This window comes from Sphingobium sp. TomTYG72 (assembly GCF_055394715.1).
In genome coordinates this window covers 1340301-1397544 of the sequence record NZ_AP027336.1, presented here as the reverse complement: position 1 = coordinate 1397544, position 57244 = coordinate 1340301, and the positions used below count along the sequence as shown (strand labels likewise).

Here is a 57244-nt window from a genome sequence, read left to right as displayed (position 1 = left end):
CGCCGGAGCCACGGGACAAGCTGATGGCGGCGCGCGCGGTGGCCCGCGCCTGGAGGCAGGGCCGATTGGCGCACCAGTTCGACGCCGCGATGCCGGACACGCCTGCTCGGCCCGACGCTCCCGCCCTGCTGCCAGCCAATCAGATGCCCAAACGCGGCAAGATCGGTTCCGACCGGTCGCGGATCGCCATGCTGCATGCCCTGGCGCATATCGAGTTTGTCGCGATCGACCTTGCCTTCGACCTGATTGGCCGGTTCGGGAGGGAGTTTCCGCAAGCCTTCGTCGATGACTGGATGCAGGTGGGCGCGGAAGAGGCGATGCATTTCGCATTGCTGGACCGGCGTCTGCGGCAACTGGGCAGCTTTTACGGCCAATTGCCTGCCCATGACGGGCTGTGGCAGGCCGCTACCGAAACCGCAGGGGATGCCATGGCGCGGCTCGCCATCGTTCCGATGGTGCTGGAAGCCCGCGCGCTGGATATCACGCCCGCCACGATCGCGCGTTTCGAAGGCGTGGGGGACGAGCCATCCGCGCGCATGTTGCGCCGCATTATGACGGATGAGATTAGTCATGTTGCCGCCGGGACAAGATGGTTTGGTCATGCGGCGAACCGAGAGGGGCTGACCCCCGCAAATCATTACCAAATCCTTGTAAAACGCCATTTTCGCGGGTCGTTGAAACCGCCGTTCAACGACTCGGCGCGTCGACAAGCCGGTTTAACGCTGGATTTTTACGGCGCGCTTGCACAATGAAGCGGGAAATGTCCTTTTGATGACGCGGGTGGCGATTTAGGTCGCATTTGGTCAACACGGGGAGCGCCGAGAGGCTCAAAAAGCCTCCGGAGGATAAGTCGGGGTCGGCATGTTGTTTCTTCGTTCGAATAATGCGCGTAGCGCGCGATGGTTCCTGTCTGCGCGTAAATCCATTGGGGCTATGGGCGTGGTGAGCGCATTGTGCGCCGCAATGCCTGCACAGGCCAAGTCTATTGCCGACGATCCTTATGGCGATGCTTCGGAAATCAACACCAGCGCGCTCGGCCCGGCAGATATTGGCTTTTCCAATATTTTCTCCAGCCTTCAGCGGCTGGACGGCGGCGTAAAGGCAGCCAGCAACAATATCCCCACCGGACGGCCTGTCGAAAGGCTGTCGCTTACATCCAACTTTGGCGTTCGTTCCGACCCGTTCAACGGCGGCGCCCGGATGCACAAGGGCATTGATATTCCCGGACCCGTCGGCACGCCGATCTACGCGACCGCAGACGGCATTGTGAACCGCGCCGGATGGGCGAGCGGCTATGGCAATCTCGTCCAGATTTCCCATGGCGGCGGTCTTGAGACCCGTTATGGCCATATGTCGAAGCTGATCGCGGCCCCCAACAGCTTTGTGCGTCGTGGCCAGTTGATCGGCCTTATGGGTTCTACCGGCCGCTCCACGGGCAGCCACCTTCATTATGAAGTTCGCGTTGAAGGCCGGGCGATCAACCCGATGCCGTTCGTTGTTGGTCCCGATGTTCTCGTAGCGATGAACACGAAACCGCCTATCGCCATGGGTGGCCCCACGAAAGCGCAGGAGCATGACGCGGAATAATCCGCGCTACGCCGCTTATCCTTTGCAAAGGCTCGGCACCGATGGGTTGCCGGGCCTTTTGCTTGATCTTATCTAGGCGCCATGACTGATATCGACCTGACCCCTTCCGCCGCTGCCCGCGTGGCTGCGATTGCCGCCAAGCAGGGCAAGCCCGCTATCCTGCGGCTGGCGGTCGAGGGTGGCGGATGTTCGGGCTTTCAATATCGTTTTGGGCTTGCCGATGGGGTGGAAGCGGACGATGTGGCGGTCGAACGGGATGGCGTGACGCTGGTCGTCGATGATGTCAGCCTGGATCTGGTGCGGGGCGCCGCCGTCGATTTTGTGTCCGACCTCGGCGGATCGGCGTTCAAGGTGACGAATCCCAATGCCACCGCTGGTTGCGGCTGCGGGTCGAGCTTTTCGATTTAATCACGGGCTGTGCTTTTGTTCGCCTTTGACGCTTTCACCCGTTCGGGCTGAGCTTGTCGAAGCCCGCTTCTTCTTGAAGAGAAGTAGAGTCCTTCGACAGGCTCAGGGCGAACGGTGCTGAAGAATTGCACCACCAAGCGCTAATCACCGGCTGTCTGTCCCTTGTCTAAGGGGGGCTATTCTCTTTAGGGATGCGCGGGAGGAGAATAGCCCCATGCGCATCGCGACCTTCAACATCAACGGCATCAAGGCGCGATTGCCGCGCCTGCTGGAATGGCTGAGCGAGACGCAGCCCGATGTCGCCTGCCTTCAGGAAATCAAGACCTCGGACGAGACATTCCCGCTGAAGGACATTGAAGATGTCGGCTATGGGGCGATTTGGCACGGGCAGAAGGGCTTTAACGGCGTTGCCATCCTGGCGCGGGGGGAGACGCCGGTCGAGATACGCCGGGGGCTAGAAGGCGAGCCGGAGGACGAACATAGCCGCTATATCGAAGCCGATGTGAAGGGCGTGCGGGTGGCCAGCATCTACCTGCCCAATGGCAATCCGCAGCCGGGGCCGAAATTCGATTACAAGCTGCGCTGGATGAAGCGTCTGCGCGACCGGGCGGCGGAGATCTGGGCGGAGGAAGTGCCTGCTATTCTTGCTGGCGACTATAATGTCATCCCGTGCGACCGGGACGTTTATTCAGTCAAGGCCATGGCCGACGACGCGTTGATGCAGCCGGAAAGCCGGGCCGCTTACCGCCGTTTGCTGGGCGACGGGTGGACAGACGCGCTTGCGAGCCGACACCCGGCTGGTGGGGTGTGGACCTATTGGGATTATCAGATGAACGCCTGGCCGCGCGATGCCGGTTTCCGGATCGACCATCTGCTGCTGAGCCCGGCGGCGGCCGATCGCCTGATCGATGCGCAAGTGGACAAGGATTTTCGCGGGCGCGAAAAGGCGAGCGACCATGCGCCGACCTGGGTTGAACTGAGCGAGTAATCAGGCGCGGGCGGCTTGCGCCACGCGGATGCCGGGGCGGGCGGACGGATCGGCCAGTTCATGCGCCTGCCATCCGGCCGCGTCCCGGCTATATTCGACATGATTGCCGCGCTGGAAGCTCGCGCCGTCCCAGACGATGACTTGCAACTCGATCCGGTCGTTGCGGTGGACGTGTAGCCAGTTGAAGCTTTGCGGTTCGGCGTTGCGCAGGCGGGTCGATGTCGCGGTGCCAGCCTGGATCACCAGCGCGCCGCCTGCGTCTGCGACCATCTTCTGCGCCGCTTCGGCATAGGTGCGGTGGAAATGGCCTGCGAGGGCGATGTGGATACCCGCTTCTGTCACCGCCTCGACGGCGTCCTCATGGCGGCCGACGGCTTCGCTGAGTTCGCCTCCTTTGCCGATGGGCATGGCAAAGAGGGGGTGGTGGGTGACGAGGATGCGCGTCTTTTCCGGCGCGACCGGGGCGAAGCGCTCTTCGATCATCTTCATCTGCTCATGGTTGATGCGTCCGTCTTTGATCGTCAGCGAACGGGCCGTGTTGATACCCAGGATCGCGACCTTCTCATCCTCATACCAGGGGCAAAGTTCATTGCTGATATAGCGTTTGTAGCGATCCAGGGGGGCGGCGAAACGGCGGATCACGTCATAAAGCGGCACGTCATGGTTGCCCGGAATGACGAGCAGGCGCATGCCCGCCCCGCGTAGCCGATTGAGCCAGGCGGAGGCGGCGCGAAATTGATCGACGCGGGCGCGCTGCGTGAAATCGCCGCTGATGATGACGAGGTCGGGCTGGCTGCGTTCCAGCCAGGCTTCGGTGGCGGATACTATTTTGGGATCGTTGGCGCCGAAATGGATGTCGGACAGGTGAGCGATGCGAGCCATGGCTTTCCAACGACTGTTCACGCGGATTTGTTGCGGTGAGGAGCCGATAGGGCTCTGGCGAGTTGTTGGGGCATGGAAACGAACTCCCTGCCGCGCGAGGCGGCGCTGATCGTCAATGTTCACAGCCGGAAGGGGGAGGCGCTTTTCGAACAGGCGCGGGAGAAGCTGGAGGCGGCAGGGGTGCGCCTGATTGCCGCGCATGCCGTGCGCGATCCGGCGCGGTTGCAGGAGACGGTGCGCGAGGCGGTGAACAGCGGGGCGCCGATGGTCATCGTTGGTGGCGGCGATGGCTCTTTGTCCGGGACGGTGGATGAGCTGGTGGGGAAGGATTGCGTCTTTGGCGTGTTGCCACTTGGCACGGCCAACAGCTTTGCGCGGACGCTTGGCATTCCGCTGGATTTGGACGGTGCCGTGCAGGTCATCGCGCAGGGCAGGCGGCGACGTATCGACCTGGGGATGATCGACCACGATTATTTCGTCAACGCGGCCTCGCTCGGGCTGTCGCCGATGATCGGGAGGACGGTGCCGCACAAGTTGAAGCGCTATCTGGGGCGGATCGGTTATCTGATCTGGGCGGTGAAATGTTCGGTCGGGTTCCGCGCGTTCCGGTTGACGATCGATGACGGCCAGGCCGAGCGGCGGATGTGGTCGACGGAAGTGCGGATATTGAATGGCTCCTATCATGGCGGGGTCGAACTGTCCGATCGCGCCGACGTGGATAGCGGCGAGATCGTGGTTCAGGCGGTTGTGGGTCGCAGCCATGCAAGGCTGGCGTGGGACTGGTACGCCAAATTCTTCAAGCTGCGTGACAGGGATGCGCAGACGGAAGAATTTCGGGGCCAGTCTTTTAGGATCGAGACGCAGCCTAGGCAGCGCATTTCGGTCGATGGTGAGGTGGTCGCGAAGACGCCCGCGACGGTGAAGGTGGCCGCGGGCGCGATCGATGTGGCGGTGCCGGGTTAGGCCTTCAGGCGAGGTTCTTTTCGTAGATCTGGTAGATCTTGTTCACCTTGCCATCGATGGCATCTGCGATGGCGTTCATCCCCTGATTGTCGTCGAGCACCCAGCCGAGCTCACCCCGCGTTGCGCCATAGCGGCTGACGGCGTTGCGGCGGATATATTCGATCATCATGAAGGCAAGCTGGCTGGCGAGGCGGGATGATTGGAGCCGCTGGACCACGCCCATCAGCGGTACGCGCATGGTGCGGACTTGCGGCTTGCGCAGCCACCAGAGCAGCTTTGCCCAGCCGAAGGGGAAGAGGGAGCCGTTCAATGGCGCGGTGGCTTCGTTGAGGTCGGGCAGGGTCATCATGAAGGCGACCGGTTCGCCGTCGAGTTCGGCGATCATGATCAGGTCTTCGAACACGATGGGCTTCAGTTTCTTGCCGGTGTGGGCGACTTCGGCGTCGGTGATGGGCACGAAACCCCAATTCTTGCCCCAGGCGTCGTTGAGGATGCCGAGCAGGATGGCCGCTTCGGCATCGAATTTTGACTTGTCGACCTGGCGGATGCGGATGCGGTCGCTCTTTTCGCCGGAGGAGACGATCCGCTGGATGAGGGGCGGGAAGGGGTTGGTGATGTCGAGTTCGTACGTCTTGAGCTGCTTGACGGGCTGATAGCCCGCGCCCTCGATCATCGCCTGATAAGCGGGGCTGTTGTGGCCCATCATCACCGTGGGCGGATGGTCATGGCCTTCAATCAAAAGGCCGGGTTCTTCCCAGATGGAGAGGGAAATGGGGCCTAGTACGCGGGTCATGCCCTTGGCGCGGAGCCAGCTTTCCGCCGCTTCGATCAGCGCCTTGCCTGTTTCGGCGTCCGCCGCTTCGAAAAAGCCGAAATTGCCGGTGCCCGGACCCATGCCCTGTTCAACCGGCTGGGCGAGCGCCAGATGATCGATATGGGCGGAGATGCGGCCGACGACCTGACCATCGCGGCGGGCCAGGAAATATTGCGCCTCGGCATGGCCGAAATAGGGGTTCTTGCTGGGCTCTATCACCCCGTAAACTTCGCTCTTGAGCGGCGGGACCCAGTTGGGGTCATTGGCGTACAAGCGCCATGGCAAGTCCACGAACGCCTTGCGATCGGCCTTGGAAGTGACGGGGGTTATTAGCAGATTCGAGTGAGCCACGGCAGAGCTTTCGCTAAAGGACCGGAGCAGTTCGGCGCTTGTTACGGGATTGTCAATCCGGAGCACGCCTGATGACATAGCAAGGCGATACTGTCATGCCGCTGCCACGATTTCAGCGCATTTACCATTTAGGAGCGCCTGCATGACTGTGCATGATCCCATCATAGCGGGCGCGGCCGTCAAGCGCGCCTCGATTCCGGATGACGCCGCGATGCTGCGCGCCGCAGCGGAACTGTCGCGCGAATTTGCGGTGGCGAACCCGAGGATTTACTGGCCGGACCTGCTGGCGTCGGCGCTGATCGGCTATGCGGCGCTTGCCGGGGCGATTCTCGCCGACAATGTGGCGTTGGCCCTGTTGTGCGGACTGGTGGCGATGCTGGCGCTTTATCGCGCGGCGAGCTTCATCCATGAACTGACGCATATCCGCAAGGACGCGCTTCCCGGTTTCCGGCTGGGGTGGAACCTGCTGGTCGGCATTCCGCTGATGATCCCGTCCTTCATGTATGAGGAAGTGCATACGCAGCATCATGCGCGCACCCGCTATGGCACGGCGAACGATCCGGAATATCTGCCGCTGGCGCTGATGAAGCCGTGGTCGCTGCCTTTGTTCATCCTGATCGCGACGCTGGCGCCGCTGGGTCTGATCCTGCGCTATGGCGTGTTGGCGCCGCTCAGCATCTTCATTCCCGCGCTGCGGCGTAAGGTCGTCGCGGAGTTTTCGGCGCTTTCCATCAACCCGGCCTATCGCCGTCGCGCGCCGGAAGGGGAGTTCCGCCGCCGCTGGCTGTGGCAGGAGGCGGGCGCTTCGCTGTTCGCACTCGCCCTCATCGGCAGCGTGTTTGCCTTTGGGTGGAAGCCTTTGCTCGTCTATATGGCCGTGCATTCGGGCATGACGGTCATCAACCAGCTGCGCACGCTGGTCGCGCACCTTTGGGAGAATGAGGGGGATGCGATGACGGTGACGGCGCAATATCTGGATTCGGTGAATGTGCCGCCGCCTTCGCCGCTGGCCGCGATTTGGGCTCCGGTGGGGCTGCGCTATCACGCGCTGCACCACCTATTGCCGAGCGTGCCTTATCATGCGCTGGGCAAGGCGCATGCGCGGTTGATTGCGGCCTTGGGCGAGGATTCGCCTTATCATCGCGGCAATTATGCGGGCATGTGGCCGCTGGTGGGGAAGATTGCGCGGAGTACTATGGTTCGGCGCTGAGGTTGGCGGATGTGTCACCCGTATCCCGCTTTAAGGTCTGTGAGATGGGCTGGAGCGCGCCGCTAATATCCCTATTTCTTCATCGGATTAGCTTTTGCTTCATGCAACGCCGTCATAAGCTAGTTTAACCGGCGTCCGAGGACGTTCCCTAATGGTTGCAACCATCGATTTATGAGTTTTTGACCTTTGATACCACAATAGGCCCGACACTATTGAGACGGCTAATGTAGCCACGCCAATCATCAAGGTTATCAGACCCCAACCATCTACCTTTGTGGCATCGGCTTTAAATTGTGACAGCACTTGAAGAGCCGGCACTAAAGCGCCAAGGAAGGCACCTACTGTGCACAGGAAAATCTCCATCACAGGTTCTTTACGCATCTCACCCAGTTTCTCTAATTCGTCATCCGTAATGTAATGGCAGAGGGCCTGTGGTGAAAGTGTGACCTCAGTCAATTGAGCGCCAAATGGCATCTGCATAGCGCCATTTTGTTCAATTGCCATTGACCCCTCCGACCGTTGGAGCGGGATTTGATGTCTCTTCCTGTTTGATAAGATGATTGACAATCAATTCGCTGAAAAGCCTAACAAAGCCACAGTCGAAGCAAACAGTCGCGAATAGCGGCATTTGCACACCGGAAAAAGGCACGCCTTCTGCGGGTTGGGCTTCAATTTTATAAGCTGTGTGGGCTACGGTGTTTTGGGACTGCCGCATACGGGGCATGCATCATTAGGCGATACAGCTTTGCGATTTATGAAATCGACAACTTTGTTGCTGTGTTCCTGGCCTAAATCCTTAGGCTCGTAAGATTTATTTTCTGTTTGTTGCTCGTCACTCATAGAATCCCCCGCGAAGCGGATAGCGGACAACGAGAATCAGGGTCAACACCTATGCGCACAATGACCTACAAGCGCCTATTCTTCCGTTCTGAAGAGCACTGTTTCGCCCACGAGCAGGAACAGGAAGAAGGGTGCCCATGCTGCAAGGATGGGCGGGTAGGCGCCGAGATTGCCCATGGCGAGCGAGAAATTGTCCGCGACGAAATAGGCAAAGCCAAGGGCCATCCCCATCACTGCGCGCACGAACAACTGGCCTGAGCGCGCCAGGCCGAAGGCGGCGACGGACCCCAGGATCGGCATCAGCAGGGCCGAAAGCGGGCCGGACAGCTTGTGCCACAGGCTGCCTTCCAGTTCGGCGGTCGGGCGCCCGGCGTCGCGCAGATCAGCGATCGCGGCGCGCAGTTCGGAAAAGGTCATGGCGTCAGGATCGACCCTGGCCAGCGTGAACTGGTCGGGCCGGATCGCATTGCCGAAACGGACGGTGCCAACCTGGCGCTCCGTGCCGCGCGCAACGTCGAACTGGCGTGCATCCTCCAGCACCCAGCTCTTGCTGGCGGCGTCATAATGGCCGCGAGGCGCCTGGACGATGGTCGTCAGGCTGTTGTTCACGCGGTTGAAAATCTCGACCTTGCGCAACTGCACGGCATTGCCCCGGCCAGCGACGATCGCCGCGGTGACGAGGTTGTTGCCGTCGCGGACCCAGGGATTGGATTTGACGCCGCTATCGGTGGGCACAGGACCGTAATCCACCGCTTGCCACGCGCTGAGCGCTGCGGTTGCGCGGGCTACCACGCGTTCGTTGAAAGCATAGCTTATGATGGCGACGCCGAGTGCGGAGGCGATTAGCGGCGCCAATATCTGATGTGCGGACAGGCCCGCTGCCTTCATCGATACGATCTCGCTATTCTGGTTCATGCTCGCGAGCATGATGAGCGTGCCCAGAAGCACCGAGAAGGGCAGGAAACGTGCGACGATCTGCGGTATGCGAAGGCCGACATAATGCCATAATTGGGCGTCGCCATTGCCCGCATAAGCCAGGATGTCGCCGGATTCGCCGAGCAGGTCGAGCGTTTGCAGCACGACCACCAGCAAGGTCAGCACCGCGAAGGTCCGCGTCAGGAACAGCCGCGCCATGTACCAGCTGAGTTGGCTGGACGGAAAGAAATCGAACTGCATGGGTCAGGCTGCTCCCTGCGCGGTGGCCACCCGCTTTCGCCCGAAACGAAGCAGTTTCGCGATCTGCTTGCCGAGCTTTGCAAAGGCATATTCGAGGGCGCCGATCGGCTGGCCGCCGGGGCGGTGCGCCACGACATGATACATCCACATGATCAGTCCGGCCGTCAGCAGGAATGGCGTCCAGAGTGCTATGATCGGATCAACTTTGCCCAATGCGCCGACGCCTTGGCCATATTCGTTGATCTTGTGATAGGTCACGATGAAGATGATCGAGAGGAAGACGCCGAGTGCGGATGTCGATCGCTTGGGCGGGATGGCGAAGGCGAGGGCCGCGAGCGGCAGAAGCATCATCATCGCCACCTCCACCAGGCGGAAGTGGAAGTTGGCGCGAATTTCATAGCGCAGCTTTTCGGGTGTCGTGGGGTCATGACCCATCACCGCAAGTTCAGGGATGGTCTTTTCCCGGTCCACGCTGCGGCCACGGAAACGCTCTATCTGCGGCAGGTCGATCGGCAGATCGTGGCTGGAGAAGGAAAGGATGCGCGGGGACTTATATTTGGGCGCGTCGTTGACCAGCACCCCATCGCGCAAGCGGAAGATGATGGTATCGGGATCGTCCGTCGCCAGGAAGCTGCCTTGCGCGGCGGTCACCGCGACGGTCTGGCCATCCTTGCCAGCGGCGCGCACGAAGATGCCCTGAAGATTGCGGCCTTCATCCAGGCTGCGTTCGATGCGCAGGGTCATGCGCTTGCCCAGGCTGGTGAACTCGCCGACCTTGATCGATGCGCCTAGAGCGCCCGAGCGCAGTTCGAAACGCAGCGCCTCATAGGCGTGCCGGGAGAGCGGCTGAACGAAGCCGACGATGCCGAAATTGAGGAGGGCGAGCGCGATCGCGTACATATAGGGGACACGCAGCAGGCGGCCGTAGGACAGGCCGACGCCGCGCATGACGTCCAGTTCCGATGACAGGGCAAGTTTGCGGAACGCCAGCAATATGCCCAGCATCAGGCCGATCGGAATGCCGAGTGACAGATATTCCGGCATCATGTTGGCGAGCATGCGCCATACGACGCTGACGGGGCCGCCCTCCGCCGCCACGAAGTCGAACAGGCTGAGCATCTTGTCGAGCACTAGCAGCATCGCGGAAATGACCAGCGTGCCGAGCATCGGCAGCGCAATCAGACGGGCGAGATATCGGTCGGTGGCGGTCAGCATTCTCTATGTGGTCGTCCCATCACCATGATTTGGCCGCAAACCCCGCCCATAGCAGAGTCAAGGAAATGAAGTTCGCGGGGGCGAACAGGGGCTCGCCGTCCGGTTTCATCGGGCGGCTATAGCTTCACGGAGTTGGATGGTCATGTTCAAAGTTGCGATGGGCCTTTTGTCGGCTGGGGCAGTGTTTGCCTCTATCCCGGCCTTGGCTCACGGGCAGGAAATCGGAAACGAGCTGGATCGTTGTGGTCCGTCCGCGAAGGGTCCGGCGCTGCTGATCGACGTTCGGGGTTTTGCCGCCGCGACGGGCAAGGTCCGCGTGCAATCCTATCCCGCGACCAAAAGTGCCTGGCTGGCGAAGGGTGCGTGGTTGAACCGGATCGACACGGCGGTTCGCTCCGGCAGCGACGGGATGCGATTCTGCATGCCGGTGCCCGAACCGGGTAGATACGCGATTGCGGTCCGGCACGACCGGGACGGCAATGGCAAGACGAGCATTTCGCGCGACGGCGGTGGTTTTTCCAACAATCCGTCGATCAGCATCTTCAACCTGGGCAAGCCGTCGGTCGAAAAGGCTGCGGTGAAGGTTGGTCCGGGTGTGACGCGGATCACCATTAAACTTCAATATATGTGAGTTCTGATGGTCCGGGTCGCGCTTCTGTCCAATCCCAAGTCGACGGGCAACCGGCAGACGCTGCCGCGCGTGCGCAGTTACTGCGCGAGCAATCCCGACATCTTCCATTATGAGGTGGAGCATGTCGATCAGATCGGCCGCGCGTTGCAAACCATCGCGCGCGTCGATCCGGTGGTCATCGTCATCAATGGTGGCGACGGGACGGTGCAGGCGGCGCTGACGGAACTGTATCAGGGTGAGCATTTCAAGGGCCGCGTGCCGCCGATCGCGGTGCTGCCCAACGGCAAGACCAATCTGATCGCGCTCGACCTTGGCATCCATGGCGATCCGATCAAGGCGCTGGAACGGATCGTTCAGATCGCCAAGGCGGGCGTGGACGATCATGTCGTGGCGCGTGAGCTGATCGCGCTGTCCGACGGAGGTGCAGAATCGAGGCCGGTGCTGGGCATGTTCCTGGGCGGCGCGGGGCTTGCCGATTACATGCTTTACTGCCGCAACCAGATTTATCCGCTTGGCCTGTCCAATGGGCTTAGCCATTTCCTGACGGTGATAGCGGTGCTGGTGTCGTTGGTTTTCGGCATTCGAGCGCGGTTCCTGCCGCAATCCAGCCACCCGGTGCGCATCTCGCTGATCCGGGAAGGGCAGTTGGCGGGGCGCTTTGCCGTGCTTATCGTGACGACGCTCGACCGGCTGCTGCTGGGCGTGCAGGCAGGGGACAGCCGTCGCGGGAACATGAAGCTGATGGCGGTGGACCAGAGTCTGGCCGCGCTTTTGCGGCTGGCCTGGGCGAGCATCACCCGGCGGGTCGGCAAGTCGCAGGTGCAGGGCGTGCATCTGGAGCAGGGCGATATCATCCGGATCGAGGGCGACCGAAGCAGCGTCATTCTTGACGGTGAGCTGTTTGAGGCTTCGGAAGGCAAGCCAATCGTGCTGCGATCAACGGAGCCGGTGCCTTTCCTGCGGTTGGCGGCTTGAGGGGCGAGATCCTGGGTTGGCTGGGTGTTAGATCCTTGTCCCCCGTTCGCCCTGAGCTTGTCGAAGGGCTTCACTTCTCTTCAAGGAAGTAGAGGGCTTCGACAGGCTCAGCCCGAACGGAATTGAGGGGCCTAAAAGAGGTTGGCGAGAGGTTATCCCTTCCGCTTGAGCGCCTCCGCGAGCGAAACGGTTGCGCTGCCTCGCCGGGCTGGCTTGGCGTGGCTGGGGTCTGGTTTCCAGCCGCTGAGATACAGGATCGCCATTTCTTCGGCAGTGCGGCCGTCGGGATCGGCGGCGGCGGCGAAGTGCTGGCTTGCTTCCATCAGGGCGTCGCGGCGCAGGGCTGGGGGATGGGACGCAAGCACATTGCCCGCGCCCATGCCGCGCAGGTCATGCATCAGGCGCAATATGTCGCCATAGCGCACGGTCAGCGTCTCGCTGTCCGCCACTGGCATGGCGAAACCGGCTCGGCTCAGCAGGTCGCCTGCCGCGCGCACGTCGACTTGCGGATGGATGTGCTGGGCGGGGCGGTCGCCTTCTCCGGCCATCAGCGCTGCACGCAGGCGGGGCAGGGCGCCCGCGCCAGTAAAGGCCGCGAGTAGCAGGCCGTCGGGCCGCAGGATGCGCCGCATGAGGATGAGCGCGCCGGGGAGGTCGTTCACGCTGTCCAGTGTGCCGCAAGCGATGATCAGGTCGAAACTGTCATCGGCGAAGGGGAGTGCATCCTCTTCCGCCTGCACGCCGCCTTGCGCGCTCGCGGCTGCGAAGCCGGGGTCGGTGCATATTACAGTCTTCCCCATCGCCTCGAGCGCGGCGCGGGCGCTGCCGTCGGGGCAGCCGATGACGAGAACTTCGGGCAAGTCACGCTGAACATCCGCCAGCCGGTCGAGCAATTCGTCCAGCATCGCGCGATACAGAAAGTCATGCTCAGCAAAGCGCGGCATCATCCGGTCCCGCCGCCTGGCGCGCAATGTGCGGTCGAAGATGTCGGGCTGGGTCATGGCGGGCCTTGTGCATCGGTGCCGGAGCGGGAACAAGGGCGATCATGCATCTTGCCTCTCTTCTCAAGGGCGCCGTTCGCCCGGCGCTCGACTATGCGCTGCCGCCGCGTTGCCCCGGATGCGGCGTCATCGTTGATGCCGACGATGCCTTTTGCCTGACATGCTGGAGCGGGATGCGCTTTCTGGGCGAACCATGCTGTGCGCGGTGCGGCGTGCCGTTCGAACATGACAGAGGCGGGGACGCGGCGTGCGGTGCCTGCCTTGCCGATCCGCCGCCGTTCGACAGCGCGCGGGCGGTTCTGGCCTATGGCGATGTCGCGCGGACGGTGGCGTTACGGCTGAAATATGGACGGCGCATTGGTCTGGCGCGGCTGATCGCGCGGCATATGGCGCGGCGGTTGCCTGCGTTTGATGCGCCGCCGTTGATCGTGCCGGTGCCGCTGCATCGCTGGCGGCTGTGGTGGCGTGGGTTTAATCAGGCGGCGCTGATCGCGGATCATCTTGGCAGGGCTTCGGGGCTGGCGGTGGACAAGCATGCGCTGCTTCGCGTCCGTGCGACGCAGCCGCTACGGGGCATGCATGCGCGGCAGCGGACCAAGGCTGTCTCGGGCGCCTTCGCGTTGGCGAAAGATCATGACGTCAAGGGCAGGGCGGTGCTGCTGATCGACGACGTTCATACCAGCGGTGCGACCGCGGCGGCCTGCGCGCGGGTGCTGAAACGGGGCGGGGCGTCCAGCGTTCATCTGATGTGCTGGGCGCGGGCTTTGCCGGAAGGCGCGGAAGGCACTGATTGACAAAGCCCCGTTCAGCCACAATTTCAGCGCGCAAGGAGTATCGAATGGCGAAGGTCGAAATCTACACGAAGGCATGGTGCGGATATTGCGCGCGGGCAAAGGCGCTGCTGGAAGGCAAGGGCGTGGCCTTTGATGAATATGACATCACGATGGGCGGCCCGAAGCGCGGCGAAATGTTGGATCGCGCCAATGGCGGGACCACGGTGCCGCAGATATTCATCGACGGCAGGCATATCGGCGGCAGCGACGACATGGCGGCGCTGGATCGTCAGGGCAAGCTGAACCCGCTGCTAGGGCTGTAAGCGCCATGAAGGCCGCGATCTTCCAGATGACGAGCGGGATTGATCCCGCCGCTAACGCAGCCGCCATCGTCGAGATGGTGGGGCGCGCGGCCGAACAGGGCGCGGACATGCTGTTTACGCCGGAAATGGCGGGCTATCTGGATCGCAGCCGCACGCGCGCTGCGGATACCTTGCGCAGTGAGGCCGACGATCCGGTGCTGGACGCGGTTCGCGAGGCGGCTGCTCGGCATGGCCTGTGGGTGCATCTTGGTTCCTTGCCACTCAAGGAAGAAGGTGGCGATGGCCGTTGGGTCAACCGCAGCTTCATGATCGATGACAAGGGCGGCGTTCGGGCGCGCTACGACAAAATCCATCTGTTCGATGTCGATCTCGCGACCGGGGAAAGCTGGCGGGAATCGTCGGTCTATCGGCCGGGGGAAAAGGTGGTGGCGGTCGATACGCCTTGGGCAAGGATCGGATTGTCGGTGTGTTACGACATGCGCTTTCCCGACCTTTATCGCGCCCTTACCAATGCGGGCGCCACGATGTTGCTGATACCTGCCGCCTTTACTGTGCCTACCGGGCAGGCGCACTGGCATGTCCTGCTGCGCGCCCGTGCGATCGAAGCTGGGTGCTTCGTGGTAGCGGCTGCGCAGACCGGCCGCCATGAGGACGGGCGGGAAACCTATGGTCATAGTCTGGCCATCGATCCTTGGGGCGAGGTCTTGCTCGACATGGGAGAAGAGGCGGGACTAGCCCTTGCCGAGATCGACCTGTCGCGCGTAGAGGAGGTGCGCGGGCGGGTGCCTGCCATTGCCAACCGGCGCAACCTTCCAGCGGACGTGACCATTTCGTGATTGTTTTCGACCTCAAATGCGGCGCCCATGGCCATGTGTTCGAAGCCTGGTTCGGATCGAGCGCGGACTATGAGGATCAATTGGCTCGCGGCCTGCTGGCCTGCCCCATGTGCGGCGATGCGGAGGTATCCAAGGCATTGATGGCGCCCGCCGTCGCCGCCAAAGGGAACAGCCGCAGGGCGGAAGCGCCGGTTGCCACCTCGACCGCGCCAGTGGCCATGGCAGGCGACGAAGTTCGAATGCGTGAGATGATGCAGGCGCTGGCGCAGGCCCAGTCAAAGGTTCTGGAAGATTCGACCTGGGTCGGCAGGGGCTTTGCCGAACATGCCCGCGCCATGCATTATGGTGAGAAGGACCGGGCCAGCATCCACGGCGAAGTGGCGCCCGACGAAGCACGCGCCCTGATATCGGAAGGTGTGGAGGTGGCTCCGTTGCTGTTTCCGGTCGTGCCGCCCGAAGCGAAGAATTGACCGCGCCTGCGACGCAGCATAGAGCCGTCACCGGGCACCCGTAGCTCAGCAGGATAGAGCATCAGATTCCTAATCTGAGGGCCATGGGTTCGAATCCCGTCGGGTGCACCACTCCTTTCCAAGTATCCCCAGTGTCCGGGAGACCGGTCGGCGGTCCGAATTACTCGCGCGTTTTCCGTGGGTTGTGAGGGTGTGTTTGGCTCTCACGCAATTGGAGACCAAATTGCCCTGATGACGCCGGCCGCCAATGCCCGATATCTCCAGGCGCCGATGTTGGTGCCCCAAGAATTTTGGACGTTTGAGGGAAGGGTTGTTGTCAGGCGAACCCGAACAACCGCTCTTGGGCTGCCCAGCTCAGTGGGATGCGATCGGTGCGCACCAGTTGCCTGCGAGTGAGGCTGTCCGGTTGCGTGCCATGGATGATGGCGCTGATGATCGCTGGAGAGAGATAGCTGGTGCGGATCAGGTCCGCCACATATTCCCGACCATAGCCAAGGCGAGCTGCTACCTGTTCGATGCTGCCACCACATTCCAACTCGCGACGGGCAGCAAATGCCTGCGCGACAAGCTTGAGGAGGGAGGGGCTCCGGTTGGCGGCGGGAGAGGTGCCGGTCGGAGGAATGATCAGCTTCACTTGCCTGCCGGATCGCACGAAACCGATAGGATGCTCGTGAACAAGTCGGCCGCCAAGGCTGACGTCGATAGGATGCAAATCCGCTTCGATCCGCAGCCTCTCTCCGAGAACATCGATTCGTTGAATAAGCTGTAGAAGGGGGGCGCGCTGTCCAACCAAGCTCCCAAGCCGGGTCAACATGCCTGCAACCCTCTCATTTAACTGGCCAATGGCGTCACCATCTAACGATCCGGACGCGATGGTCTGTTCCTGAGCATTGACGAGCATGGCGCGAAGCCGATCAATCACCAGCCCTTCGATATCGGGTGCGCTCACTCGCCATGCGGCATCCGTCACGGACACGTCATCCGTCTGGGATGTATAATAGCGGTATCGCCGATTCCGCCGGCTGCAATGTGTCGGTGTCAGGCGACGACCATGGCCATCCCAGATGAGACCAGCAAGAAGGCTTGGTTCCTTGGCGTTGGTTCCGAGCCGCCGGTCGACCCGTGCTTGTGCGAGCATCTGCTGGGCCGCATCGAATGTAGCGCGATCGATAATGGCACCGTGCTGACCGGGATAGATCTGTCCCTTATATGCGACCTCTCCAACATAGAGGCAGTTCTGGAGCAGCCGGTAAAGCGCTCCTCGGCTGATCTTGGCGTTGCCATAATCACGACCGAACCGATTGACGCGCGGTTTGCTTCTGATCCCCGCCCGATCCAGTTCCTCGACCAGCTGTGTCGCTGATTGAAGTTCCAGGTAGCGACGGAATATATGCTGCACGGTCTCGGCCTCCTGCTCATCGATCAGAAGCTTACGTTCGCCGAGTCGGTAACCGAGAGGAATTGGCCCGCCCATCCACATGCCTTTGGCTTTGGAAGCGGCCACTTTGTCGCGAATACGTTCGCTTGTCACTTCGCGTTCGAACTGGGCAAAAGAGAGGAGAACGTTGAGTGTCAATCGCCCCATGCTGCTCGTCGTGTTGAACGATTGGGTCACTGACACGAAGCTGGCACTGGACCTGTCCAGGATTTCCACGATCTTGGCGAAGTCGGCAAGATTGCGGGTGAGGCGATCGACCTTATAGACGACGATGATATCCACCCGGCCTGCGGCAAGCTCGGCCATCAGCAGCTTGAGCGCTGGCCGATCCATGTTGCCACCGGAATATCCACCATCGTCATAATGATCGGGCACCAGGGTCCAGCCTTCATGCCGCTGGCTCAATATGTAGGCGGCGCAGGCTTCGCGTTGGGCATCCAGGCTGTTGAAATCCTGCTCCAGCCCTTCCTCGGTCGATTTGCGGGTGTAGATGGCACAGCGCAGTGCCCGGCGCGGTCCTCCATCAGGCATCGGGCTTCTTCTTTCGATCCACCAGTCCGAAGAAGCGCGGCCCCGACCATTTGGTGCCGGTGATATCGAACGCGATTTGGGTCAGCGAGCCGTAGCGGCGATCCTGATAGAGAAAGCCGTCTTCCAGCACGACGACATGATGGCTGTTGCCGCCCCAGTCGCGCACCAGGCGGGTGCCGGGTTTGATCCGCACAGCGGGCAATAGCATTGCTTCCCCGGTGCGCTCATATTGCTTGCATAGCTGCTCAATGTCGCGGAGCAGTCCGCCGGACATTGCGCCGCGGGCGCGCTCCTGCAGACGATAGGCGATGCCGCGGCGAAGCAGGTCGGCGGTCATGGCGGGTGGCGCGACCTTATATAGCCGCAGCCACTCGGCCCGTAACCGGGTTGGCGTCATGCTCGCCAACCCGGCAATCCGTTCATCGAGGCTGCTCATGCTCAGGCGGCCTTGCTGTGGTAGCAGGTGATATCACCACGCTTGGACCGGTCGATGGCATGACCTTTTTTGCGGAGGCCCGTCAGTGCCGCGCGCGTTGTATGCGGGAGCCAGTTGGTGGCGGCAATCAGTTCGTCCAGAGTCGCGCCTTCTTCTCGTTCCAGCAGGGCGAGCACGACCGCAGCCTTTGTCTGGCGGGGTGGTTTTGCGTTTGAAGGGGAGGAGGTTTCGATATCATTGATCTGGGCGTAATCGCCAGTCGGCTCGCCCGCGTCGATGCCGATGGCAGCCCGACCCGCTGCGGTCAGAACGGCGCCTGTCGCCTCGGTTTCTTCGGCGAAGCCGCGCTTGATCAATGTCGCAATGGACTTGGTGACGGCTCCTGGTTTTCCACCAAGGCTTTCCGGTGCGGGAAGTAGGCCGCCGTCATTACGCTGGGCGGCGTGGCTGAGCAGGATGAGCTGCATATCGGTGAGCTTGGGCATGGGTCTGTTCCTTGAGATCAGGGCAGCATGATTGCTGTTCCCACCACCCAAGGCCCCACCGATCGGGCCGGTCGGGGCGATCGCCGCGTCTGCGGTATTCAACTCACGCCAACAGCAATGCTCTGCCTTGCACGGAAGTCGAGCGAATAATGCAGTAAATCACGGACAGATTATCAGAAGCGGATGTGCCAGGCGGGGTACATGGCTCGTGCCCGGCCAAACACTTCATTGAGCCGCATTTCCTGATGCTCGCCAGTCAGCGTGTTGACGAACAGAAAGCGATAGCGGTCGCCCACGCTCTGGGCGGTGAGCAGTTCGGCGGCAGTGATGTTGAAGAAATAGCCCTTGAGATCGCTGGCAATCATGCGTCGGTTGGTCGATTTGACCTCGCAGATGGTGATGCGGTCGATCGCCGCGGCGACGGCTTCCTCATCGGCCAGGTCGAGTTCGCCTTCGACCCGCACCACATCGAAGGCGGCACCGTAAAGCACCTTCCGATGTTTGGCGAAGGCGATCAGCATCGTGTCGCGTTCACGGCGGGTGGGGCAACGATATTGGGGATCCGTGGCAAGCAGCATCTCGACGGCTCTCTGGGCGGTGCGATGGCCCATGCCCTTCGATGAGGCTTCGGCGATCAGCTCCGTCTGCATCAGGGCAGTCCACGCTCGCGGCGGTAGCGATCGACCGCAATAAGCAGTCCTGCGGCTTCGGCCGGCGCCATATCGTCGGTCCAATCCTCTCCGCTCTGCGCCTTCAAGCGGAAGCGCCAGGGGCTAACCGGGCGTTCCTCAGCGCGGGCCGCCAGCTCGCGCAGCAGCGCCTCGGGCACCTCGAAGGCAATATGCTCCTCGTGCACGCAGACATTATAGGGACAATCGACGGTCTCATTGCTGATCGTCAGTGGCCTGCTGGCAATAGCGCCGGCCAGCTGGAAGTTCGCGCCCGTGAACCGGCGTGGCTCGCCGGTGTAGAGGAGCTGGGCATAAAGCTGGAAAATCGTCCGGCCCGACTTCTTGTCGATCAGCGCCCGCAGGAAATTATCGGCGCGCACCCGATCGGAGAAACCGCCTGCTGATTTGAACACGCGATCGGTGGTGAGGGTGGCGACGGATTCGAGATCATCGTCGGCAGTCGCGACCAGCTTGGCGACATCTCCCGGGGTCAGCCTGGCGAATTGTTCGAGCCGCTTGGCCTGTTGTTTGTCGCTCCAGCCGGTCATTACCTGTGCGGTGGCTGTGGGCACAACATGAAAACTGAGAGCGAGAAACGCTGGCACGAGGCCCGCTTTCCTCAGCCATCTTGTCCGACTTCGCTTCATTCGTCGCTCCTATGTCCTCTCGGGGCGACGGCCAGAAGCCGGATGTTGGAAACCTGCTACTCACAGGCGCATGCGCCTTTACCGTTGCCGGCTGGACATGCGCGCATGCCACCCGGCCCCGGAAAATCCGTGACCGAGCTGAGTAGAAGGGGTTTCCACGCCCCGCTTCCCGGCTTTCTCGGGAAGCGGGTCCACATTGCTCGACTGTGCCGAACAGGCAAGCGGAATATGAGAGATCAGAGTGTTGGTCGGGAACCGAACCATGGCTGCAGCCAGAGCTGAGCAGTGTCGCCTGCCGTTTGCCTTCCCCTTTGAGAAGGTGCTTCCCTAGGAAGCCGGTGCCGGGAGTTAGGTGGCCTCCTCTTGCCATTCGGCAGGGCCGGGGAATTGTGCTCTGTCCGGTCTGGAGCACCCGTAGGTGAGAAGCCGTCGTTCTTGACCCGGTCCCATGTCCGCTTTGGAGAACGAGGCTGGGACAATAGAGACCGGCGGCTTCTGGACGGCGACTGAGATAATCTGCCGATTCGGTTTGATGATTTCAGCGGGTCCGTTCCCGCCCCATTTGCGGAGGTTCAAGGGGGCACCGGTGGCTCCAGCGATCTTGATAAGCTTGTGGGCTCGCTTGTTCACGCCAGCCATGCGGGTGGTGGCGACGACCAGTGCTCGATATCGCTGACGATCGTCGCTTCAAGTTCGCTCGACGCTACGTCTCCGATCTCCGCCTTGGCAAGGATCTCGTCAATAGCGGGCCGCGCGTGGACCCGGTCGATCATGGTGACCTCGTCCTCCGGGAGCGGGAGGCGAAGAAGCAAGCTTGCACTCACGCGCGCGCCAGACAGGCGGGTTTGGGAGTACGGCAAACGAAATCTGCTTTCATCCGAGCAGCTTGAAACTGGTTTCGCGCACCGTCGTCAGATAACTTGCAGCGCCCCAGCGCTCAAAGTCCTCGTACAACTGTGAAGTTGCGGAATACGAGCGGTTCGAATTAATCAGGCCATTGAGCGCGTTGAGAAGGACGGCTGCATCACCGGAAGCATCGCTGGCCTTGAGGTACGAGGCAAGAGCCTGAAGGCCCTCTATTGCGATGGGAACACCGTCTGGATTGAACCGCTCCGTAGCTTCTTTCAAGTCGTCGAGGGTCTGAAACCACTCTCGTACGACCAGAGACCGCAAGGGCAGGTCGCCGCCTGCACCAAGCAAGGAGTTGGCCAGCACATAAAGCCGTTCAGGATACTGATCGAGCCAGCGATCTATTACCGGCATGGCAACTTGCGTCGGCGATTTGCCGCTGGATCGCGCTTCGGCTGTGATCGTTGTAATCCGACCGCACGTCATTCGACTGCCGCGTACGACCGATAATTGTAAAGCCCGCAGTTCCGCCACGTTGATTGGCCACCAACGGGCGAACTCTTGCGCCCGATAGTAGCCGACGATGTCGATCGCAGCGTTCGCAACGGTTTCACGCTTCCGAAACTGCACGAGGCAGAACGAGGCGAACGCCTCGTCATCACCCTCGGGCTCGAAATCCTTTGCTGGGTCGATCAGTGTCGCAACTGCACGACTACTTCCTTTCTTAGCCAGCATCTTACGGACCCGATCGATTTGGTCGATCCTGCCAGCAAATCGGCGCAGCCGGTTTCCATGGATGAAGGGAATGCGCTGATCGAGATGAGAGCGATCCAACTGCCACCAGCTAACAAGCTCATCAAGCCAAGTTTGTCGCTCCGCCTCCGTCATCGCCTCCGGAAGAGGATATGTGGCCGGCAGCAAGATTGCTCGATCCGCGTCAAGATCAAGGTGTGTTATCAGCGTCCCGCGCTTCGCCTCTCCAAGCGCAAGCTCGCACGCGCGATGGTATACGGTCTCAAAGTCAGTTCCTTGTATCACCACCGGGCCGTCTGGTCGGTGATCTAGCGACCATAAACGGAATTCTTGAGGCTTGCCGATCTTCAACTCGGAGCCGCCGCGCGGCACTGAAACAGGCGCAGTCGCCAACCTTGGCGCGAAAGGCATGTCGTGAATAGTAATCAGGCGCGCCGCGTCGCTATCCCGTTTATCGTCAAATGTTGCCCCCGAGAGTACCAACGTTCTGTGCGGCTCACCCCCTTCGTCGCTATAAACATGATCGAAGCTGGCAGCATGCTCGTGCTTATGACCATGCAGCACCACATCGATCGCTCGTTCGCGCAGCGTTTGTCTCAGCAGAGCGAGATTGGTGAAATCAGCGAAGGCCTTGACCTCTTCGCGAAGACTCGGAGCCCGGAGATGATGGTGCAACGCTGCTATGCGGATCTGGTGGCCTCCGGCGCTGGATGGCGTGACGCCAACGATACGACGAAGCTCTTCGAGCTGGGCCTCGGATACCCGTGCCATGTCGAACTGCGCGAGGTCATCTAACTGCTTACGCAGCGCAGCCGCCCTTTCGACATCGTGCTTCGCCAGAAGAGTATGGATCTCATCCCAAATATCCTTGAGCGGCGACGGGAGAATAGAATTCACATGGGACCAGTTGGCGCTATTAATCGGATAGATCGCCCAGCGAGCGTCAGGACCAACGAGACGGTGTTTCTCTGGCGTCACGGTTCTGGGTTCGTCGATGCCGTCCAGCCAGGGCGTGACACACCCTGCGTCTCGCCAGACATTGACGAATGCTTTGTAGCGATCTTCCGATCCCGGTTCAGTTCCTTTTGGGACATCGTGATTGCCGGGGGTCGCGACAATATTCTGCGGTGCGATGCCGACGGACGCGAAATGCTTGAGTAGGAGCTCAAGGAGAGCCTTATGACCGCCTTCATCGCCTTTTAGCGTGGCGTCGCCGGTAAAGATTATGGCATCGAGGACATCACCATCGCCGCGAAGACGCTCACTCAACCGTTCAAATATGAGTTCAAGCGCGGCCTCGCGGGTCGCCTCCTCGATGCCAGGTATTTTTTCTTTAAAATCATCACGTTTCAGTGGAACGCCGGCCCCGGTGATATGGGTGTCGGTGATGTGAAGAAAACGAACGAAATTTGTCATTTCGAGACTATAGCCAGCAGAATAGAGAAACGACATCCCAACGTTACTCGCCGCCAACCTGTCAACAACGTTATGATGCACGATCGGAGTAAAGCGCTTTGATGATTGCCCACGGCATCGACCTAGTCGATGTCTCCTCGACGGCTCGTATGCTCGCCGATCCCACTGATCAACTCCTCACACGGTGCTTCACGGACCAGGAGCAAATGAGCGCTGGCAACGGCGTTCATCGCGCCGCGCGGCTCTCGGGCCGCTTCGCCGTCAAGGAAGCTGTAATGAAGGCTTTAGGCACAGGCTTCGGAGGAGGTATCGGGTTTCTTGATATTGAAACCGTCACGTTGGCGTCGGGCGCACCGAGCATTGTTCTGCATGGCGAGGCCCAACGCCGCGCCGAAATGCTCGGCATCAGTTCGTGGCTCGTCAGCACCAGCCATGAAGGCGACATGGCAATCGCCAGCGTAATCGGCCTCGCAGATCAGGGAACCCCGACGTAGCTAATTGCCCTTGCATCGAGATCGACTAGGATCTCACCTCCATTATTGGCGAGAACCTGGCGCCAAACCGCAAAACCTTCCAAGATGGCGCGTTCCCAATCGGCCGCAGTGGCATCGCCAACTTCGAGGTGCGAGGTCATGCTCTCGATCGTCCGCAACAAGCCATAGTCGACCTCGCTGATGCCTTCGAGGAAGCTGTGCTTGCGCGCGTAGTCGAACGCCAAGGCGGACACGCCCTCTTCGATGATCCTGGCGCGGCCGCCGTCTTCCACTTCGTCGAGGAGCGGTCTGCTCTTGCGCTTACGCTTCAGGAAAGCCCGCAGGTTGGGCGACCAGCCAAGGATCGCCGCATATGCCAGGTGGAACACGTCATGATAACGGTATCCGTCCGGATCATAGGCATTGTCGCCAAGAAGTGCCCCGATGCCTTCTCCATTGATCGTCATTCGAACCTTCGGCCGCGAGTCCGACCCGGGCTCCTCGACCAACCGGACGGTCATCTGCCGCGGGAGCCTTTCCACATCAGGAAACTCGGAATCGCGCTTCGGCGCCTGCGCACTGGTCGGCGCGAAGCGCGCGCGCACCTTATCGAGATTCTTCTCGGCGATCTGGTCGAGGTCGAGGCCGAACTTGCTTGCGACATTGGCGATGTACCACAAGAGGTCGCCGAGCTCTTCGCTGACCTGCTCTTTGAACAAACGGTGAGCCGCACCGTCGCGCAGATGCTTCTTATATTCACTAAGAAGCTGTCCGGTTTCGCCAGCCAGCCCAAGCATCGGCACAATCAAGGCTGCGGCGGTTTCATCGTCGCTCGTCCCTGGTACCTGATCGGTTAAAAGCGCCTGCGCCTGATATGTCTTGAGATCCATCGATATGCTCCCGGTTTAGGCGCTATCATCTTGTGCATTCACAGCGCCAGGCCGGTATGCCTCGAAGGCTTCGTTCGGCACCGCACCGGCGGCAATACGATCATTGATACCCCATTTGGGCGGATACCAGTATTCGATGTGGTGCGCCTGCGCTGCAAACTTCTGCTTGATGCGCGTGCGGCCCGTCAGACCTGCCGCTTCAGGATGAGCAACCCGAGCATATTTATCGACTTCGCAGAACAGGTTTTGGCAGTCGATTAGCTGCAACGGCCGCCCCCATAGCGAGGGGAATTCTAGACCCAGCCTCGAGCACTCCTGCTCCTGCCGGTCAGCCATCAGACGGATGAGTTCTGCATCGCTCAGCCCGCCGGTATCGGCGAAGCATTTGCGCAGCCCGTCGCGGGCACCAGGCCCCGGAATCACAAAGTCCATTTCCGAAAAGTCTGTCACGTCACTATAGTTGACGTCGGTGACGAACTGATAGGCGAGGAAATCGCCGATGGTCGGATATTCGCGCAGCAATTCGAAACCCTTTTGCATGCTGCGGGCTGACGCGAGCTTCTCAGGCAGCGCCTGCGCCATCATCATCTCAAGCAGTTTGAGATGATTTTGGTGCTTGGCCTTGCACCCGAAAGCCGAGCTGCCCGGTGGCATGATATAGGCCGCTGAATATACTCTGTGTCCTTCGGCCATCGCCTTGGTCAGAACCTTGTCGTATCGGTCGAACCGGTAGTCAGCAAAGCTGATCGGGCCGAGCGCCCGTTCGAGCCGTTCCCAGGTTTCGATCTTGTTGAACAGCTTGAATAGCAAGATGCGGAAAACAACCTCATCGACCGAATTCGGCAGGTCGTCACGGTAGATCACCTTGCGGATCAAATACTGGCTTACGCGGTCAGATGCGCGATAGGCGTTGGTGAATTTGTAGACCGCAATCACCGGGTTTTCGGTCCACGGCCAGGGGGTGCCAAGAACGCGCCGGTAGAACACACGCTGCCGTTCGGCGGCAAAGCGCCAGTAGCTGTCATATACGGCCGTCGTCTTCGCCGGAGCGAGATGGCTGGAGATGATCTCCGGCGCGGTTGGCACGGCGGAGGCAGGATAGTCGAACTCAAGGGTCCGCAGCGTCGCTGAGGGAATCTTGGCAGGGCGGCCGCGCTTGCGACCGCTAGGAGTACCAGTCTTGGTCACGGCGCGTCAGGCCAGCTGGGCGGCTAGCTGGAGGGATGGGGACGGCCGTTGCGCAGTTGGAGCCGGCGGCGCCACACAGGCGCGGGCGGCTTCGATCAGCGGCTTCATGGCGCTGTCTGTCTTGCTGATTCGTTCGAGCTTGGCCACGCCGATCGTCACGTTGAGACGCGCGAGCGGAATGCCCATTTCATGCGCCATGAAGGCGGCAAGCTGGGCGAGGCCGAGATAATTACCATAGGCCTTATCGAACAGCTGCTGCGTGGCGTAGAAGGCATTTGCAACTAGGCCGGCCTTGGTCGGCACGAAGCTAACATGCTGAAGGCAGGGGAAACCCAACTGGGCCGTCGCGCTATGGTCGCGAGCGGGATCGAACGTGGTTGCCTGCCACATCGACCGGCGCACACCCGGGCGGCTATCATACTGACTCAAAATCCACTCCAACTGATTACCTTCGCATGGGCCGCGGCCGTACATCATCAGCCGCTCGAAGTAGAGGCCCTTGCCATTAGCCTTATGATTCCAAGCGCGATACGCAGGAAATGCCATTTTATAGAATTCGAACAGCTTGGCGCGATCGCCCTGCGCCATCGTCCAGAGCCGCTGCGGGAAGATGGTGTAGGCCACGTCCTCGACGTCACGCTTCCTTTTCTTGCCCAGCAAGGTGTCGAGGGCGGCGCGAACCTGCGCGTCCTCCGGGATATCATACCCCTCGTCGAAACCGTCGATCGTGAGGACAAGCGGGGCGATCTCGTTCCCGGGATGCGCCAAGATGTGGAGCAGGGTCCGGGAATAGGCCTCCGATACGCTCTTGGCTGAGATCATCAGCGGCTCGGGATTGTCCGGTCGGGATGCTTTAGTCATCGGCGTCATCCTCCAAATGGCGGAACTCGGCGCGCCCGACATAAGCGGTGCGCGCGATACGGCCGAACGCGGCCCAGTCGGTTCCCGGTCGGTCAATGCGGACTAGGCCCGGGCGCTTCGCCTCGAACAGGCGGCCACCGTCCAGATCAGCCACTGGAGCGATGGCATCGCCATGCGCGGCAGTGCCGGACGGGAGCAGCAGCAGATGCCCGACCTCGGCGTCAATCGAATGGCCGCCCCAGGCCTCATCGGCGACGATGAGCGGATTGGGCGTCAGCGATCCCAGAATATGAGCGCGCAGCGTGCGCGGCGTGAACTTGCGCAATGCATCGGCGCGCGCCCGACTAATCATCGCCTCGCCCCACAGAAGGTGCGTGATCAACGTCGAGTAGCCGACGCCGAACAGGCAGGCGATCCGATAGATCTCAATCGGCGCCGCGGTCTCCGGCTTGAGGCCGCGGACGGCAAAAGCATTGCGCAGGCCCAGCGTCGGCACCAGCGCATAAGCGGCGAACGTGTCTGCGCTATATTCTTCGGGCACATCCCACGGACGCACTTGCTGATTCTCGCGCAACTCGTCGATTGAAGAGCCGTGGCCCAGCAGATGATGGCCAAGCTCATGTGCGCAGTTATAGGCGCGGCGGGGCAGCGGACGTTTACTGGAAAGGTGGATGCGCGGCGGCGAGCCTCGCTGGTACATTCCCTCCATATTGATGTCGTTGAACGTCACGCGAACCCCGTGCGCCTCTGCAACTGAATAGATGCAGACCGGGCTGACTAGGTCCTTGCCGGCTTTCAGCCGAGCGTTGATCGCTGCCTTCATGGCCTTGTCTGCCAAGGCGCGGCGGTTGTGCATCATCGTCTTGGCAAGCGCTTTCATGGGTTAGGCTCCCTTCTCGTCATCGTCGGACTTCATGGCGGCGATGAGCTTCAGGAGGCGATCGAGGTCATCGGGCTTGAGTTTGCTAAGTTCGCGGGCAGCGAGCTGCAGCTTGGGATCATCAGTCGCGGCACGTTCGGGCGCATCGCCCAGCAGCCAGGACAATTTGGTATCATACAGGTCTGCAAGCTTTGCGAGTTCGTCAGCGGTGATCCGGCGATTGCCGGCTTCCATTTCTGAAATGGTCGGGCGGTGCATGTTCATCAGTTTCGCTACCTGGCCTTGCGAGAGGCCCGCCGCTTCCCGTGCGGCGCGCAGGCGCGCCGGGATCGTGGCCGCCTTGTCGGAAGAAGTGTTGTTCATTCTGCACCGACCTCTTCGGCTTCCTTGGTGTCCTGCTCTTCAAGGATCTTGAGTACGAGCGCGACGGTCTGGTTGATCGCGAGCGGCACCTTCGTGTCGTCATCGACAAAGATATTGGCTTCGCACGGGATGGACTTGCCGAGCGCGATACCTAGCATGCCGGCGGCAACCGGCCACACCTTGCTCGTGAACTTCGGCAACGCTTCGGCAGGCTTCGTGCCACCGTCGATCTCAGGACAGTCTTCGCCGCTCAGCGACTGCACGGCCTGCAGCACCTCGATCAACTTGGCTTTGACAATTTTAGCGTCCATTGCGACTCTCCATCTCTTACGGGTGGTAAGATATGCTTACCACTCTGGATGTCAAGGCCTCACGGAGCTCAACGAGCTGCTTCTCGCTCTCGATGTATAATCGCACATTCCCTCAGGAGCGTCTGGCTTTCTGGACATCGGATGATCCAGCGGCCCGCGGGAAAAATGTGTCCGCCTAGCTAACCAGCCATCATACAGACAGCGTCTTCTGCTCACCGCCTACAAGGCGCATGAGCATTGTGCGGGAGCCGAGGACTGGCTCACCATAGGAATAGGAGAGCGGCAATCCGTCTCGAAAATAATGCTCGGTGACGCCTGGCAGGCTGTGCCGTGGTAGCGGATTACGGGCAGCAGGGTTGTGGAAGAGTTGCAGCTCCTCACCCCAGCGTTCATCGTGACCCGCCTCAATCTCGTCCATGAACGGGTCGCCCTCCACTGCATTGGGATCGGGATTCAGGCGCAGTCCGAACCGAAAGTAGCGATGGTCAGTAGCCCCGAAGCCGGCGCCGACACCCATGCGATCGAATTTCGACAATGTGCCAGCGTTGGAGAACAGCACAGCAGAGATGTTCTCGGCGCCAGGCAGGTCGAAAAAGCCGGTCGGCACGACCTTCTCACCATAGACATGATCCGCGCCCTTGCTCGCCTTTGCAACGAGTTGTCCGTCGATGAGTTCATAATCAACGCGGTGTCCATAGAGGTAAGGCCATAGCGCCGACTGCGTATAGGTCATCGACCCGACATTTCCGTCGCCACCGGGAATGTGAAAGTCCGCGATGGCGATGACAAACGGGCTGCTCGCCGCTTCACCGCGCTCCCAATAACTTCTGCCGTCCTTGTCTTTCTTGTTGAGTTTGCTGGTCAGGCTAGATCCGAACTTCATCGGCATATAGTCGGCGAGAAACGCCTTCATCTCCTCGGTGGTCTTGGGCTGTGGATGATTGGCGAGCGGCCCCTGTTGGGATGCGGTAACGGTGGTTGCTTCGACCGTAAATTTGAACCCAGGCCGAGAGCACAAAAAATCTGGTGCCTCAGGCTGGCGGACATCGAAGCCCATGTCTCGAAAAGCGGCCCAGAGGTAGAGTTCCCACATGCGCTGGTCGAACTGCGAAAACTGGAATTCGCGCACGAAATGCGGATCAGTCGGCGCCAGCCACGGTCCAATCTCTCGGAGCGCGGCGCGGGCGGGCGCGCGGCCCGGCGTATCCATCAGGATGCGGAAATGCGGATGGAGATCTTTCGCATTTGTGCCTGCCGGGACTGTCAGCAGATCGGTCGGGTAATTGGTCTCGTCGCCCTGATCGCCGAGCGCCGGAATTTCATCGGCTTCGATCGCGTCGGCGATGCGTTCGCGAACCCCTTGCGCAGCGTGACCGGGGGTGCGCAAATCGACTGTAAGATCGACACAACGAAACCGGCCAATCCGATCGCGGGCAAGCAGGATCCAGCCGAAATCATCGTCAGTTCGGTCACGGAAGACAAGGCCAAGTAGCTGCTCTTCTTGGTCGCTCCAATAGGATATCTCTTCCGAATACAGCGTGCTCGGAGACATGCGTGTGCCGATTGCCAACAGATTGAATCGCTGTCGCGGCATTTCTTGCGTCAAGCCCTGTTGACGGCGCCACTTTGCAGCCTTTGCTTTGCCTTCCCCCATGCCGCCGAACCGTCTCCTTCCTTGGCGCTATCTTCATAGTTTCCAGAATAAGCCGATGATAGACAGACCCACTAACCAGCAATGACAGGCTTTGGCGATTGCCGCCAATCCGATCCAGCATAAAAACGGCGTGTGTTGGTCGAGAGCCGCCAGAAATCGGACTTTCGGCAGTCGGGAACTAAAAATCCGCATCTGAACATCGTATAAGGGTCGGGATCGGCGGAATCTGCGGACGTAGGCGCTATTCGTTGGCGCGGCGAAGTAGGTCTATTCGTTCAAATGGGGAGTTCGAATTTCCACGAGGCAACGCTCGCGCTTCTATTAATGGATGCGATGGATTGACCGTTTTTATCTGCCGCAAAGCATGTTAGCTGATCTTCCGGGGGGACAGATGAGCGAGTTTACGCTTAAGCAGATAGGCACGCCGCCGGTCGGTCAGACCGCCGCGCAGGCGAAGTCGGGCATGGCATTCGAACCGGCAATGCTGGTGGGCCTCTACTCGCCAGATCAATGGGAGCGCTTCACAGAAGAGTGGCTCCAGGCGTTCAAGAACGACTTTGCTATGATACGTCGCCTCTCGGGCCCGGGAGATCGCGGCCTCGATGTGCTCGCTTTCACCGATCCGGCTGCCTTCAATGCGCCATGGCGCAGCTTTCAATGCAAGCGCTACGGCGGTCCTTTAAGTCCTTCCGACCTGTGGATTGAGCTCGGCAAGATCATCTATTTTTCTTTCATCAAGGCCTCGCCGTTCGATGGAACGCATTGCCTGCCGGACAGACACATCTTCGTCGCTCCCAAGGATGTCGGACTGACGGCGCAGAAACTGCTCCTTAACCCGGCATCCCTGAAAAAGGGGCTGATCGAGAACTGGGCGAAGCATTGCGAGACCGGTCTGGGCAAGGATATCAGCGCACCGCTGACTGGCCCCCTTGCCGACTATGTCGCCGCGTTCGACTTTGCGATTTTCGGCTACAAGTCGGTCGTTGAGGTGATCGCCGAGCACAAGACCACCCAATATCACGTCACCCGCTTCGGCAGCGCGTTCCCGCCTAAGCCGGCGGCGACGCCTGCACCCGCCCAGCCGACCAGCAATGAGGCTGTCTATGTTCGAAAGTTGCTTGACGCCTATGGAGACAATCAGCGGACGACGTTCAATACGTTGGCGGATCTCGCGCCTAAGGAAGCGCTGACCCGCCATCTGCGCCGGCAGCGAGAACTATTCTACGACGCTGAATGCCTGCGCGGCTTTGCCCGCGACACCGTCCCTGAGGGTGTGTTTGAAGGGCTGTCCGACGACATCTTTCATGCCGTCATCGACATCATGGAAAGCGATCATCCGTGCGGTTTCGAGCGGGTGAAGGCCGTCGTCACGCAAGCGGCGACCGTCAACGTGTCGGGAAATGCGCTCAGTTCGGTATCGACCGTGCGCGAGCGCCAGGGCATCTGCCACCAGCTTGCCAACGACGATCGCCTGACATGGGTGAAATAATCATGCGCCGTCCAACACCGTTCAACAGCGCGCTGGAGGTCGGCCTGAGGGCGCTGATCATCCTCGTGGAAGCCTATCCCGCAGCGCTCGACCTTCAGCGCCTCGTCCAGTTCGATTATATCGCGTTACACAGTGAGGATGCCGGCGGGCCGCGCAGCCTACATCCGCCGCTTCCGCTGCGCAGCGGTGAACTCACCGTGCGCCGCCGTCTCGTGGAAGGCGGCTTGCTGCTGATGATCAGCCGCGGCTTGGTCGGGCGTGTCCCGTCGGAAACCGATGGCATCGTCTATCAAGCAACGGATGAAGCCGGCCCATTCGTGTCGAACCTGCACGCGCGCTACACACGCGATCTGCGCGCCGCGGTGCACTGGACGATCGACTCGTTCGGAAATGTTTCGGGCGAGGATCTGCGAGCGTTGACGTCGAGTTTCTACCGGCAATGGTCGAGCGAATTCGAGACGACGTCGGCTACCCTGCCGCTTGGCGAGGCCTAACACATGCGTTTGCACAAGCTCGCCTTCACAGGTCCTGCCCGCGAGGAGGCCGAGCTCGCCTTCACGCTCGGCCTGAATGTCATCTGTGGCGCGTCGGAGACCGGCAAATCGTTCGTCGCGGAGGCGATCGACTTCATGCTCGGCAGCATGACGGAGCTGCGCGATATCGGCGAGCGTGTCGGCTATGATCGTGTCCACGCGAACTGGTCATTCCCGGAAGATGATGAGGTCCATGAACTCGTCCGGCCAGCGGCCGGCGGCGACTATTCGCTGATGCCTTTGGACGATTTCGAGGAGACCACAACGCTCAAGGCCAAGGCCTATCTTTCGAACACCAATACCCTGTCCGCCTATTTCCTTTCCCGCCTTGGCCTGTTCCCCAAGAAGATCCGCAAGAACGGAAAGAACCAGACCAACACTTTCTCAATCCGCGACCTGTCGCGCCTGATCCTCGTGCAGGACAGTGACATCGACAAGCGCAAGTCACCGTTCCTGTCGGGCCAAAAGGTGACAGAGACCCCCGATTATGCCGCGCTGCGACTGCTGCTAACAGGCGTCGATGATAGTTCGCTGGTCGTCGAGACGGAGGCTAACCGCATTGCGAACCAGCGTCTCGAAGGTAAGCTCGAGCTGCTCGACGAGATGATCGATCAACTCCAAGGCGAGATCGACGCGATGGAGGTCGGGACGGAAAGCGACGCGCGCGATCGGCTCGAGCGGATCGAGGCGACGATGGAGCGCCGCCGCGAGGTCCTGACATCGAGCCGCGCAGAAATGTCGGTGGTCGAGAAGTCTCGCCGCATAGCCTATACCGAGGCGACGAAGCGCCGGCGCCGGGCTGGAGAGATCGATGAGCTTTCGGCGCGATTCGCGCTGCTCGACGAGCATTATGAGAACGACTTGGCGCGTTTGGAAGCCATCCTGGAGACCGGGACCTATTTCTCGTTCTTGGAGAAACAGACCTGCCCGCTCTGCGGCGCAGCACCCGGTGATCACACAACCAGTAAAGAATGCGATGGCGATACGGACCTTTTGGTCGCGGCCGCTCAAATCGAGCTCGACAAGATCGTCGCGCTCAGAGCTGATCTCGAAACCACGGCCAGAGACCTTGCCGAGGAACGGGCTGCGTTGGTCGTGGCGTTCGAAGGCTTCAAGGCGGAATACACAAGCTGCGACGCGATACTATCGGGAGAACTGAACCGAAACTCGACGCTGCTCCAGACACTGTATCAGGAAGCGATCGACGCTCGCGCGAACGCGCGGGCAACAGTGAGACGCTTCGAACGCCTGGCTGAGCTCACGGAGCAGCGAAAAGCGCTCACGGTCGAGGAGGCCGAAACGGAGAAACAGGAGCGTGCGTCCAACAAGATTTCCAAGACCGTCCTCGACGACTTCTCCCAGATCGTCTTGGCGATCCTGAAAGCATGGGATTTCCCCGACGCTGACCGGGTACATTTCGACGAAAAGGATCGTGACTTCGTGATCGACGGAAAGCCAAGGGGCGCCCGCGGGCGCGGGTTGCGCGCGATTACCCATGCCGCTGCGACGATCGGGCTCATGGAATATTGCCAGAAGATGGACTTGCCGCATCCAGGCTTCGTCGTGATGGACTCACCGCTGCTCGCCTATTTCGAGCCCGACGGCGATGAGGACGACCTGCGCGGCACCGATCTGAAGCTGCGCTTCTATCGCTACCTGATCGAGCGACACGCTGAATCCCAGATCATCGTCATCGAGAACACGCCGCCACCCGATGAGCTTATAGATTTGATGGCATTGACAAACTTCACCAAGAATCCGCACCACGGCCGATACGGACTCTTTCCCCATCTCGCGCAAGGGTAACGGGCGAGGATCTTTCTTCGTCGCGAGCGTTAGGTTTTAAGTTCGGCGCTGCAACGGGTTGTGGAACATGTTCTCTGCGGCCTGTGCTCATGCGCTACCGTCCGGCGCAGTGACCGAGCGGAGGTGACACGCGCCAACGGCGGCTATCAGCACATGCTAGGGTCAGGACCTATTAAATTACTTGCGGTGCTGAGGATTGGTTGATTCAATGGCGGCGTGAGGAGGCGTCGCCGTGAGTGATCTGATTTGGCTTTCGAAGGCGCAGATGCGCCGGATCGAGCCGTATTTCCCGCTGTCGCACGGCGTGCCCCGGGTGGATGACCGTCGGATCATCAGCGGCATCATCTTCATTATCAGGAACGGCCTGCGGTGGCGCGATGCACCTGCCGACTATGGCCCTCCCAAGACGATCTACAACCGCTTCATCCGGTGGAGCCGACTTGGCGTGTTCAACAAGATTTTCGCAGCGCTCTCGGCGAAGGCCGGGCAGCCTGACCAACTGATGATCGATGCGACGCATCTGAAGGCGCACCGGACCGCAGCCAGTCTGCTCAAAAAGGGGCTGTTCCCCGACGTATCGGACGCACCAAAGGCGGCCTGAATTCCAAGCTCCACGCCGTCTGCGACGGAAAGGGCAGACCGCTGGTCATGCTGCTCAGCGAGGGGCAGATGAGCGACTACAAAGGCGCTGCCCTGATGCTCGACGCCTTGCCCCGCGCCAAAGCCCTGCTCGGCGATCGAGGCTACGACGCCGACTGGTTCCGCAACGCGCTCGCGGAACGCAGCATCACCGCCTGCATCCCGTCAAAGAAGAACCGAAAGGTCCCGATCCCGCACGATGCCGTGCTCTATCGCCAGCGTCACAAGATCGAGAACATGTTCGGCAGGCTCAAGGACTGGCGTCGCATCCACACCCGTTACGACCGCTGTGCGCACACATTCATGTCAGCCATCTGCATCGCTGCAACCGTCATCTTCTGGCTCAATCAATGAGTCCTGACCCTAGCCCGAACCGGACATTCGCCTATCGGCCATCTTGGGCATCCCAGAATGGGAAAGCAGACGGACCGCACCTGGGAACGGAAATCGGCTGCTGAACGGCGGCAAAGGGTCGAAATCGATGTGACGGCAGTAAAGGAGGGAGCGAAGAGAATATGTTTCTGGAATGGCTGGGCCTTTTCGGGCATGTTTACAGCGATAGCGGAGGCGGGCTTCATGCGGCTGAATTATCTTGCTTTCATATTAGTTGTTTTGGTCCCTCAAACGGTTTTCGCTCAGACACCACAGTCGGCCACGACGCCCAGCGCCCAGGGCGATGTATCCGTCACCATCTACAATAACGACCTTGCGCTGGTGCAGGACGTGCGCCGGATCACCCCGTCGCCCGGTCGATCGCGGCAGGAATTTCCCGACGTCTCCGCGCGCATTCGGCCGGAGACGGTGACGCTGTCAGGCCAGGGCATCGGCATTGTCGAGCAGAATTTCGACTATGATCTGCTTTCGCCCGCGGCCCTCATGGAGAAGGCCGTGGGACAGACCATCACCCTGCTGCGCACTAATCCTGCCACGGGAGCGGAAACGCGGGAGCAGGCGACGGTCCTGGCAGCCAATGGCGGCGTGGTGCTGAAAATCGGCGATCGGATAGAAGTGCTGCGTGATGATGGCCTGCCGGTGCGGGTCATCTTTTCTTCCATCCCACCCAATCTGCGGGCGCGCCCGACGCTGAGCGTCACGCTGGAAGCGCAGCAGGCCGGTGCCCGGCCAGTGGCGCTCAGCTATCTGACACCGGGCATGGGCTGGAAGTCCGATTATGTCGCGCTATTCGACGAAAAGGCAGGCAAGCTCGACATACAAGGCTGGATCACGCTCAACAACAGCACCGGCACGACCTTCACCAATGCCCGCGCGCTGCTGGTGGCGGGAGAAGTAGGGCAGGTGCAGCAGGGCTATTACGGCTATAATGGTGGCCGTCCGCAGCCGCGCGGCAACCGGCCGGGCACGGAGAACGGTGGAGGCGAGCAACTGGGTGACTTTCATGTCTATCCGATCGAGGGGCGCACCACTATCGCCAATGCCCAGACCAAACAGGTGAGCTTCCTCGACGCATCGGGCGTGCCGGCCGAGCGTGCCTACGAATATCGTAACGACTGGATGGAAAACAAAAGCGAGGCCGAGAGCGCGGCATCGGTGCTGAAATTCTCCAATGCGAAGGCTTCCGGGATTGGCGCCGCGCTGCCTGCGGGCACGGTGCGCGTCTATATGCGTGATACGCGCGGGCAGGCGCAGTTCATCGGGGAAAGCGCCATTCCGCATACGCCGGGCGGCTCCACTCTGGCGCTGCGCACCGGCGATGCCTTCGACGTCAAGGTGCAGCCGGTCATGGAAAAGCGCGACCTCATCACCACCGACGAATGGACCCAGACCTCGCGTTGGCGTGTCACCTATCCCGATGGCACCACGAAGCAAGGCTATAGCGAGCAGCCGAAGCAATATTACCGCACCCAGATGCGCTACATCGTCACCAATGCAAAGCCGGTGCCCGTGAATGTCGATGTGGTCCAGTCCGGACTGGCCCGTTGGTGGTGGTGGCGCGACCTGCGCGTGCCGGAAGAGAGCATCAAGGGCGAGCAGGATACGGCAGACATAAGGCGATGGGTTGTGCCGGTCCCTGCCAATGGCAAGGCCGAACTGACCGCCACATTTCTCACTCCCTGGTAAGCGCGCCGCTATGCGCTGCATCGAGGGCCTGAGATTGCTGCTCGTCCTGCTGCTTTGCGCGCCTATTGCTGCGAGGGCGCAATTTCCGGTGGTGATCTCTGCAGCGCCGGACAAGGTGGCGGTCACACTCTATCGTGACCCGAACCGGGGAGAGGACGCGCTCGACCGCGACGATCCGGGTGCCTTCGCTTTGGTGGCCGAAACGCGCATCCTGATACTGCCGCCCGGCCCTGTAGTGATCCGGTTCGAAGGGGTGGCGAGCGGTATAGTGCCGCAATCGGCGATCCTCTTCGGCACGCCCCCGCGCGAGCGCAATCGCGACGCGGCCTTGCTGTCTCAAAAGGGGCTCGTAGACGCCTTTACCGGCCAGAGGGTAATCCTGCGCCGCACAGATTCCGCGACTGGTAAGACTGTCGAGGAAAAGGCGACGGTTCGTTCCGCGGCCGACAGGCTGGTTGTGACGACGCCGCGCGGGGTAGAGGCGCTGTATTGCTCCGGCCTGCGTCAGACCCTCCTCTATCCCGAGGCGCCGCCGACGCTCTCCGCCAAGCCGGTGCTGACGATGACGGCCAAGGATCAGCCCGGTGGCCGGGTGACGATTACGCTCGCCTATATCGCGACCGGTTTCGATTGGGATGCCAGCTATGTGGCCACGCTGGCGCCTGGTGGGCAGTCGTTGAATCTGCTGGGCTGGCTGACACTCGCGAGCGCGGACGATACCAGCTTTGTAGATGCGACGGCGTCGGCTGTGGCCGGACGGGTCAGCCGGTCGGACGATAGCCGTGACGAAACAGGTGAAAATGCACGGCAAGAGGCGCGTTATCTTAACAGGTTCAACAATTGCTGGCCCACCGGTACGACGAGCGATGTAGGCAGGAGCTATCCGTCACCGCTGCCTTCGCCCGCACCGGTAGAAATGATGATGGACGCCGGTGAAATCGTCGTGACCGCCCAGCGGCGCCAGGAATCGGTACAGTCCGCCCCAATCGCTGTCTCGGTGGTCGCCAAGGCGGAAAATCTCGGCGACCTGAAGCTCTACCGGATCCCTGTTCCCGTCACCATCGCCGCGCGCTCGCAAAAGCAGGTGGCTTTCCTTCTCAAGGACAAAGTGAAGGGCGCTATCATCTACCGCTCGCGGATGAACTGGGACGAACCTGACGATCCTCAGATGCTGTTTCGTTTCCGTAACCGAAAAGAGGACGGTATGGGCGATCCGCTCCCGGCGGGGCGGGCCGTCCTCTATCAAGACAGCCCATGGGGGCACATGTACATCGGGGAAAGTACGACCGGGGACAAGGCCGTGGACGAGGAGGTCGAATGGCCCTTTGCCGAGGCAAGCAATCTGACCATTGATCACGACGAGGAGGCGGACGGCGTCGGGCGCTTGCGTCACACGGTGATTGTGCGCAATGCCAATCCCTTCTCCATTCGCTTCGAGATGGACTTCCCAGTGAACGGTTATTGGGTTTTCAGCGACTTTGGCGGTAGGCTTACGGCAAAACCAGGAAAGAAGGTCTGGGCCATGACGGTGCCGGCAAACGGCGAAGTTCGTCTACGCTTCCGATCCGTCGAGCGGAAGGAATAAGCGCCGTGTCGGAATGACGACTTAAGGCATGGCTTTGAACCGGGCCGGATTATTATCGCAGTGTTTGGACTTGGCTGAATGCAGGCTTGTGGCGACCCAGATTTACGCTCCGACGGTAGCATGGGTCGCCTCAGGCGGAGATGTCAACGGCGAGGTTCAGCGGTCTTCAACAGGAATATCACATAGCCTCGGAACTGCGGATGTTGCGCAAGCTGGGGTGGCTCCCGCCAGGTCCCGCCTTCAACCAGCGCCACACGGAAAGGGATGGGGAAGTCCTTCATTCTCCGAAAATAATCTTCATAACCGGGGATGGTAGCGCGGCCCTGATAGGTCTGCACCACGACCTCGTCGATTGTTCTGGCAAGGCTGGTCAGCGCTCGCGGATCCCCATGAGCGCTCCAGTCCATCAGACCGGTTATAGACAGTCGCCACTTCGGTGGAAGCCGATGGCGCAGCTTTTGTAGAAAGTCGGCATAGCCTTCGATCCCCTTGGTGGCGGCATCGAAATCGACCTGAAGCCCGGCAACTTCATTGCCTGCTTCCTGCCATCGCCCCAGATCGTGGAGGATCGCGGCAAGGACCGCCTCGTTCCAGTCTAATTGCTCAGCTCGGACCACCAGCCAGATTGTCTTGCCGGGCAGGCGTGGAACCCCCATGCGCAGGCGTTCCAACCGGGCGGGCTCACGCTTGCGCACTTCTCCGTCGAGCAGATAGACCGCTCGGACCTCGATGCCCCTGCCCGGGCGCACTCCGGGCCAGAGATAGAAGGCGTCATAGGCGGCCGGGTCCACGACCCCTGCTTCAGCCACGGGCGCACGGTGACATCCTGTCAGCAGGACCGATGCCAGCAGCGCCAGTCCCCATCCGGGCAGACGTCTCCTCACCAATAATATCGCAGGGCCTTCGCCCACCGGCTGTCGGGGTAACGCTGCTTCAGTTCGGTGAACCAGGCCTTACGTTCGGCCTGTGGCGCCTGGGCTGCCTCCATTTCCTCATAGTTCCGATAGGGGCCGCCACAACCATTATAGCCGGAAGGCGCGTAGCACATGACGGCCCGATACAGGGCGTAGGCGCGATCTTCCGCCGCTGCGTTTCTGTCGGCGATGATGTGGGCGTAGATGTCGGCGCGAGACTGCGGGCGACCGGCGAAGCCATCCGGCCCGTTCCCGAGTGCCAGCCTGTCGTCCCCGGCCTTGAACAGGCTGAACCCGTCAAAGCCGTTCAACCGGTAGAAGTCCCCCAAGCACAGACGCGCCTTGGCGCTCGTCGGTGCACGCGCGAGCGTCGCGGCGGTTTGCGCGATCGTTGGGCAGGCAAAACCATCGGACCATTTGCCCTTCCGGAATAGGCCCACCGGGATCACATCCTGCTGCGTGAAATCCCAAAGCCCGCTGTCGCTCGGGGCATCGGCGGGAACCAGCGCAAGGTCAGCCGCGACATCACCAAAGGCACCTCTGCTCAAATCCTTGTAGAGCAGGGTGAAACGCGCCACGTCGCGCTCGCGCAAGGGGCGGGCGGCATCCCTTGCGGCAGCGCGCAGGATGGCAGGCGTCGCCACTGTTTGCAGCAGGATGGAGCGGGTGGAGGAATCGGTGATCGGCGATCCAGGCGCAAATATCTGGTCCAGCCGGCCGTCGCGCTGCCAGCGGACGGCAAGCCCCATCTCCACCAGAGGTCGCTGGTAAAGCGGGCTCGCACCGGCCAGCAGATCTCGCCAGAAGCCGACCTCATTAGGGTCCCGCAATTTCGAAAGTGCCATCCCGCGCAACGTCTGTCGGCTGAACGCCAGTGGCGTGAAGCGGCCCTGCCGGGCGGCGTCGGGCAGCAGCGCTAATATGGTTCTGGGCTCCTCCCCGGCATAATAGGCCCGGCTCGCCTGGAGTAGACCGTAAAGATCGCCATGTGCCCGGAAATGGCCTTGCTGCGCCGCCAGTTCGCTTGCCGACAGGGACGCAGAATCGCCACTGTGCAGCCGCATCCGCTTCAGGTCGACCACGGCCGTTAGCAGCGGCAAATCGACCTGTTTACCCACGATCGTGGAGGCGTCCGATCGTTCGAGCAGCTTGATGTCGATCTCTTCGGCGAGATCGGCGGCGGACTCATCGCCGCCGGGTGTCGTCGCGAGCAATGTCTCATAGCTGCGGGTCAGCGCCGCCCAGTCGCCGCTGAGCCAGGCGACACGGCGCTTCAGCCCCTCCGCCGACATCCTGTAGCGGCCTTTGGGATAAGATTTCAGATAAGCGGCGATGGCAGATTCCGCTTGAGTAACCGCGGTGCGATCAACTTTATCGGGTCCGGCGAAATCACCATACTCATCCACCGCCTGCGCCACTGCGGCGCGCAGCCCAATACGTATCGGCATATATTTCGCGGTTTCCGCCACCCACTGACTACGAGCGCGGGTCAGGCCGGCAAAGCCAGCGCTGGCCGCTACCCAGTCGCCTTTGTAAAAGGCGTCCGTGGCCTTCAGGTAGCTAAGATATTCGCGGCCGGACTTGCTGGAAACGGCCCTGTCATCCCAGTTCGCCTGTCCGCAGCCCGTCTGCAGGCGTAACTGGCGTAGCACAGCGTGTTCCGGCTCCAGCAAGGCAGTATCGGCGTCCAGCGCCGCATTGAAGGCGGGGATGCCGCTGCTTGACGCTTCGCAGCGGGGAACCTCCGCGTTCGTCTGGCTCGCATTGTCCGGGGCATGCGGGGTTCGCTCCGGCCAGAGTGCTGCGCGCAGCCCGGGCCATGTCATGAAACTTCGGCCGAACTGCGGATTATTCGCATCCATGACGGCGCCCGCTTGCGCCCTGTCATCTGGCTTCAGGCTGCGCATCAACCACAGCAGGTTGATCCGGGTATCGTTGCCGGGACTGATGATTGCGCGGCCGCCGCAATCATAGTCTGCTGATGCCAGCTGCCAGGACGGCGCGCAGGATGAATCTGCGCATGCCCACAGGGCGCCACCCAGACCGACCATCGAGAGCGCCAGCGCGCCAAGCGGGGTGGCGACCGGATATTTGCGTCGCAGGGAAACGCCACGGCAGATGATGTGGGTCAGACGGCTATTGTATTTCATCTTTCCATTCTCGCCTGATCGGAAGATCGCTTTTGGGGCCTTTAGGCTTATTCCGGAGGGGAGGCATCGTGCCGATGCCGCCGTGCCAACCAGCGTCTGACCCCTAGCCAGCCCAGGAAAAGACCAGCAGCGCTCACCATCCAGGGGATGAGTGAGATCGCCAGCATCAGCAGAAAGGCAATGCCGGCGACCACATTGGACCAACCATCCTTGATGGCGCCGAGCAGCGGTCCATCATTGAGACCGGGATCGACCTGGCCGGAAGCATAGTCGAAGGTCATGGGGGTGTTGGCTAGTTTGAGTTGTGCTTCTTCTCGCACCGCGATCGTCTGCTGGCGCCGGTCCGACAGCTCGGCAAGACGAGCCTGCAACTGCGTGCGTTCGGCGGCGGGCAGGTCAGACCGGGCAAGTTGCTGTTCAATCCTGCCACGCTCTTCCGTGATCGCCTGCTCGTCGCGCTGCGCGGCGTCGATGACGGACCCTGACTCCTCGCTGTCGATACTCGCATCCGTGAGCATGCCGCCACGCTCGGTCACGGTTGCCACGCCCTTTTTCCCAAAATCGCGGGCAATGTCAGGCGCGAGCTTCATGACCAGCGACCCGGTGATCGTGCGATCGCGATGAACCTGATAGCTCATTCCAGTGATGCGGCAGCGCGTCGAGGTCAAGGCTTCGCACTGAGCGGCATGTGTTTCCTGCACTGACGCCACTTTTTCGGGCGGCAGCCGGAAGCCGTAGCGATAGGTCAGCGACACCCTGGGGGTGCGCGTGATCGCAACATCGGGCGCGGCAGGCTCCTGCATCACCTCGGCTTGTTTTTCCGAAGGCTTTTCTCCGCAGGCAACCAGAAAAAGCGCCATGACAATGACCGAATTGCGCATCACATCCCCCTGTTCGTGCACCGCTATGTTGTTCCACGGGACGGGCGCAACCGCAAGTAAACCTTACGCTTTTACATTGGACACGGCCGGTGCGAGAAGCGGCGACTATGCGCGCGCTCTCCTCCTCTCTGTTATGGTGGGTCAGGCAACATGTTCAGCCGCTGAGGGTTCGGGTGGAGGACAGTCGATAGCTTTGGATCGGACTTTGGTTTCTGAGCGGCCCATATGGGTGGTTCTACACCGCCGTGAGCCATCCACGATAATGAACCAAGCGGCCAATGATCGGTAACGCGATTGGCACATCGAAATGAAAGCGCCCATCCTCGGCCCATTCGCCGGCAATCGACCGGGGCGCCAGCCATAGCGGTAAGGGCAGCGGCCCGAGCCACCAGCGGCGCATGATCATCCTGAGCCCGTGTTCGTCGCTTGGCAGATCAAAGGCGAATCGGACAGGGCCGAAGCGTTCGACGAGCCAAGAACCACGCTGGCTCAGATGACTGCGAAACTGCCTTCCGCCAAAATCGCGGATCCAGATTTCCTCCCCATCCTCCTCGCTGAAATGCACGTGCAGACTATGGCGTCCGGGCGGAGGAAATCCGACGATCCGCGCCACCAGCTTGCCGATGGGATTTGCAGCGCCCGTCACATCGGCCTCGCCCTTGGCCCCACCGTCGCGGAAGACATCGTGTATCTGGCGCACTTCCGTCGGCAACTGCGCAAAGCGGTTTCCCATCACACGTGCGTAGAGCGGCGGCGGTGCAGCCTTCTCCTTCACACCATGCCGGACGGCGAGTCCAGAAAACGCGTCGCTATAATCATCTAAGGTCAGCGCCAGACCCGCATCCCTCGCGCCGGCCGCCTCTTTTCCCGAGAGAATCCGCTCGATGATCGGCGTCACGGAAAGGCTTGGTATTTCGGGGCCGTCGCCTTTGTCGGCGATCAGGGTCCATCGGCGTTCTAGCAGCCGTTCGCCTCGGTCACCGAAGAGGCTGACGGTCATGGCAGACCTGTCGCTGCCCCAGTTGCGGGTCAGGCCCTGAAGCGACCGGAGCCCGCGGGCGAGCGGCGCGAGGGAGGCGACCAGGCCGGTCCGCACCAACCAACTTGCAAGCCAAAGCGCCCGGTTTTGAAAGGCGAGTTCTGTGCCCGCCCGAAAGGCGACCGCTGGCTCGCCAGAGAGACGGCCGGGCAGGAGGGCGAGATCGGGGACATTCACCAGCGCCGCGACGCGTCCGGAAATCTCCTTCGTGCCCGGACAGGTGAAGCGGAGGCGGTGCATCTCCTGCCATCCGAACGCGCGGACCCAGCGGCGCCCGCGCCAGATTTGCATGGGCTGGCCGACCTGACCCAATATCGCGGCTGCCACGGCGGGGCCTGCGGTCGCTTTGTTGGAGGCGCTGATCGCCATCTCGACCGCTCGGACTTTGTCCATGCCCTGGGCGAGGTGACGGACAACCGCGCCCGAGAGTGCGGGGACGCTCGATGCCCCGGAGAGGATGACGACGCCTGCGGCCTTCGCGGCCTCATCCAATATGCCGATGCCGCAAACGAAATCGCGGCCGTCCGCAATGTCGATATAATGGATTCCCGCTGCGATGCAGGCCATCGGTACATCATAATTGAGCGCCTGGAAGGGGCCGGAGGCATCCACGACGATATCGGGGCGGTGTTCGGCGAGTGCCTCGGCAATATTCCCTCGGTTGATGCCCAGCGGAACCAGTCCCGGCCGGTTCGCGCAGAAAGCGAAAGCCTTGCTGGGTGAGCGGCCCGCAACCAGGACCTCATGACCGGCAGCGGCTAGGCGAGGGGCAATGCGGCCCCCGAATCCGCCATAGCCACCCAGAAGCAGGATGCGCGTCATAGGATGCGCCGCGCCTGTTCCGGCGTCGGCAGCCAGCAGCTGTCCCGCTTGCCGAACAGCCGGTAGCGATGCCGGGCGATCCAGCGGTAGACAGGATCGCGCAGGGCGCGCGGCACCAACCGGAAGGCTGCGAGGCAGTTCCATGGCCAGTCCAGTCCTGCCCATATGGCGAGGACAGCGTCACTGTCGCGTAGCGCGCGGTCGCCTTCGACGAAGATCAGCGTCTCCGGACTGGCCGGATCGATCCCGAAGCGGCGATAGAGGGCGGCGCCGACCTCTCCCTGCATCGACGCGAGCCGGAACCGCCCCGCGCTGTCATGGCGCAGCACGAAGGCGGCATTGGCGGAGCACAGCACACACATGGCATCGAAAACGATGATTGGGCCGTCGATCTTCATACCGCATCCAGCCGGTGCCGGAGGCCGAGAGGGCCAAGCGGATCGGCCACCAATCCGCTCACCATGGCGGCCTGAATGCGGGTTGCGGGCCAGAGCTTCGACAGCGGTCCGACCAGACGGTCACGGATGAGCGGCAGCAGGCGGCTGTCGGATTGATAGACCGGCGTGAAGAGCGCGGTAAGCCATTGGTACATCCGGACATGACGCCGACGCAGGGCAATGGCGCGCCTTATCCCCTCATCCACGCTGCCTGCATCCTCCAGTCCGCGCGCGAGTGCCCAGGCGTCGAGCAGGGCCATGTTCGCTCCCTGTCCAAGCTGGGGGCTCGCGCTATGCCAGGCGTCGCCGATATGAACGAGCGCCGGCTCGACCGGGGTGGCCAGTGTGCGATGGGCATAGGCGGCGAAGGTCAGTTGCTCCGGATCGCGGATCTGGTCGAGGAGCGGAGTGCAGGCGGGCCAGAGGGTGGCGACCTGTTCTTTCCAGCGGGCGAGGCCGGCCTCGCGCCATGCGGCCAGCCTATCCCCGCGGATCGACCAGAAAAAGGCCACCTGGGGTAGCTGCGTGCCCGGCGGCGTGCCAATGGGCAGGACTCCCGCCATGATGCTGGCACGTTCATAGCGCTGTTCGAGCCTATGAGTATCGAGTCCTGCATCCATCGGCCAGTCCAGGCTGGCCCAGAGCGCGCCATATGCAAGGCTCCGCCCCGTAGGCGGTGCCAGCGGTGTCCGCGTGCCAAGTGCATCGACGATTAGGTCAAACGGCTCGCTCTCCCCGTAGATGAAAGAAAGCGACCGCCGCGCGCCATTCATGACGCTGCCCGTCACCTCATGATCGGTTCGCATCGTGATACCCGAGCGCAGCACCGCATCATGCAGGATTGCGAAGAGGCTGGCACGGTGGATGCCTAGTCCGAACGCGGTTTTTCGCTTCAGCGCGGTATAGCGCACATCGAGGACGACGCGCTCACCGGCCTTGCCGAACAGACGGTCGATACGTGCGCCATGTCGTATGGCCTGGTCCAGCAATCCGAGTTCGGCAAGGACCGCCATGCCGGTGGGCTGGAGCATAAGGCCCGAACCGACAGCCCGCGGCGCGTCGAAACGTTCGAACAGCGTCACCCTATGACCAGCGCGATGCAGAAGGAGCGCAGCCGCCATGCCGCATGGTCCGCAACCCGCTATTGCAATGTCGAGCCCCCTCATGCGCGCTACCTAGACGATGAGGCCTGCCTTTCCAATGGACTATGCTCTCGAGCGGCGGGGAGGTGTGGGCCTGACCCCGTCCCGCGCCCGACAGCATTGCGACCACACGAATGCCAATGTTCAGCAGGTCTGCACATAGTTCGTCCACCAAAAGCGGAGTGCTACAAATCACGAATTCAAAAATCCCTGTCCGCTGAACCGCGAAATGACAATGTAATGGCGGGAGAATGCTCGCTGCTGAGAAGGAAAATGTGCGCCCGGGAGGCTATGGTGGCTCCGGCCCCGATCCTGGGCATTCTATCCCTGGGGAGAAACTCGCCCTAGCAGATCAGGAATCCATATCTTTTCACCGCAAAACCCCCTTCGACCTGTGCACATGATAGGTCGCGCCCCTGTGCCGAGCATCGGGCCACCACCCGGCCATAATGGTCGGTATCGACTTGGCGGCATTCCACTGCCTGGCCACCAACAGCGGAACAGCCTTGATTGTTGTCCGGCGTTCGCGTGGGGGCGCCTGACGCCGAAACTGAACAACGTTATTGCGCCGGCGTCGCCTCGGGCGGTCATGAAGCATAGTGCGAAAGTCGAAATCATCCCCCATGCAGCCATAAACCATGATTTTGGCTATGCTGTCATCCGCCAAAGCGGTGACACGGAGCCGCCGAATACATCATACCTATCGGCCCGCGGGATGCTGCCTTCATCATTGCTTCCATACGGATGTCGCCATAGCATCTCCCGGGGGCAGTAGGGGGAATAGCGTGAAGGTGAAGATCGCAATTGCGGTTTGTCTGGCGTCGGCCGCGGCGCCGGCCTGGGCGGACAAGATGTTCGCTGTGACACCATCGGGTGCGGCGGAGATGCTGTTCGCGCAGGGGCGGCAAGCCGCGGTCAGTACGATATCGGGAAAATGCATCGATACCCATTGGACGCTGATTTCATCGTCGGCATCCGAGGTGGTGTGTGAAGCGCCGATGACCATGGGCCAGTCGGTGCTGGGGCAGGTTCTGATGGGAAATAGCTACTCCACGCCGCCGCGCCGCTTCTTTCGTTTCAACATTGCAGAGGTGAACGGGGTGGCACGGATCCAGGCATCAGGCTGGATGGAGCTTCAGATGGCCTTCGGCCAGATGCGCCGCACTGACTTCACAGGGCCTGAATTCTACAACGGCATTTTCAACTTCATGGCGGCAGCCGGCGGCCAGTTTCCGGTTGGAACGACCTTTCCGAACCATGTTGTCCTGGGGTTCAAGCCCACCGAGGTGGCCTTGGGCAGCTACCGCGGGATAAGGATCGATGAGTTTGCGCCCGGTTCGGCCGCCGCCCGGGCAGGATTGCAGGTAGGCGACCTGGTGACCGCAGTTGCGGGGAAAAAATTCAAAAATCGCGACGATTATCTCGACGCGACAGCGCAGGCGGCGGAAAAGCCGGCCTATGCGGTCGAGTATATGCGTAACGGGAAGAAATTGACTGCATCGGTCCAACGTGAGTTTCGCGCCCCGATCACTCAATCAGTCTTAGTCCAAGCAGCTTCGCCAACACTCGTGACGGTCGGTGCCCAGCCGGCATCTGTCGCCGATGAGCTGACCAAGCTGGTGAAACTCAGGGATACAGGCGTGCTGACCCGTGATGAGTTCGACGTTCAGAAGAAAAAGCTTCTGGCTCAATGAGGTGAGGCGATACGCGCTGATGGGCGGGGCGAACATGAACGATAGCATACAGGTCGTCCGCAGGGTATTTGCCTCAGGGTCGCCCGCGCTATCGGCTTTTGACTATTTTCTTGCACATGCTGGAGCAGCGGCATTCACCTTGGTGCCGCGGACGAGTGGCACCGTGCTGGCTGTCGAATTTCAGTGGGTGGGTCAGCAACGGAACCCGTTCGCCGCACAGGCTCACGCCCACCATGTCAATTTCTACCTGAGGAAGCCTATTCTCACCGCTCACCCGCATTTGTTCGATGCGGCGACGAAAAAATATGGAGAGGTGAAGTCCAACAGTCTCGATGAATACAGACTGCACCTTCGTTCGCCGAACGAGGTTGATGCTCTGCTGCAGTTTCTACGGGAGCAGGGTGCATGGCCATCCCACCGGCACGATCGACGCTTCCTGGCAGCAACTTTCGCCTCTTTGACCGGCGAGCATTTTCTGCGCGCAGCCCAGCGGCTGGCGTCCGGCTTTGTGGATCACCCCTTCGATCCGTCCAACAAATATGATTTGCTATTCGATGGCCATCGCCTTGCGCCTAAGGCGGTGTTCGGTTTGGCTGCCAGCGAAGCACTGGGTTTTCCGGTCAGACCAGAGAATTTCAGCGGGGGAGACGATACGCTATCGTTTCGTCTACTGCGCGAGCATGGCTATCGGATCGTTGGTAAAGACGAACCCGGTCCACTTGACCCCGCCCTGGTCAGTGAAGACGATCGCACCTGGGCCGAAGGTCGCCCACGGTTGGTCACGCATCTACGGCGCGAACGCGGTACCGGTCTTGCCGCGGCGAAAAAGGATCAGTTTCGCGCGCAGCATGGACGGCTATTTTGCGAACGCTGCAAAATGGACCCCATCAAATTATTTGGTGCGGAATTCGGTGAGGCATGCATCGAGATCCATCATCGCGACACCCGTCTTTCGGACATGCTAGCGGATCACGAAACCAAGTTGGATGATCTCGCCTGTCTGTGCGCGAACTGCCATCGGGTGACCCATCGCGAACTTGCGGCAGAAGGCAGCGGCTGACGCTCCTGATCGCTGTGGTTGCATTGATTAGCGATATCATGGGCAACATGTATCGGCGGTTATCATTCTCTCTTGGCTATCGTCATGCAGGTCAAAAGGCGGCCAGCCGCCGCCATTGTTGGTGAATGCGTCCATAATGGACTGAAATAATTCTATAAAATTTTCCGTTTACGACGTTTCACGTTGATCGAGGCCGGCACTCGTATAATTTGGAACGACGGCGCTCATTTTCGTGCCGAACAGGGGTGAAGATGGAAAGGGGTACAGGCGGCGCCTCATCTGGCGCTGACGGGGGCGTGCGCGCGCTGGCTACGCTTTTAGCCGTGCATAAAATGGCCGTTGATCCTCATCAGCTGCGCCATGAGGTGGGGCATGACGAACCGCTCTCCGCAGATGATATTCTCCGGCTCGCGAAGCGCCAGGATGGGGTAAGAGCGCGTTCAACTCGCATTCCCTTCGAGAGATTGGCCCGACAGGCCCTGCCAGCGCTGGCCAACGGACCTGAGGGTTGGTTTCTCATTGGTCGCGCCACCGATGAAGAGGCATTGATTCAGCGCCCCGGCTCTACTGTCGAGAAGCTGTCGAAGGAAGGGCTGGAGGCCATCTGGTCTGGCGAAATCATCCTCCTAACCACTCGGGAAAGCGTGGGCGGCGCGGCCGGTCGATTCGATATCCGCTGGTTCATCCCCCAGGTCGTCCGCTACCGTAAGCTGATCGGCGAGGTGCTGCTGATCACGCTGGCGCTGAATCTTCTCGGCCTTGCCGCACCCTTGTTCTTCCAAAATGTCATCGACAAGGTGCTGGTGCATAATACGTTAGCCACGCTCCAGGTGTTGTCGGTCGGTTTTGTGGCGGTATCGATGTGGGAAGTAGCCTTCGGTTGGCTGCGGACTCGCCTTTATTCCGAGACCAGCCAGAAGCTTGACGTTGAACTGGGTTCGAAGCTCTTCCGGCATATGCTGGGCCTGCCGCTCTCCTATTTCGAGGGCCGCAGGGTTGGCGACACGGTGACCCGCGTCCGCCAGCTCGAATCCATCCGCGAATTCCTGACCAACGCATCGCTCTCGGTGCTGATCGATCCCGTCTTCACCATCGTCTTCTTGGTGGCGATGTGGATTTATTCGCCAACCCTCTTCTGGATCGTCGCTGCCACGATCCCTGCCTATGTCGTGGTGTCGCTGCTCGTCACCGGGCCGCTGCGCCACCGCCTTGACGAGAAATTTGTGCGCGGCTCGGCCAACAATGCCCTGCTGGTCGAAAGCGTATCCGGGATGCAGACCATCAAGGCCGCTGCCGTAGAACCGCAATGGCAGGAGCGCTGGGAACGGCAACTGGCAGGTTATAGCGCCGCCAACCAGCGTGTCATCAACCTCGGCAATACCGGCAGCCAGGCGGTTCAACTCATCTCCAAGCTGAGCCTCGCCGCCATCCTGTTCTTCGGTGCCCGTGAGGTGATTGCCGGGGCCATGACGGTCGGCGCGCTGGTTGCTTTCAACATGTTCGCGCAGCGCGTGTCCGGGCCGGTAATCCGCATGGCGCAGCTTTGGCAGGACTTTCAACAGGTCCGGCTCTCGATCGACCGGCTGGGGGATGTCCTTAACCAACCGGTCGAGCCGGGTGCAGGCTCACGTGTCGCCCTGCCGGAGATCAAGGGCATCATCCGCTTCGAGGGGGTGAAGTTCCGCTATGGGCTGGACGGTCCCTGGACGCTGGAGGATATCGACATCCATCTCCCCGCAGGCGGCACGCTGGGCATTGCCGGATCATCGGGATCGGGCAAGTCTACTCTTACCAAGCTGCTTCAACGCCTCTACACCCCAGCAGCCGGCAGGATACTCATCGACGGCGTGGACATCGCCCAGATTGACCCCAGCTGGCTGCGCCGCCAGATCGGCGTGGTGCTGCAGGAAAATCTGCTGTTCAACCGCTCGATCCGTGAGAATATCGCGCTCGCTCATCCCGCCATGCCGCTGGAGCAGGTGATGGCTGCCGCCCAACTTGCGGGCGCACACGAGTTCATCGTCGGTCTACCACAGGGCTATGACACGATCATAGAGGAACGCGGCGTCAATCTGTCGGGCGGCCAACGCCAGCGCCTCGCCATTGCCCGCGCGCTGGTCACGCAGCCGCGTATCCTCATTCTCGATGAAGCCACGTCCGCCTTGGATGCGGAAAGTGAAGAGATCATCCAGCGCAACTTGCGCGCCATGGCGCGGGGGCGGACTGTCCTCATCATCGCCCACCGGCTTTCCGCCATCCGTCAGTGCGACAGGATCATGACACTGGAAAAGGGGCGTATCGTTGAGGTGGGCACACATGATGAGTTGCTCCGCCAAGGGGGGCGCTACGCCAGCCTGCATCGTCGCCAGATGGGCATGAGCGAGGGCGTGGCATGAGTGGCATCGCTCAACATTGGGATGTGGTCCGCGCCGCGCTCGCCGATGAAAAGAGGCGCGCGAAAAACCTGACCAAGGTCGATGACGTCACCTTCCTTCCAGCGGCGCTGGAAATTATCGAACAGCCTGTATCGCCCACAGCGCGAGCGACCACGTGGGTCCTGCTTGTCGGGCTAGTCTTTACGATCCTTTGGCTGACCTTCGGGAAAGTTGATGTCGTTGCCTCGGCCCCGGGCCGCCTGATCCCCGCGGATAACGTAAAGCTGGTCCAGCCAGCAGAAGCTGGGATCGTTCGCGCTATTTACGTTCGCAACGGCCAGTTTGTGCGTAAGGGGCAGGTACTGGTGGAACTTGACCCCACCGTTTCGACCGCCGAGACCGTGCAGGCTGAGGCGGCACTACAAACCGCACTATTCGATGTTGCGCGCGCCAAAGCAGTGCTGTCAGCGTTGGACGGGAAGGGTCTCGCCTTTATCGCGCCTAACGGAACAGCGTCCCAACTTATTGCGACCCAGAAGGCTTTGGCCTCGGCTGAGCTGGCTTCAATCGAAGCGTCTGCTTCAGGACGTTCGGCGGATCTGCAGGCGGCAAAAGCTGCGCGTTCCGAAGCACTTGTACAGGCTGCCAAGCTAACCGAGACCCTTCCGCTTCTGGATCAGCAGCTCGATGCCTATGAAGGGCTGCTGACAAAAGGCTACGCCGCGAAGCTCAAGGTGATCGAGATGCGGCGGCAGCGCTTTGCGATGGCTCGAGATCGCGAGGCGGCGCTGGCTACTGCCCGCAGAGCTGAGGCGCAGTCTTCGAGCGCTTCCAGCACGATGGCGCAAAGCAAGGCTGAAGCCCGCACGCGCATCTTAACGGACCTCGCCAAAGCAGAGGCAGACGCGCGGTTAAGGCAGCAAGAATTGACCAAGAGCCGACAACGCAGCAGCTTGCAACGCCTGATAGCTCCGGTGGATGGGACGATCACGCAGCTCTCCGTTCACACCATCGGCGGCGTTGTTGAACCGGCCAAACCGATCATGGTTGTGGTGCCTAGAGGCGGCTCTCTCGTGGCAGAGGTCAAGATCCTCAACAAGGATGTGGGCTTCGTGAAGGAAGGGCAGCCAGTCGCAGTTAAACTCGAGGCATTCCCGTTTACCCGATACGGCACTGTCGGAGGACATGTAGAAACTGTCGGATCGGACGCACTTGAGGATGAAAAGCTTGGATTAGTCTATCCAGTGCACATACGACTAGAACCTGACGCGAAAGGTGCGGCTGGCGAGATTAGGCTAGGCGCAGGCTTGGCCGCTACTGCGGATATCCGAACAGGTCGACGCTCGATTTTGAGCTACCTAATCAGCCCGATAGACGAAGCAATTCACGAATCAGCGAGGGAAAGATGAGCAGGTCTTTAATTACTATTTTGACCGCTGCGTCATTTTTGGGGTCTTGTGTGATGAAAAAAACAGAAGAGATTACGTTGGGAGGAAAGTCGTACAGCATACCGAGAGAGCATATAGTTTCTATTTCTCTAGACGGTCCGATGTATCACCTTTCTTTGAAAGGGACAGGGGATTCCTATAGACTAATATACTCATCAAAAAATGAGAGAAATAATCAGACCGGATCAGGTGCTCCGACTGTTGCTGAGATAAATGATGGGTTCAGTCGCAATACAGAGTTGATAAAAGACACAGTTGTTCCTGTTGTATGCAAGAAGGACTCTAGGCTTTCTTGGAACTGCGGGTTTTTGATCCATCAAAATGGATTGAAATGGGCAGTTTTGATGTCGCGCGAAGATTTGCCGAAATTGGAGCTGATTCGAGCCGAAGCTATCCAGCAAATCCAAGAATATCGGAGGTAATTTATGCCAATCGGCCCTGATGACGCTAGTTATGTTCTCGACCTTGCTCAGCAAGAAAGATATGTTGACGCATACCGGTATATGGCCGCCCAAATAAGGATCGACCCTAGCTGGGATGCTAGCCTAGCTGATTGGGCCGACAGGGCTGCGGATATTAATGGTAGTGAGCCAAATTTTTGGAAAGATTGGGTATTTACCTTTAATGCTAACGCTGCCGGAAAAGAACCAACCAATCCAGAGACGATAGCCTGGAATCAGGAAATCTCTGATGAATTGGCACGCAAGGCATTGAATGATTTCATTGAAGCTGCGGACAACGGGCTAGTTCTGTCCCCGACCCAATTATACCAGCGTGATGTTGTAGAAGCTGTGGATCAAGCTGGTAACCCTACATGGGCTTGGGCCGGTGGGCCTCTGGGAAAGCTGTTCGGCTTCCCGATGGGCGATACATACGATTCTGTGGATGATTATCAATCTTGGATCGTTAACGCTCTTAAAACAATAGGAAATTTGCCTCACTGGTATGTCAGTTATGCAGCCGATTTCGTAGTGGATACTATAGCCGACTACTGGGATTTCGCAAAAGACATTGGTGCAAACTTTGATACAAGCAAGTGGCTGGATGAACTTGGAGATCTTCTCCGTCACTTCCGTTCAGATCCGTTAGTTCTCGATCTTGACGGTGACGGAGTAACATTAACGGCTCTCAGTGCGAGCAACACGCGCTTCGATATTGATGGCGACGGTGCTGTGGAGCGCGTCGGTTGGGTCGGTCCGAATGACGGGTTGTTAGTTCTGGATGCCAATCAGAACGGCCAGGTCGATGGCATCGATGAGTTGATCGGTAACACGCACGTTGATGGCTTCGATGAACTCGCTTCCTTGGACTCGAACGCAGACGGGAAAATTGATCAACTTGACGCTGATTTTTCCAAGCTGCTCGTCTGGCGAGACGTCAACGGCGACGGCGTTTCATCTTCCAGCGAACTGCTAACTACGGCTCAGGCAGGAATTCTCGACTTCAAGCTGGCTTACACTGCGTCCGGAGCAGAGAATGGTGGGAACCTGGTCGCCCGCCTCGGTAGCTATACCCTCGCTTCTGGAACGCAGCGCGCCATGGCGAGCGTCCAGTTCGCCAAGGATGAAACTGTAACTCGACCGACTCTCCCACCGAATGCTGACCTTGGGGAAATTGCCACTCTGCCTAATCTAGGCGGGTATGGGCCGATGGCGGATCTCAGGACGTCGATGTACCATGACCAGACCCTGAAGGACATGGTCCTTGATCTGGTCACCGAAGACCATGATTTCGACACCTTCAAGGACTTCCTTGATGGTGGCTTCATGGACATTCTCTACCGCTGGGCGGGCATAGACCTGCATGCGCCAGGCGAAACAAGCGCATCCCTCAAGGAGAAGCTCATAGAGGCGCTCACGGGAGAGTCTCTGTTCGCTCTTAGCACAGGTCAACAAGCGCGGATCGACGATGTTTTTAACAGCATCATTGGCAAGTTTGGCGTAGGCTTCCTGGTTCAGGCAGCAGATCGGCCTGCCAACCTGCTGATAGTTGGCCTTGGTGATCAATTGGCGAGCCTGGATCCCAATGATGCTAGCTATCTGGATGATGTCGCAGGCCTGACCGAGGCCGCTCTGTCGAATATTGCTGCCGTGCAGCTGCCCTATGACTATCTTGAAAAATTCGCTTCTCTATCACTGGATCCCACCACGGGCGCCGTGGTGGGCGACTTTGATGCGTTCGCTAGGGAATTCATCAAAGATCAGCCATCTTTCAACTTCATTGCCGACTCTACTTATGGACCGCCGCCAGCTCCTCCCAAGACGGACGGTTTTATCACCGGTACAATCACACTGGATGGAGAAGTGCCCGGTCCGATAAACACACATACATGGCCTGCGTGGTATGAACAGCAGGGATCATTCCTTTTCAACGTAGCGGCAGCTATGGGGATCGGCGCAGACTACGTGAAAAATGTGACCGGGTGGCAATGGCTGATGAGTCCAGCGGCTGAGGTCCAGGGCACATCTGGGAACGACGTCCTCAATGTTGTTGTATCCACGATAACAAAAAGGATTTCGGCAACGTCAGCTGATGGCGGAACGGTCTACTCAGATCAGTCGATACAGACCCGAAATCAGCGTTTGTACGGCTATGAAGGTAATGATGAGCTGCGTGGAAACGACGGCGTAGACACGCTTATCGGGGGAGCAGGAAATGACCTGCTCTTCGGTGGGTCCGACAGCGATATGTATGTTTATTCGGTTGGTTCTGGACTCGATCGCATCACGGAAGAGTCCGGTGCTGATGATGCCGTATTCTTTTCGCGTGAATTGAAGCAGGAGGATTTGCGAGTTGTCCGGATCACCGGGGCCAGCGATCTGCAGCTGCACTTCGGAGACAGTTCGCAGGGGATCATATTGACCAATCAAGTCAATATGGGGAACTCTGCGGTGGAACGCTTCAGCTTCGTTGGCGTAGGTCCGCTAGACGCCGGCGACATCGCAACGATCTATCTGCGAACTTTAACATCAGAACTGAACGATAACGTCACCGGTACAGCGGCCGGGGAAGAGATTTACGGTCTGGGTGGGTTCGATATTCTGTCGGGCCTCGATGGTGATGATGCGATATTTGGTGGCGCTGGCAGTGACACTGTTCGGGGAGGTAATGGAAATGATCGCCTGGAAGGCGGTGCGGGACATGATGTCTTGTTCGGTGATCGCGATAAGGACATCCTGACCGGCGGGGCGGGCAACGACCTGCTCTTCGGGAACGACGGCGACGACACTTATGTGTTCAACGCTGGCGATGGCCAGGACAACATCGCCGACGACGGCAATGGCAATGACACGCTGCAACTGGGCGTGGGTATTCTTCCGGGCGATGTCACGGTCGTGCAGGCGGACAATGGCAACGATCTCGTGCTGCTGTTCGCTGGCACCGATGATCGGATCACGCTCAACGACACGATCACCAATGGCGGACGCCGCATCGAGCGCGTCACCTTCGCCAACGGCACCGTGTGGGCACACGCCGAACTGCTGCAGCGCTCCCTTCAGGACAATGCAGGGCACAACATATTCTACGGCAGCTATGACAGCGAAAGCTTGGCGGGTGGAGCGGGCAACGATACGCTCTATGGCCGTGCAGGCGTCGACATCCTGACCGGCGGGGCGGGCAACGACCTGCTCTTCGGGAACGACGGCGACGACACTTATGTGTTCAACGCTGGCGATGGCCAGGACAACATCGCCGACGACGGCAATGGCAATGACACGCTGCAACTGGGCGTGGGTATTCTTCCGGGCGATGTCACGGTCGTGCAGGCGGACAATGGCAACGATCTCGTGCTGCTGTTCGCTGGCACCGATGATCGGATCACGCTCAACGACACGATCACCAATGGCGGACGCCGCATCGAGCGCGTCACCTTCGCCAACGGCACCGTGTGGGCACACGCCGAACTGCTGCAGCGCTCCCTTCAGGACAATGCAGGGCACAACATATTCTACGGCAGCTATGACAGCGAAAGCTTGGCGGGTGGAGCGGGCAACGATACGCTCTATGGCCGTGCAGGCGTCGACATCCTGACCGGCGGGGCGGGCAATGACCTGCTCTTCGGGAACGACGGCGACGACACTTATGTGTTCAACGCTGGCGATGGCCAGGACAACATCGCCGACGACGGCAATGGCAATGACACGCTGCAACTGGGCGCGGGTATTCTTCCGGGCGATGTCACGGTCGTGCAGGTGGACAATGGCAACGATCTCGTGCTGCTGTTCGCTGGCACCGATGATCGGATCACGCTCAACGACACGATCACCAATGGCGGACGCCGCATCGAGCGCGTCACCTTCGCCAACGGCACCGTGTGGACGCACGCCGAACTGCTGCAGCGCTCCCTTCAGGACAATGGAGGGCACAACATATTCTACGGCAGCTATGACAGCGAAAGCTTGGCGGGTGGAGCGGGCAACGATACGCTCTATGGCCGTGCAGGCGTCGACATCCTGACCGGCGGGGCGGGCAATGACCTGCTCTTCGGGAACGACGGCGACGACACTTATGTGTTCAACGCTGGCGATGGCCAGGACAACATCGCCGACGACGGCAATGGCAATGACACGCTGCAACTGGGCGCAGGGATCCTTCCGGGTGATGTCACGGTCGTGCAGGCGGACAATGGCAACGATCTCGTGCTGCTGTTCGCTGGCAGCGATGATCGGATCACGCTCAATGACACGATCACCAATGGCGGGCGTCGCATCGAGCGCGTCACCTTCGCCAACGGCACCGTGTGGACGCACGCAAACTTGCTTACCTTAGCGGGTACCGGTGTCGCGAATAATTTGCAGTTGAACGGAACCTCAGCGGCCGAGATCCTGAATGGCGGCGCTGGCGATGACGTTCTTATTGGATACGGCGGGAACGATATTCTGATCGGCGGCGCGGGCAACGATTTGCTGGTCGGCGTTGATGGAAATGATACGTACCGGTTCAACATCGGCGATGGCCAGGACATTGTGCAAGACGGTGCTCGCGACGCCAGCGACACGATTGAATTTGGCGGGGGCATTGCGGCAACCGATATCGTCGTCACGCAAGGCGTTGGCGGCAACGAGCTCGTTTTGACCAACGTGATCACCGGTGACAGTGTGTCAGTCCGATCAACTTTGACCAATCCCGACTTCCGGATCGAACAGGTTCGCTTTGCTGACGGCACCATCTGGAGCCATGCGGAACTGGTTCAGCGTTCGATGGCGGCGAATGGCGGCGATGACCGCTTTAATGGATCCTATGACGCGGAGACACTGGCTGGCGGCGCCGGCGATGACGTTCTGGTTGGATATGGAGGGAACGACATTCTAATCGGCGGCGCGGGCAATGATTTGCTGGTCGGCGTTGACGGAAATGATACGTACCGGTTCAACATCGGCGATGGCCAGGATATTGTGCAGGAGGGTGCTCGCGACGCCAGCGACACGATTGAATTTGGCGTGGGCATTGCGGCAACCGATATCGTCGTCACGCAAGGCGTTGGCGGCAACGAGCTCGTTTTGACCAACGTGATCACCGGTGACAGTGTGTCAATCCGATCAACTTTGACCAATCCCGACTTCCGGATCGAACAGGTTCGCTTTGCTGACGGCACCATCTGGAGCCATGCGGAACTGGTTCAGCGTTCGATGGCGGCGAATGGCGGCGATGACCGCTTTAATGGATCCTATGACGCGGAGACACTGGCTGGCGGCGCCGGCGATGACGTTCTGGTTGGATACGGAGGGAACGACATTCTGATCGGCGGCGCGGGCAATGATTTGCTGGTCGGCGTTGATGGAAATGATACGTACCGGTTCAACATCGGCGATGGCCAGGATATTGTGCAGGAGGGTGCTCGCGACGCCAGCGACACGATTG

General features: G+C 60.4%; 51 protein-coding genes and 1 tRNA gene (2 of these 52 only partly in view). 26 read left to right on the top strand and 26 right to left on the bottom strand.

Annotated elements, in window-relative coordinates; all coding sequences use genetic code 11:
- The 4 genes from ACZ5U1_RS07025 to xth all read left to right on the top strand — a co-directional run.
- Window positions 1-752: the 3' portion of a ferritin-like domain-containing protein gene (locus tag ACZ5U1_RS07025; protein WP_464777778.1), read on the top strand. Its footprint begins 58 nt before the window's first position; the window shows 752 of its 810 coding nt (coding positions 59-810); its start codon lies beyond the left edge, outside the window; its stop codon occupies window positions 750-752.
- 109 nt (window positions 753-861) lie between these two features.
- Window positions 862-1587 (top strand): M23 family metallopeptidase, encoded by a 726-nt coding sequence (locus ACZ5U1_RS07020; protein ID WP_464777777.1) that lies wholly within the window; start codon window positions 862-864, stop codon window positions 1585-1587.
- 81 nt (window positions 1588-1668) lie between these two features.
- A complete protein-coding gene (gene erpA / locus ACZ5U1_RS07015) occupies window positions 1669-1995 on the top strand; it encodes an iron-sulfur cluster insertion protein ErpA (RefSeq protein WP_464777776.1) in 327 nt (108 codons plus the stop codon).
- Window positions 1996-2209: 214 nt separating this feature from the next.
- Entirely contained in the window at window positions 2210-2983 is a 774-nt protein-coding gene (gene xth / locus ACZ5U1_RS07010; protein ID WP_464777775.1) for an exodeoxyribonuclease III, read from the top strand.
- Here xth and ACZ5U1_RS07005 read toward each other — a convergent pair whose 3' ends face one another.
- Window positions 2984-3865 carry a metallophosphoesterase family protein gene (locus ACZ5U1_RS07005; protein ID WP_464777774.1) on the bottom strand — a complete coding sequence of 294 codons (882 nt, stop codon included), beginning with the start codon at window positions 3863-3865 and terminating at the stop codon, window positions 2984-2986.
- A gap of 72 nt (window positions 3866-3937) precedes the next feature.
- Between ACZ5U1_RS07005 and ACZ5U1_RS07000 the strand changes: the two genes are divergently transcribed.
- Window positions 3938-4828 (top strand): diacylglycerol/lipid kinase family protein, encoded by an 891-nt coding sequence (locus ACZ5U1_RS07000; RefSeq protein WP_464777773.1) that lies wholly within the window; start codon window positions 3938-3940, stop codon window positions 4826-4828.
- A 4-nt stretch (window positions 4829-4832) separates the two neighbouring features.
- On the opposite strand, the gene ACZ5U1_RS06995 is transcribed toward ACZ5U1_RS07000, so the two are convergent.
- Window positions 4833-5993 (bottom strand): GNAT family N-acetyltransferase, encoded by a 1161-nt coding sequence (locus tag ACZ5U1_RS06995; RefSeq protein ID WP_464777772.1) that lies wholly within the window; start codon window positions 5991-5993, stop codon window positions 4833-4835.
- 142 nt (window positions 5994-6135) lie between these two features.
- On the opposite strand from ACZ5U1_RS06995, the gene ACZ5U1_RS06990 reads away from it, so the two are divergent.
- A complete protein-coding gene (locus tag ACZ5U1_RS06990) occupies window positions 6136-7203 on the top strand; it encodes a fatty acid desaturase family protein (RefSeq protein ID WP_464777771.1) in 1068 nt (355 codons plus the stop codon).
- 99 nt (window positions 7204-7302) lie between these two features.
- Here ACZ5U1_RS06990 and ACZ5U1_RS06985 read toward each other — a convergent pair whose 3' ends face one another.
- The 3 genes from ACZ5U1_RS06985 to lptF all read right to left on the bottom strand — a co-directional run bounded on the left by ACZ5U1_RS06985 (window position 7303) and on the right by lptF (window position 10434).
- Window positions 7303-7707 (bottom strand): hypothetical protein, encoded by a 405-nt coding sequence (locus ACZ5U1_RS06985; protein WP_464777770.1) that lies wholly within the window; start codon window positions 7705-7707, stop codon window positions 7303-7305.
- A 411-nt stretch (window positions 7708-8118) separates the two neighbouring features.
- The gene (gene lptG, locus ACZ5U1_RS06980) at window positions 8119-9219 is read right to left on the bottom strand and encodes an LPS export ABC transporter permease LptG (RefSeq protein WP_464777769.1); all 1101 of its coding nucleotides are present in this window, start codon (window positions 9217-9219) and stop codon (window positions 8119-8121) included.
- Window positions 9220-9222: 3 nt separating this feature from the next.
- Window positions 9223-10434, bottom strand: a complete 1212-nt coding sequence (gene lptF, locus ACZ5U1_RS06975) for an LPS export ABC transporter permease LptF (protein ID WP_464777768.1) — start codon at window positions 10432-10434, stop codon at window positions 9223-9225.
- Window positions 10435-10570: 136 nt separating this feature from the next.
- Here lptF and ACZ5U1_RS06970 point away from each other — a divergent pair, with 136 nt between their 5' ends.
- Together ACZ5U1_RS06970 and ACZ5U1_RS06965 are read left to right on the top strand one after the other, a co-directional pair.
- Window positions 10571-11065, top strand: coding sequence for a DUF2141 domain-containing protein (locus tag ACZ5U1_RS06970; protein WP_460986163.1), 495 nt, complete (start codon window positions 10571-10573; stop codon window positions 11063-11065).
- 6 nt (window positions 11066-11071) lie between these two features.
- Window positions 11072-12040, top strand: a complete 969-nt coding sequence (locus ACZ5U1_RS06965) for an acylglycerol kinase family protein (protein ID WP_449473449.1) — start codon at window positions 11072-11074, stop codon at window positions 12038-12040.
- Window positions 12041-12192: 152 nt separating this feature from the next.
- On the opposite strand, the gene ACZ5U1_RS06960 is transcribed toward ACZ5U1_RS06965, so the two are convergent.
- A complete protein-coding gene (locus ACZ5U1_RS06960; protein ID WP_464777767.1) occupies window positions 12193-13041 on the bottom strand; it encodes a class I SAM-dependent methyltransferase in 849 nt (282 codons plus the stop codon).
- A 44-nt stretch (window positions 13042-13085) separates the two neighbouring features.
- On the opposite strand from ACZ5U1_RS06960, the gene ACZ5U1_RS06955 reads away from it, so the two are divergent.
- The 5 genes from ACZ5U1_RS06955 (at window position 13086) to ACZ5U1_RS06935 (ending at window position 15554) form a co-directional block, all read left to right on the top strand.
- Window positions 13086-13835: a double zinc ribbon domain-containing protein gene (locus ACZ5U1_RS06955; protein WP_464777766.1), complete on the top strand. Its 750-nt coding sequence runs from the start codon at window positions 13086-13088 to the stop codon at window positions 13833-13835.
- A 44-nt stretch (window positions 13836-13879) separates the two neighbouring features.
- Window positions 13880-14137, top strand: coding sequence for a glutaredoxin 3 (grxC, locus tag ACZ5U1_RS06950; protein WP_449473447.1), 258 nt, complete (start codon window positions 13880-13882; stop codon window positions 14135-14137).
- 5 nt (window positions 14138-14142) lie between these two features.
- Window positions 14143-14973, top strand: coding sequence for a carbon-nitrogen hydrolase family protein (locus ACZ5U1_RS06945; RefSeq protein WP_464777765.1), 831 nt, complete (start codon window positions 14143-14145; stop codon window positions 14971-14973).
- Window positions 14970-15443, top strand: a complete 474-nt coding sequence (locus ACZ5U1_RS06940) for a DUF1178 family protein (protein ID WP_464777764.1) — start codon at window positions 14970-14972, stop codon at window positions 15441-15443. Before ACZ5U1_RS06945 ends, ACZ5U1_RS06940 begins: the two co-directional genes overlap by 4 nt.
- Before the next feature lie 34 nt (window positions 15444-15477).
- A tRNA-Arg gene (locus tag ACZ5U1_RS06935) sits at window positions 15478-15554 on the top strand.
- A gap of 205 nt (window positions 15555-15759) precedes the next feature.
- On the opposite strand, the gene ACZ5U1_RS06930 is transcribed toward ACZ5U1_RS06935, so the two are convergent.
- The 7 genes from ACZ5U1_RS06930 to ACZ5U1_RS06900 all read right to left on the bottom strand — a co-directional run bounded on the left by ACZ5U1_RS06930 (window position 15760) and on the right by ACZ5U1_RS06900 (window position 22705).
- A complete protein-coding gene (locus ACZ5U1_RS06930) occupies window positions 15760-17412 on the bottom strand; it encodes a recombinase family protein (protein WP_464777763.1) in 1653 nt (550 codons plus the stop codon).
- Entirely contained in the window at window positions 17405-17848 is a 444-nt protein-coding gene (locus ACZ5U1_RS06925) for a DUF2924 domain-containing protein (RefSeq protein ID WP_464777762.1), read from the bottom strand. Before ACZ5U1_RS06925 ends, ACZ5U1_RS06930 begins: the two co-directional genes overlap by 8 nt.
- Before the next feature lie 2 nt (window positions 17849-17850).
- A complete protein-coding gene (locus ACZ5U1_RS06920; protein WP_464777761.1) occupies window positions 17851-18333 on the bottom strand; it encodes a DUF3489 domain-containing protein in 483 nt (160 codons plus the stop codon).
- A 173-nt stretch (window positions 18334-18506) separates the two neighbouring features.
- Complete coding sequence (locus tag ACZ5U1_RS06915; RefSeq protein ID WP_464777760.1) at window positions 18507-18983, bottom strand: hypothetical protein; 477 nt, start codon at window positions 18981-18983, stop codon at window positions 18507-18509.
- On the bottom strand, window positions 18983-19552 hold the full coding sequence (locus ACZ5U1_RS06910; RefSeq protein ID WP_464777759.1) for a hypothetical protein: 570 nt from the start codon (window positions 19550-19552) through the stop codon (window positions 18983-18985). Before ACZ5U1_RS06910 ends, ACZ5U1_RS06915 begins: the two co-directional genes overlap by 1 nt.
- Window positions 19553-20277: 725 nt before the next feature.
- A complete protein-coding gene (locus ACZ5U1_RS06905) occupies window positions 20278-20475 on the bottom strand; it encodes a hypothetical protein (protein WP_464777758.1) in 198 nt (65 codons plus the stop codon).
- 49 nt (window positions 20476-20524) lie between these two features.
- Window positions 20525-22705 (bottom strand): metallophosphoesterase, encoded by a 2181-nt coding sequence (locus ACZ5U1_RS06900; protein WP_464777757.1) that lies wholly within the window; start codon window positions 22703-22705, stop codon window positions 20525-20527.
- Window positions 22706-22770: 65 nt separating this feature from the next.
- Here ACZ5U1_RS06900 and acpS point away from each other — a divergent pair, with 65 nt between their 5' ends.
- Entirely contained in the window at window positions 22771-23163 is a 393-nt protein-coding gene (acpS, locus tag ACZ5U1_RS06895; RefSeq protein ID WP_464777756.1) for a holo-ACP synthase, read from the top strand.
- On the opposite strand, the gene ACZ5U1_RS06890 is transcribed toward acpS, so the two are convergent.
- The 7 genes from ACZ5U1_RS06890 to ACZ5U1_RS06860 all read right to left on the bottom strand — a co-directional run bounded on the left by ACZ5U1_RS06890 (window position 23145) and on the right by ACZ5U1_RS06860 (window position 29187).
- Window positions 23145-23939 carry a MazG nucleotide pyrophosphohydrolase domain-containing protein gene (locus ACZ5U1_RS06890; RefSeq protein ID WP_464777755.1) on the bottom strand — a complete coding sequence of 265 codons (795 nt, stop codon included), beginning with the start codon at window positions 23937-23939 and terminating at the stop codon, window positions 23145-23147. The genes acpS and ACZ5U1_RS06890 overlap by 19 nt on opposite strands.
- Window positions 23940-24047: 108 nt before the next feature.
- Window positions 24048-25118, bottom strand: coding sequence for a nucleotide kinase domain-containing protein (locus ACZ5U1_RS06885; protein ID WP_464777754.1), 1071 nt, complete (start codon window positions 25116-25118; stop codon window positions 24048-24050).
- Between the two features lie 108 nt (window positions 25119-25226).
- On the bottom strand, window positions 25227-26081 hold the full coding sequence (locus ACZ5U1_RS06880) for a thymidylate synthase family protein (protein ID WP_464777753.1): 855 nt from the start codon (window positions 26079-26081) through the stop codon (window positions 25227-25229).
- A complete protein-coding gene (locus tag ACZ5U1_RS06875; RefSeq protein ID WP_464777752.1) occupies window positions 26074-26961 on the bottom strand; it encodes an ImmA/IrrE family metallo-endopeptidase in 888 nt (295 codons plus the stop codon). The genes ACZ5U1_RS06880 and ACZ5U1_RS06875 overlap by 8 nt, the downstream gene beginning before the upstream one ends.
- 3 nt (window positions 26962-26964) lie before the next feature.
- Window positions 26965-27324, bottom strand: a complete 360-nt coding sequence (locus tag ACZ5U1_RS06870) for a helix-turn-helix domain-containing protein (protein WP_464777751.1) — start codon at window positions 27322-27324, stop codon at window positions 26965-26967.
- Window positions 27321-27635, bottom strand: coding sequence for a hypothetical protein (locus tag ACZ5U1_RS06865; RefSeq protein ID WP_464777750.1), 315 nt, complete (start codon window positions 27633-27635; stop codon window positions 27321-27323). Before ACZ5U1_RS06865 ends, ACZ5U1_RS06870 begins: the two co-directional genes overlap by 4 nt.
- A gap of 190 nt (window positions 27636-27825) precedes the next feature.
- On the bottom strand, window positions 27826-29187 hold the full coding sequence (locus ACZ5U1_RS06860) for a hypothetical protein (RefSeq protein WP_464777749.1): 1362 nt from the start codon (window positions 29185-29187) through the stop codon (window positions 27826-27828).
- 493 nt (window positions 29188-29680) lie between these two features.
- Between ACZ5U1_RS06860 and ACZ5U1_RS06855 the strand changes: the two genes are divergently transcribed.
- From ACZ5U1_RS06855 to ACZ5U1_RS06830, 6 genes are all read left to right on the top strand, one after another.
- Window positions 29681-30778: an ABC-three component system protein gene (locus tag ACZ5U1_RS06855; protein WP_464777748.1), complete on the top strand. Its 1098-nt coding sequence runs from the start codon at window positions 29681-29683 to the stop codon at window positions 30776-30778.
- A gap of 2 nt (window positions 30779-30780) precedes the next feature.
- Window positions 30781-31272: an ABC-three component system middle component 2 gene (locus ACZ5U1_RS06850; RefSeq protein ID WP_464777747.1), complete on the top strand. Its 492-nt coding sequence runs from the start codon at window positions 30781-30783 to the stop codon at window positions 31270-31272.
- A 3-nt stretch (window positions 31273-31275) separates the two neighbouring features.
- Window positions 31276-33117 (top strand): hypothetical protein, encoded by a 1842-nt coding sequence (locus ACZ5U1_RS06845; RefSeq protein ID WP_464777746.1) that lies wholly within the window; start codon window positions 31276-31278, stop codon window positions 33115-33117.
- 232 nt (window positions 33118-33349) lie between these two features.
- A protein-coding gene (locus ACZ5U1_RS06840; RefSeq protein ID WP_464777745.1) for an IS5 family transposase occupies window positions 33350-34110 on the top strand; the annotation gives its coding sequence in 2 pieces (ribosomal slippage) (window positions 33350-33683 and window positions 33683-34110; 762 coding nt in all).
- 222 nt (window positions 34111-34332) lie between these two features.
- Window positions 34333-35835: a DUF4139 domain-containing protein gene (locus tag ACZ5U1_RS06835; RefSeq protein WP_464779985.1), complete on the top strand. Its 1503-nt coding sequence runs from the start codon at window positions 34333-34335 to the stop codon at window positions 35833-35835.
- A 10-nt stretch (window positions 35836-35845) separates the two neighbouring features.
- Window positions 35846-37420, top strand: coding sequence for a DUF4139 domain-containing protein (locus ACZ5U1_RS06830; RefSeq protein WP_464777744.1), 1575 nt, complete (start codon window positions 35846-35848; stop codon window positions 37418-37420).
- A 143-nt stretch (window positions 37421-37563) separates the two neighbouring features.
- Here the strand turns inward: ACZ5U1_RS06830 and ACZ5U1_RS06825 are convergent, their stop codons facing one another.
- The 6 genes from ACZ5U1_RS06825 to ACZ5U1_RS06800 all read right to left on the bottom strand — a co-directional run bounded on the left by ACZ5U1_RS06825 (window position 37564) and on the right by ACZ5U1_RS06800 (window position 44784).
- A complete protein-coding gene (locus ACZ5U1_RS06825) occupies window positions 37564-38304 on the bottom strand; it encodes a DUF3142 domain-containing protein (protein ID WP_464777743.1) in 741 nt (246 codons plus the stop codon).
- Entirely contained in the window at window positions 38301-40484 is a 2184-nt protein-coding gene (locus ACZ5U1_RS06820) for a PA5441 family protein (RefSeq protein ID WP_464779921.1), read from the bottom strand. The genes ACZ5U1_RS06825 and ACZ5U1_RS06820 overlap by 4 nt, the downstream gene beginning before the upstream one ends.
- Window positions 40485-40531: 47 nt before the next feature.
- The gene (locus ACZ5U1_RS06815; protein ID WP_464779920.1) at window positions 40532-41365 is read right to left on the bottom strand and encodes a DUF4349 domain-containing protein; all 834 of its coding nucleotides are present in this window, start codon (window positions 41363-41365) and stop codon (window positions 40532-40534) included.
- Between the two features lie 235 nt (window positions 41366-41600).
- Window positions 41601-43226, bottom strand: a complete 1626-nt coding sequence (locus tag ACZ5U1_RS06810; RefSeq protein ID WP_464779919.1) for a DUF4166 domain-containing protein — start codon at window positions 43224-43226, stop codon at window positions 41601-41603.
- Window positions 43223-43624, bottom strand: coding sequence for a thiol-disulfide oxidoreductase DCC family protein (locus ACZ5U1_RS06805; RefSeq protein WP_464779918.1), 402 nt, complete (start codon window positions 43622-43624; stop codon window positions 43223-43225). Before ACZ5U1_RS06805 ends, ACZ5U1_RS06810 begins: the two co-directional genes overlap by 4 nt.
- Entirely contained in the window at window positions 43621-44784 is a 1164-nt protein-coding gene (locus ACZ5U1_RS06800) for an FAD-dependent oxidoreductase (RefSeq protein ID WP_464779917.1), read from the bottom strand. The genes ACZ5U1_RS06805 and ACZ5U1_RS06800 overlap by 4 nt, the downstream gene beginning before the upstream one ends.
- An 806-nt stretch (window positions 44785-45590) precedes the next feature.
- Here ACZ5U1_RS06800 and ACZ5U1_RS06795 point away from each other — a divergent pair.
- The 6 genes from ACZ5U1_RS06795 to ACZ5U1_RS06770 form a co-directional block, all read left to right on the top strand.
- Window positions 45591-46499, top strand: a complete 909-nt coding sequence (locus ACZ5U1_RS06795) for an SHOCT domain-containing protein (RefSeq protein WP_464779916.1) — start codon at window positions 45591-45593, stop codon at window positions 46497-46499.
- The gene (locus tag ACZ5U1_RS06790; RefSeq protein ID WP_464779915.1) at window positions 46459-47559 is read left to right on the top strand and encodes an HNH endonuclease; all 1101 of its coding nucleotides are present in this window, start codon (window positions 46459-46461) and stop codon (window positions 47557-47559) included. Before ACZ5U1_RS06795 ends, ACZ5U1_RS06790 begins: the two co-directional genes overlap by 41 nt.
- Window positions 47560-47810: 251 nt before the next feature.
- Complete coding sequence (locus ACZ5U1_RS06785; protein WP_464779914.1) at window positions 47811-49955, top strand: type I secretion system permease/ATPase; 2145 nt, start codon at window positions 47811-47813, stop codon at window positions 49953-49955.
- On the top strand, window positions 49952-51343 hold the full coding sequence (locus ACZ5U1_RS06780; protein WP_464779913.1) for an HlyD family type I secretion periplasmic adaptor subunit: 1392 nt from the start codon (window positions 49952-49954) through the stop codon (window positions 51341-51343). The genes ACZ5U1_RS06785 and ACZ5U1_RS06780 overlap by 4 nt, the downstream gene beginning before the upstream one ends.
- The gene (locus ACZ5U1_RS06775; protein ID WP_464779912.1) at window positions 51340-51804 is read left to right on the top strand and encodes a hypothetical protein; all 465 of its coding nucleotides are present in this window, start codon (window positions 51340-51342) and stop codon (window positions 51802-51804) included. Before ACZ5U1_RS06780 ends, ACZ5U1_RS06775 begins: the two co-directional genes overlap by 4 nt.
- A gap of 3 nt (window positions 51805-51807) precedes the next feature.
- Window positions 51808-57244 carry the 5' portion of a calcium-binding protein gene (locus tag ACZ5U1_RS06770; protein WP_464779911.1) on the top strand. Its footprint extends 1862 nt past the window's final position, so 5437 of the gene's 7299 nt are visible here — the first part of the coding sequence; its start codon is at window positions 51808-51810; its stop codon lies off the right edge, out of view.

What these genes read in the sequence shown, in the direction of transcription:
- ACZ5U1_RS07020 (WP_464777777.1), top strand. Translation starts at nt 862, where the DNA reads ATGTTGTTTCTTCGTTCGAATAATGCGCGTAGCGCGCGATGGTTCCTG.
- erpA (WP_464777776.1), top strand. Translation starts at nt 1,669, where the DNA reads ATGACTGATATCGACCTGACCCCTTCCGCCGCTGCCCGCGTGGCTGCG.
- xth (WP_464777775.1), top strand. Translation starts at nt 2,210, where the DNA reads ATGCGCATCGCGACCTTCAACATCAACGGCATCAAGGCGCGATTGCCG.
- ACZ5U1_RS07005 (WP_464777774.1), bottom strand. Translation starts at nt 3,865, where the DNA reads ATGGCTCGCATCGCTCACCTGTCCGACATCCATTTCGGCGCCAACGAT.
- ACZ5U1_RS07000 (WP_464777773.1), top strand. Translation starts at nt 3,938, where the DNA reads ATGGAAACGAACTCCCTGCCGCGCGAGGCGGCGCTGATCGTCAATGTT.
- ACZ5U1_RS06990 (WP_464777771.1), top strand. Translation starts at nt 6,136, where the DNA reads ATGACTGTGCATGATCCCATCATAGCGGGCGCGGCCGTCAAGCGCGCC.
- ACZ5U1_RS06985 (WP_464777770.1), bottom strand. Translation starts at nt 7,707, where the DNA reads ATGGCAATTGAACAAAATGGCGCTATGCAGATGCCATTTGGCGCTCAA.
- lptG (WP_464777769.1), bottom strand. Translation starts at nt 9,219, where the DNA reads ATGCAGTTCGATTTCTTTCCGTCCAGCCAACTCAGCTGGTACATGGCG.
- lptF (WP_464777768.1), bottom strand. Translation starts at nt 10,434, where the DNA reads ATGCTGACCGCCACCGACCGATATCTCGCCCGTCTGATTGCGCTGCCG.
- ACZ5U1_RS06970 (WP_460986163.1), top strand. Translation starts at nt 10,571, where the DNA reads ATGGTCATGTTCAAAGTTGCGATGGGCCTTTTGTCGGCTGGGGCAGTG.
- ACZ5U1_RS06965 (WP_449473449.1), top strand. Translation starts at nt 11,072, where the DNA reads ATGGTCCGGGTCGCGCTTCTGTCCAATCCCAAGTCGACGGGCAACCGG.
- ACZ5U1_RS06960 (WP_464777767.1), bottom strand. Translation starts at nt 13,041, where the DNA reads ATGACCCAGCCCGACATCTTCGACCGCACATTGCGCGCCAGGCGGCGG.
- ACZ5U1_RS06955 (WP_464777766.1), top strand. Translation starts at nt 13,086, where the DNA reads ATGCATCTTGCCTCTCTTCTCAAGGGCGCCGTTCGCCCGGCGCTCGAC.
- grxC (WP_449473447.1), top strand. Translation starts at nt 13,880, where the DNA reads ATGGCGAAGGTCGAAATCTACACGAAGGCATGGTGCGGATATTGCGCG.
- ACZ5U1_RS06945 (WP_464777765.1), top strand. Translation starts at nt 14,143, where the DNA reads ATGAAGGCCGCGATCTTCCAGATGACGAGCGGGATTGATCCCGCCGCT.
- ACZ5U1_RS06930 (WP_464777763.1), bottom strand. Translation starts at nt 17,412, where the DNA reads ATGCCTGATGGAGGACCGCGCCGGGCACTGCGCTGTGCCATCTACACC.
- ACZ5U1_RS06925 (WP_464777762.1), bottom strand. Translation starts at nt 17,848, where the DNA reads ATGAGCAGCCTCGATGAACGGATTGCCGGGTTGGCGAGCATGACGCCA.
- ACZ5U1_RS06920 (WP_464777761.1), bottom strand. Translation starts at nt 18,333, where the DNA reads ATGCCCAAGCTCACCGATATGCAGCTCATCCTGCTCAGCCACGCCGCC.
- ACZ5U1_RS06915 (WP_464777760.1), bottom strand. Translation starts at nt 18,983, where the DNA reads ATGCAGACGGAGCTGATCGCCGAAGCCTCATCGAAGGGCATGGGCCAT.
- ACZ5U1_RS06910 (WP_464777759.1), bottom strand. Translation starts at nt 19,552, where the DNA reads ATGACCGGCTGGAGCGACAAACAACAGGCCAAGCGGCTCGAACAATTC.
- ACZ5U1_RS06900 (WP_464777757.1), bottom strand. Translation starts at nt 22,705, where the DNA reads ATGTCGTTTCTCTATTCTGCTGGCTATAGTCTCGAAATGACAAATTTC.
- acpS (WP_464777756.1), top strand. Translation starts at nt 22,771, where the DNA reads ATGATTGCCCACGGCATCGACCTAGTCGATGTCTCCTCGACGGCTCGT.
- ACZ5U1_RS06890 (WP_464777755.1), bottom strand. Translation starts at nt 23,939, where the DNA reads ATGCTTGGGCTGGCTGGCGAAACCGGACAGCTTCTTAGTGAATATAAG.
- ACZ5U1_RS06880 (WP_464777753.1), bottom strand. Translation starts at nt 26,081, where the DNA reads ATGACTAAAGCATCCCGACCGGACAATCCCGAGCCGCTGATGATCTCA.
- ACZ5U1_RS06875 (WP_464777752.1), bottom strand. Translation starts at nt 26,961, where the DNA reads ATGAAAGCGCTTGCCAAGACGATGATGCACAACCGCCGCGCCTTGGCA.
- ACZ5U1_RS06870 (WP_464777751.1), bottom strand. Translation starts at nt 27,324, where the DNA reads ATGAACAACACTTCTTCCGACAAGGCGGCCACGATCCCGGCGCGCCTG.
- ACZ5U1_RS06865 (WP_464777750.1), bottom strand. Translation starts at nt 27,635, where the DNA reads ATGGACGCTAAAATTGTCAAAGCCAAGTTGATCGAGGTGCTGCAGGCC.
- ACZ5U1_RS06860 (WP_464777749.1), bottom strand. Translation starts at nt 29,187, where the DNA reads ATGTCTCCGAGCACGCTGTATTCGGAAGAGATATCCTATTGGAGCGAC.
- ACZ5U1_RS06855 (WP_464777748.1), top strand. Translation starts at nt 29,681, where the DNA reads ATGAGCGAGTTTACGCTTAAGCAGATAGGCACGCCGCCGGTCGGTCAG.
- ACZ5U1_RS06850 (WP_464777747.1), top strand. Translation starts at nt 30,781, where the DNA reads ATGCGCCGTCCAACACCGTTCAACAGCGCGCTGGAGGTCGGCCTGAGG.
- ACZ5U1_RS06845 (WP_464777746.1), top strand. Translation starts at nt 31,276, where the DNA reads ATGCGTTTGCACAAGCTCGCCTTCACAGGTCCTGCCCGCGAGGAGGCC.
- ACZ5U1_RS06835 (WP_464779985.1), top strand. Translation starts at nt 34,333, where the DNA reads ATGCGGCTGAATTATCTTGCTTTCATATTAGTTGTTTTGGTCCCTCAA.
- ACZ5U1_RS06830 (WP_464777744.1), top strand. Translation starts at nt 35,846, where the DNA reads ATGCGCTGCATCGAGGGCCTGAGATTGCTGCTCGTCCTGCTGCTTTGC.
- ACZ5U1_RS06820 (WP_464779921.1), bottom strand. Translation starts at nt 40,484, where the DNA reads ATGAAATACAATAGCCGTCTGACCCACATCATCTGCCGTGGCGTTTCC.
- ACZ5U1_RS06815 (WP_464779920.1), bottom strand. Translation starts at nt 41,365, where the DNA reads ATGCGCAATTCGGTCATTGTCATGGCGCTTTTTCTGGTTGCCTGCGGA.
- ACZ5U1_RS06810 (WP_464779919.1), bottom strand. Translation starts at nt 43,226, where the DNA reads ATGACGCGCATCCTGCTTCTGGGTGGCTATGGCGGATTCGGGGGCCGC.
- ACZ5U1_RS06805 (WP_464779918.1), bottom strand. Translation starts at nt 43,624, where the DNA reads ATGAAGATCGACGGCCCAATCATCGTTTTCGATGCCATGTGTGTGCTG.
- ACZ5U1_RS06800 (WP_464779917.1), bottom strand. Translation starts at nt 44,784, where the DNA reads ATGGCGGCTGCGCTCCTTCTGCATCGCGCTGGTCATAGGGTGACGCTG.
- ACZ5U1_RS06790 (WP_464779915.1), top strand. Translation starts at nt 46,459, where the DNA reads ATGAGTTCGACGTTCAGAAGAAAAAGCTTCTGGCTCAATGAGGTGAGG.
- ACZ5U1_RS06785 (WP_464779914.1), top strand. Translation starts at nt 47,811, where the DNA reads ATGGAAAGGGGTACAGGCGGCGCCTCATCTGGCGCTGACGGGGGCGTG.
- ACZ5U1_RS06780 (WP_464779913.1), top strand. Translation starts at nt 49,952, where the DNA reads ATGAGTGGCATCGCTCAACATTGGGATGTGGTCCGCGCCGCGCTCGCC.
- ACZ5U1_RS06775 (WP_464779912.1), top strand. Translation starts at nt 51,340, where the DNA reads ATGAGCAGGTCTTTAATTACTATTTTGACCGCTGCGTCATTTTTGGGG.